Source organism: Psychrobacter sp. ASPA161_9, from assembly GCF_051970275.1.
GTDB lineage: Bacteria > Pseudomonadota > Gammaproteobacteria > Pseudomonadales > Moraxellaceae > Psychrobacter.
This window is the reverse complement of sequence record NZ_JBEFNI010000007.1, coordinates 1-57,671: the sequence shown is the minus strand read 5'-3', so window position 1 is coordinate 57,671 and position 57,671 is coordinate 1. Positions and strand designations below refer to the sequence as shown.

Here is a 57,671-nt window from a genome sequence, read left to right as displayed (position 1 = left end):
TCGCGATCGAGTTGTTTTTTGCCCCAGCTGGCGTGGCCTAGGCATAGCTGGTAATGACCGACGCCTTGACCTGCGGCGATACGTTGCAAAATATCTTGGCTAGTAGTGATGCAGACATTTTCTGAGATAGCAAAAGAGGATGCCCATTCTGGCTGACCGGTATGCAGCACAAAGCCTACTTCAGGATACATCGGACCGCCTTCTAACGCTAAATCCTCCATAACCTGAGGGTTAGTGACATCGATATCTAAATCTTCTAATAACTTACCCACATGCGCTTGCTCGAGTGGACGATTCACCATTAAACCTAACGCACCTTGTTTATCATGGCGACAGATATAGATTAACGCCTTCTCAAACCGTGGGTCTGATAGATCAGGCGCTGCAATTAAGAAGTGATGGGTCAAGTTAGCTTTGGACATAGAGGCAAACGCAACATAAAAAAGATTAGACACTACTATATGGCGATACTAAATAGAAAAGCAATATAGAAAATAAACAGAAGCAAAAATCAACAGACTTGAGATGAGGATTAATTTTCTATTACCAACGTATTTATCAACAACGTATTTATTAATAATGTTTTTTTATTTTACATCGGTTAATAAACTACGTGCGTGCTCACGAGTGACATCAGTGATGTTCACACCGCCTGACATACGCGCCAGCTCATTTACCTGTGCATCTTTGGTCAAAATAATCAGCTCGCTTTGTGTCTGCTCATGATGATGCTTCTGTACTAGAATATGCTGATGCGCTTGAGCGGCGACTTGTGCTTGATGCGTAATCGCTAACAGTTGCTGCGTCTGCCCAAGTGTACGTAATAATTCGCCAACTACTTGCGCAGTACCGCCACTAATACCGACATCAACCTCATCGAAGACCAGCATAGGCTTAGCAGCATTGTTATCAGCATTGGTTACTTGCAAGACTTGCATGACCAGCGCCATACGCGACAATTCACCACCCGAGGCAATTTTATGTAGCGGCTGCATCGGCATACCAACGTTGGCACTGAATAACAGGTCGATGTCATAACAGCCTTGCGCATTATAATGATTAGGATCTGCCTTTTTGGTAAAGAAAAATTCACAGCGCGCATTAGGCAGGGCAAGAGGCTGTAATTGCTTGATAAGTTGTTTACTTACAACTGGCGCCGCTTTCGAGCGTTCTTTATTTAATTGCGTAGCTAGCGCTAAATAGTCTTGCCACGCTTGCTCAATTTGCGCCGCCATTGCATCACTGCTTGGCTCATTTTCTAATTGCTCTAACTGCGCTTCCCACATTTTAGCTTCAGCGATTAAGTCGCTAGCTGGCAAGCTATGTTTGCGTGATAAGCGATGCCCTAGACTGATAAGGCTATCTAACGCTTGCAAGCGCTCAGGATCAGGTAATTGCTGTTCAGCATAATCTGAAAGCATAGCAGTCACCTCAGTGATCTGCTGTTGTGCTAGATGTAGCTGCTCAGAGGCTTGCTCAAAAGTTTGGCTGACGCTCATTTGGTTATCACACAGTTTAATCGCTTGACCTAGCAAGGTCATGACGTCTGGCTCATCAGTGTCATTATCAAGCAGGTGCAGACCATGACTGGCCTCCGTCATCAAAGCTTCTATATTAGAAAGCTCTTCGTGCTCGGCTTCGACATCCGCATAATCGACGGCTAACAATGGTGCAATATCTGCTAGTTGGCTTTGCAAGAGCTGGATACGGTCTTGGCGCTGAGCTTCACGACTAGCAATCTCGTCCGCTTGGCGTTTTAGTCGTTGATACTGTTGGTAGCTACTAGCGGTTTGTGTTGCAAGTGGTGTAATTTGCGCCATCTCATCAAGCCATTGCACCACAAACTGCGGCTTTAGCAGCGCTTGTTGGGCATGTTGGCTATGGATATTGACGAGTAGTGCACCTAAACTTTTCAATTCTGCTAAGCTCACGGGCGTACCATTCAGCCACGCTTTTGAACGCCCACTATTGCTAAGTTGGCGTCGAATCAAGATTTCCGGCTCATCCAACGAGCGCTCATTTTGAATAAACCAATCGGCTATAATAGTGTTACTTGTCACATCAAACTGAGCATATATATCGGCATGAGCAGCACCATGTCTAACCATTGCGCTATCTGCTCGCTCACCTATACAAAGTGATAATGCATCAAGGAGTAACGACTTGCCGGCCCCTGTCTCACCGGTAATGACATTAAAGCCTTCAGCAACGCTTAGCTCATGTTCAGCAATCAGCGCAAACTGATATAAGGTTAACGATAAAAGCATTAAAGTCTCTCATGGTGGACAACTAACATTGAATAAGATCTTATAGTTAGGATCTTAATTAGGGTCAAACAGTCAGATGATATATGGTGACAACATAATTTAAATACAAATTTTTGTAGCTATTATTCGTATAAAGTCACATAAATTTTTTGGAAATTATCATCAATAATCTCAGTTAGACTAACTATAAGGCTTATGAAAAGCAACTGTGTTTAGTGCGTTATTTTGAATTAATTACATGCTTGTTTTACAACACTAAAACTTATCAATTGATATCAATATCGGTATACATAGCAGTGGTTTAAGAGTAATGGTCTAAAGTTAGTTTAAATCATGAACGATATTTTCAGCAATGCTTTAACAAACTTTTTAGATATAATGTGGTAGCATAAACTCACTTAATCATAAACTTCTGCCACAGTATATACACATATTATCGTTAGGGATTTTGAGTGAATAGACACGGAAACGTTGAAGGATAAGGGTTTAGGTTATTAAACCAATAACATAATATGTTTATTTAAAAAATAACTATGTTAAAAGCAGCTGTTTTAAAATAAGCTGTGTTAGAGATGAAGGTTTAAACTGTAATGTCATAAGACACTTATTTTTTAGTTTAGCAATAATTATTTGATAAGGAAGCCACTATGTCAGCGGCACAATATACTAACGTAACGGTCAATGCTCAAGCTACAGTATCATATGATGGGCGTTGTTCAAGCCATACCATTATGTTTGAAGATGGTCGCCACAAAACATTGGGTGTCATTTTACCCTGTGATAATACTGTTGAGCGATACCATTTCAGCACCAATACTTCTGAGCGTATTGAGATTACCAGCGGTGAATGTGAAGTCAAAATTAATGGTGATGAAGAATTCAGCTATTATCGTGCTGGTCAATCATTTGTGGTTGAAGGCAATAGCAGTTTTAACCTGCGTACCGAAGAAATTGTACAATACGTCTGTCATCTAGAAGGTTAGTATTAAAGAGACAGTTAATCGTAAAGTGACACATACATAAGGTTATAACCAAGGTAGCACCATCACTTTGGTTATAATCTTTTTATTTTAACAGCGACAACAATCTATATTTACCCTTATACTCATGTTTGATAAGTTATCTATAGATATCGTAATATTCTAACTCGTATCGTACTAAGCGATATTCACTTTTTATCAGTAGGCCTATTATGGCAAAACCCAGCTATTTTTATGGTATTCATGCCATTGATGCTTTGCTTGAACATCGTTCGCTTGATGCGCTCAGTTTATTTGTGCAACAAGGTCGTGAGAGCGATAGTCATGTAAAAGCCATTATTGCGCAAGCCCAAGCAAATGGCGTCAGTATGCAACCGACGCAAAAAGACAAGCTTACTCAACTATGTGGTAGCCCGCAGCACCAAGGCGTTGTAATGCATGCTCGCCCATTGGGGTTTGCAGATGAAGGCTTGTTAGATACTATTATCGGACGTGATCAATGTTTATTGTTGGTACTCGATCAGATTACCGATGCGCATAACTTTGGCGCTTGCTTGCGTACAGCAGTAGCGATGGGTGTGGATGCGGTCATTTGTCCAAAGCATCATGCAGCAAGCCTAACACCGACGGTAGCTAAGGTCTCGGTAGGGGCAGCTGAGATGATGCCTATTATTAGTGTGACCAATCTAGCGCGTACACTTACACGCATTAAAAACGCAGGTGTTTTTGTGTTCGGTACGGCGCTCAATGAAGATGCTAAACCAATACACGCAGCAGATTTAACCGGAAAGACCGCTATAATTATGGGATCAGAAGGTGAAGGCATGCGCCGACTGACTACTGAAAGTTGCGACGAGCTGGTATATATTCCCATGTCGGGCAACGAGCATGGCAACCTACAGAGTCTTAATGTCAGTGTTGCTACAGGTATGGCTCTTTACGAGGTCAATCGGCAGCGTACTTTAGCTGCTGGGCAAGCTTAAGGTAGTTTTGGTGTAGTGGTTCTAGTTGTTGATGTAAACTTGCTAAATCTTCTTCATTAACGACTAGATCGTCAGCATGACGATTACGCTCAGTGCGGTCAAGTTGGTTAGCCATGATGGCTTTTATCTTAATCATACTTTGCTCATCACGCAAACTTGCGCGTGCAAGCTGGGTGTCTTCATCTGCATCAATAACTAAGATACGTTGGCATAAATTAGCAAGCCCTGCCTCAGCTGCCTCAATTAGTAGCGGTGCTGATAATATAATATACGGTGAGGTGCTTGCTGCCAGTTGTTTCTTCGCAGTCTCACGAATAGCGGGGTGAGTAATCTCTTCAAGTTTAATAAGGGAAGCAGGATTAGAAAATACATGTGTGCGTACAGCTGCCCGATCCATGTTACCCTCTGCGTCAACCACCCAATCACCAAGTTTTTTCTGAATTTTGTATAAAGTGGGACTGCCTTTCGCCACTACTTCATGAGCAATTACGTCAGCATCAATGATATCAATCCCTTGTGACGCGAACCAATCACTAGCCGCCGATTTACCACTGCCAATACCGCCTGTTAACCCAACTACCAAGGTTTTATTTTGCATTTTTGCTTGCTGTCGTTGAGGTATTGATTTTTTAGAGTGTATTGACATAACAGTGACTTATTTGGCTAGTAGATTAATAGGGAGGGTAATTGTCCACCTAAATATTAGATGACTCAGCTCATACGACTCAGTAAATATCGCTAACTTACTAGCTTAACGTTTATAGATAACAAGGATATGAGTGTTGGTTTACTATATTGTAATCCTATCATAAGCATGTTATCACTAAGTATTTTGCCAAAAAATTGAGATAAGCCTATTAAACGTACATATTCAAGTACCAATTAACGATGTCGGAGCCATAGAGTAATGCAACTATTCCAGCGACAGCGATATAAGGTCCAAAAGCGAAGGGTTGGCTCTCACCATGTCTTTTCATCAAGATAATACCGACGATTGAGCCAAGTAAAGACGACAGGAGGATGATTAACGGTAACATCATTGGTCCAAGCCAAGCACCTAGTACGGCTAATAGTTTGAAATCACCTTGCCCCATACCGTGTTTTTTGGTTATAAGATAGAACACCTTGACCACTATCCATAATGATAAGAACCCGAGCAATAATCCCCAAATCGATTGGGTAGGGGAGACAAACCAGCTTTGAGAATTAACCGCTAAACCAAGCCCTGCTAATGGGAAAGTCAGCCGATCAGGTAATAGCTGAGTATCAAAATCGATTCCTGTTAAGGCAATAAGCGTCCATACCAGTACAAGAGCAGACAACCCAGTAGCAGTAACACCGAATTGGTAGATAACCAATGCTGATAATAGTGCAGTGACAAGCTCCACAATAGGATAACGTGCACCGATTGCAGCGTCACAAGCAGAGCAGCGTCCACGTAGTACTAGCCAGCTTATTAACGGTATATTTTCATACCATTTAATTTTGTGCGCGCAGTGAGGGCAACGTGACGCTGGTTTACTCAAAGTGATAGGCGTATCCTTTGCAGTAACGTCCATCAGAGCTTTAGTATGCTTATGCGGCATATCTATTTGCTGAGACATAAACTGGCTACATTCTTGTCGCCAGCTGTAAACCATCATTAGCGGTATACGATGAATCACTACATTCAAAAAACTACCTACACAAAGGCCTAATATCGCAAATACTATTAGCGCCAAGGTCATATTACTTTGTAATAATTCTATCAATTGCATTACTTTGCTACCCTACTACTGAGCCCATTTGGAAGATTGGTAAGTACATGGCAATGACCAAGCCACCTACTAACACACCTAATACTGCCATGATTAATGGCTCCATTAAGCTGGTCAAGCCATCAACCGCATTATCAACTTCGTTTTCATAATATACGGCTACCTTATCGAGCATCTCTTCTAAGCTACCTGATTCCTCACCGATACCAACCATTTGAATCGCTAAGCTTGGGAACAGATTAGTCGTACGCATTGAAAACTGCAACTGTTGACCAGTTGATACATCATTCTTGATTTGTTGAATGGCATTGTAAAATACCACATTGTTAGCGGCACCAGCAGTAGAGTCTAAAGCATCAATTAGAGGTACACCAGCGGCGAAGGTCGTTGATAGTGTGCGAGCGAAGCGTGCGATAACGGCTTGATAAGCAATATTGCCAAATATTGGCGCTTTTAGAGCAGCACGGTCGAGAAAGTCACGAAATTTCTTAGATCGTTTCTTGGCTTCAGAAAAGCCAGCGATAGAACCACCAATTACGATAATAAGAATAAACCACCACGTTTGCATCCAGTCCGACATGGCGACAACCATCTGGGTAAAAGCAGGTAATTCTGCGCCAAAAGATTCGAATAAACCAGAGAATACAGGAACAACTTTAATAAGCAATATGATTGTGACGATCAAGGCAACGACGATTACCGCAATAGGATATTTCATAGCTTTTTTGATTTTGGCTTTGAGTAGCTCGCTTTTTTCTTTATAGGTAGCGACACGTTCAAGCATAGTTTCAAGCGCACCTGATTGCTCACCAGAATCGACAAGAGAACAGAACAGATCGTCAAAATAGCGCGGATGCCTACGTAGCGCAGAGGCAAAAGTACCACCAGCTTCAATATCAGCTTTGATTTGTAATACCAAGTCTTTCATACTTGGGTTGTCTAATGAATCAGCGACAATCTCAAATGATTGGGTCAAGGGTACCCCAGCTTTCATCATAGTGGCCAACTGACGGGCAAAAATAGCGATATCAATAGGCTTAATGGCTTTCTTCATTTTAAATAAAGGTTTGGGTTTTTTCTTAATAGTTTTAACCGTGATACCTTGTTTACGCAAAGTCGCTTTTGCAATCTCTAAACTGCGACCCGTGGTCTCACCTTTGATTTTTTGTCCACGCCGATTGACCCCGTCATAGACAAAGTCTAGTAGCATATCAGTCTTAGCCTGTGCCATATCTTTACCCTCAAGTTTTTCGTAATCTGTATGCTTTAATCAGCGTTATTTGGTAAGTGTTTTTTGAATGGTCATCGAGTAGCTTATTACAGCTACTAGTTTTCACTTGATATTATTCAGAAGTTACCCGCATCATTTCTTGAATACTAGTGACACCTTGCAATACTTTTAAAATGCCTGAGCGTCGCAAATCACGAAAGCCATTTTTGACAGCAGCATCTTTGATATCGATCGCATTACCGTCTTCCATAATAATGCGTGAAATATCTGGGCTGACTTTCATAACCTCATAAATACCCACACGACCTTTGTAGCCTTCACGGCACTCGCTACAACCGACTGGCTCATAGATGGTACTATTTGGATCGTCGAGATCATCATCGGTAAAGCCAACCTCAAGTAAGCTCTGCCTCGGTACATCAAGCACAGTTTTGCAATTTTTGCATAAACGTCGTGCTAGTCGCTGAGCAATAACTAAGTTGACTGAGGTAGCAATATTAAAAGATGCTACGCCCATATTCCGTAATCGAGTCAAAGTTTCCGGAGCAGAGTTAGTATGGAGAGTTGACAGTACCATATGGCCGGTTTGTGCTGCCTTAATGGCAATCTCAGCGGTCTCAAGATCACGAATCTCACCAACCATGACGATGTCTGGATCTTGACGCAAAAACGATTTTAAAGCATTGGAAAAGGTCAGACCTACTTTAGCGTTGACGTTGACCTGATTGATCCCCTCAAGGTTAATTTCAACAGGATCTTCTGCTGTAGATATATTGGTCGCTCCAGTGTTCAAAATGTTGATACCTGTATATAACGATACCGTTTTACCAGAGCCTGTAGGACCAGTAATTAATAACATGCCCTGCGGTTTGTGAAGCGCTTCCAAAAACATCTCTTTTTGATCAGGCTCATAACCCAAAGCGTCGATACCAAGCATCGCCGCAGAGGGATCTAAAATACGCAGCACGACCTTTTCACCGAATAGCGTTGGCAAAGAGTTCACTCGAAAGTCGATAGCCTTATTTTTAGATAACTTAAGCTTAATACGGCCATCTTGTGGTACGCGGCGCTCTGAGATATCCATTTGTGACATGACTTTAAGACGGGCTGCGATTTTTCCTGCTAATTGCACAGGCGGGTTTGCCATTTTTTCCATTACCCCGTCGACTCGAAAGCGCACGCGATAAGACTTCTCATATGGCTCAAAATGTAAGTCAGATGCGCCCATACGAATAGCGTCAACTAGCATCTTATTAACGAACTTTACAACGGGTGCCTCATCAATACTGTCGGTAAGAGTGGTCTCGCTGTCATCCTCTTCAGTGTCTTCAAAGCCAACATTTAAGTCGCCATCAGCGAAGTTACCAAAACTCTGCATGGTATCTGCATAGACACTATCAATACGTTTTTTGAGCTTGTCTTCTTCGACCACCACCGTTTCAACAGATAGACGCGAATTAAAAGCAATCGCATCAATCGCATCGATACGGGTAGGATCACTTAAAGCAACAAATACTCGCTGGCCGCGTTTAAAGATAGGCAGGGCATTAAATTTACGGACAATTTTTTCATCAACTAAATCTTTTGGGATGACATCGTTACTAAGCACGCTCAGATCGAAAAAGGGATCGCCAAATGATTGCGACATCAACAGGGCAAGTTGATAGGCATTGGCCATATTATGGTCTACTAAATAAGAAACGAGACTGATTTGCTGTTGTTGCGACTCAGTCTGTGCTGTTTTCATGTGCGCTTCGCTAACGATACCTGCATTAGTTAGCTGCTGTGCTAAACCACCGAATGTACTGGTTGTAGTAGACACTGACTTCTCTCCTTAGTACTGCATATATGACAAATCTGTATAATTTTATTTTTAGATTTAATTTGTTTTTCAATTGAGGAACAATAAATGAAAAAACTGCATAAAAGATAATGATTCATAATGCACGTTTTAATTTAATATACTGGTATTGAACACATGCAAGAAACATGACAATTTGTATACGTGTCTTTGAGGCCTAATAAGACTTTTGTGAAAAAGACATAAAGTAGAACGAATTGAAAAAATGTAAGGATTTCGCGATACCAAAAAGCAGATTTTTAATATTGAAGGCTTTTCTGTGATGATATAAATATATATAGAAGAATTCACATGACATAGCACGATGATGACACTTATAGCAGCAGTTGATAAATATTTGCTATACTTGGGCGCATGTATAGTAGCCGTACTGGCAATGATGAATGACAAAAGGTAGATGAGTGATGCAGGCTTGGGTAATTGGAAACTGGAAACAAAATCCGGCAACGATCAGTGACGTCAATACGTTGTTAGAAACTTTATTAGCGGTAACTAAAAATGAAGGTGCTAGTAACAAAGCCTATTGCCAGCTAATGGTAGCGCCCAGTTGTATTCATTTAGCCCATGTGAGCGCACGCTTGCAAGGTACTTCTATATTAACTGCCGCTCAAGACATTAGTGCCCATAGCGACAGTAGTGGTGCGTATACTGGTGATTGTTCAGCGCAGCAAGTCGCTGATGCAGGTGCGACATGGACGATACTAGGTCACTCTGAACGCCGTCAATACCATCAAGAGTCTCACGAAACGCTATTAAATAAGCTTGGTAATGCGCTTAAACAAGATTTGGGTGTGGTATTTTGTATTGGCGAAACTCAGTCTCAGTATGATGGCAAGCAGACTTTCAATGTACTTGATGATCAGCTAGCAGTGATAAAAGATCTGTTTATTCAGCGTGCAGAGCATGCATCAGAGCATCAGTCTGAGCTGACTAAAGTGTTAGCTGAGCGTTTGATTATTGCCTACGAACCTGTTTGGGCTATCGGCACGGGTAAAATACCGACTGTTACTGAAGTGGAAGCCACTCATCAACACATTAAAGAAACCGTGGCTAGCTTTGATAGAGCATTGCCTGCGATTACCGTTCTATATGGTGGTAGCGTCAATGCGGATAATGCCGATAGTTTTGCAGCCAGCCCTATGATAGATGGTGCATTGGTTGGCGGTGCCTCATTAAAGGCCGAAAGCTTTATAGCGATTGCTGATGCTTTTAGTCAGGCTAAAACTAATTAATCTCTGTGATATTTAAACGTCGCATCTCTTTATTACAGATAGGTGCTATATAACAAGCACTTGTTAGTTATAAAAAGTGGGTTTAACAGTGCCCTTGCAATCGTGTACAATGCGCCTTATTTATTCTTATTATAGTTTAATCTCATTGTAGTTCTATGGTTATAGGACTAAGTATAAAGATTCAACTTTCGTTATTAGTCGTTGTTACTCGGCAAAAGAGGCCACCATGTTTACGTTTATATTAGCCCTGCATATTATCGTGGCGATTGCTATGATTGGCTTGATCTTGATACAGCATGGCAAAGGGGCAGACGCAGGAGCATCTTTTGGTGCTGGTTCTTCTGGTACTGTTTTTGGTGCAGCAGGCACGGCAAACTTTTTGACCCGTGCTACTGCCGTATTGACTGTGATTTTTTTCATAACCAGTATGACCCTTGCTGTTAATGCCCGCGAGCAGGCTGAAGACCAGTTTCGTTTAGATGCGCCTGTTTCAGCACCCCAAACTCCGCGTCCTTTAACGCAGAATCCTCAGTAATGACTTTGGTTCCAATGGTTTAAGTTCTAGCTGTTTAGGTTTAGCTGTATTATCTAGCCTAATTGTTTGAAGCCTTTTTAAGATGTAGTCACGTTGTTTGACGCGTAATAGAGTACGGTAGATAAGCTTTTTATAGTAGTCCTTGCTATTTGGTTACGTTAGTTCTACAATGCTCGTCTGTTTTTATTAAGCTAGATTGACTTGTTACTGTCATCCTCATGGCATAGAGTTAATCATTAAAAATAAGCTGATTAGAAATAGAGCAGTAAAAGAAGTTATAGCTATAAGCGATTGTGGTGGAATTGGTAGACACGCCATCTTGAGGGGGTGGTGGCGCAAGCTGTGGGGGTTCAAGTCCCCCCAATCGCACCAACTTTTTTTACGTCGCACAGTGTAAAGTTGATTATTATAGAAATGAGATTTTTAGTTTAAAGTTTATTTTAAATAAAGATTGACAGACCTATGAAACTAACATACAATGTGCATTCTAAATTGATGCGGGGTGGAGCAGTCTGGTAGCTCGTCGGGCTCATAACCCGAAGGTCGTTGGTTCAAATCCAGCCCCCGCTACCACTTTCAATACTGATTTTTGTACACTAAATTGTCAGTTGCAATAAGCCCACCATTATGTTTGTGGGTTTTTTTGTATCTGAGAGTCAGTGTTATCGCGGTATTTATTCTACTTATGCTAAGCTCTATGTCTATAGAGTAAGGTAATATCAGTCAATTGCGCGGTGATTCGTAAGCGACAATGCCTTTTATTTCATACTCTCTCAGTGACGATTTTGCTTTATGAGTTCTATTAGAATTCATAGTCTTAATTTGATGTCCATTATTCATATCATTTCGTAAAAATAAAACGAATACGGTAGGATATTTGGATTTACTTATAATATAGCCATATTGTTTAGATAGTAAAATATACGACGGTTATAGTGCTATTTCTAAGTGTTCCTCATAATATATATAATAAGGTTCTCTAAGCACTGTGTACAAGCAAACAGGAAAATATAAATAAATTATGAAACTTTCTACCAAAGTTGAAGAACTGACCAATATTATCGCTCCTGCGGTAGCAGCATGTGATGTGGCTTTGTGGGGCGTAGAATTTGTCCCACAAGGGCGTCGCTCTTTACTGCGCATTTATATTGAGTCATTACCTGAAGAACAAGCGCAAGATAAGCAAGTGACTATCGAAAACTGTGCAGCAGTCAATCATCAAGTGAGTGGTATTCTTGAAGTACATGATCCTATTGCTGGTGAGTATATTTTAGAGGTGTCATCGCCTGGATTTGATCGTGCATTCTTCTCAGAAGAGCAAATGCGTGATTATATCGGTCAAACGGTTAGCCTGCGCTTGATACAAGCGATAGGACAAGGCGATAAAAAACGTCGAAAGGTAACAGGCGTACTAGATAGTATGGGTACTGATTCATTAAATCTTACGGCTACTGATAATGAGCAGTTTGAGATTGCTTTTAGCAATATTGATAAAGCTAACCTAATTTTTGAAGATGCTTAATGTTGCTGCAGGTTTCTAATACGGTTATTAATAAATAAGCGTGATAGTCATAAATCGTTTAAAGCATAAATAACGTATGGTTTACTTTAGCAACATAACGTCAATACACAAATTATAAAATTTAAGTAAGTATAGGACTGGTATAGCATGAGTCGAGAAATCTTAACGGTAGTTGAAACCGTCAGTAATGAGAAAGGCCTAAATCCTGAAGATATATTTGAAGCTATAGAAGACGCTTTAGTAGTATCGACTAAGAAAAAAGTATATACCGAACAGCCTGAAGTGGCAGTACGAGTAGCTATTGACCGTACGACTGGTGATTATGATACTTATCGTTACTGGACAGTAGTTGCAGACGAAGATCATGAGATGCCAGCTTGTCAGCTTGCTATTACTGACCTTGACCAAGAAGAGTGGTCAATTGGTGATGTGAAAGAAGAGCAGATTGAATCGATCGAATTTGGTCGTATCGCAGCTACTCAAGCCAAGCAAGTTATCATCCAAAAAATTCGTGAAGCTGAGCGCGCTTTAGTAGCAGACGCTTTTGAGCCGCGTATTGGTGAGATGATGTATGGCGAAGTCAAAAAGCAGACGCGTGATGGCTATATCATCGATTTAGGTGACAATGCAGAAGGTTACTTGTCACGTGATCATATGTTGCCGCGTGAGCAGCTACGTGTTAAGTCTCGTATTAATGCAATTTTATACCATGTGAACCGTGAAAATCGCGGTGCACAGTTATTATTGTCGCGTACGCATCCTGAAATGCTTTCAGCATTAATGCAAAAAGAAGTGCCTGAGATTGCTGAGCAAATCATCGAGATTCGTAATGTTGCTCGCTTGCCGGGTACTCGTGCTAAAATATCGGTTAAGACTAACGATCACCGTATTGATCCGGTCGGTGCTTGTATTGGTATGCGTGGTACACGTATCCAAGCAGTACAACAAGAGCTTGATGGTGAACGTATTGATGTCGTTGTGTGGTCCGATGATCCAGCACAATATATTATTAGTGCGCTTGAGCCTGCGGACGTTAGTAGCATCATCTTAGATGAAGATACTCAAACAGCAGATATTATATTTAGTACCAATGATCAGCTCGCACGGGCAATTGGCTCACAAGGTCAAAACGTACGTTTAGCCTCAGAGTTAACTGGCTATAAGCTGAATATGATGCTTGAAGAAGAGTATCAGAAGCGTCAAGAAAGTGAAAGCAAAGCGTTTATTGAATTATTCTATGAGCGTTTAGAAGTAGATCAAGACTTAGCACATGCTTTAGTTGATATCGGTTTTACCAGTATCGAAGAAGTGGCTTATGTGCCGGTTGAAACTTTCTATGATATCGAAGGTCTAGACGACGAAGCGATTGATATGATTCAAGAGCGTGCTAAAGAAGTAGTCATCGCAGACGAATTAGTTAAACAACAAAACATGAAAGAGCCAAGTCAAGAATTGCAAGATCTTGAGGGTATGACAGTCAGTTGGGCCTATAAAATGGCACAAAAAGATATCATTACCGTTGATGATTTAGCTGAACAAGCAATCTTTGATTTAGAAGATATTGAAGGCTTAGATGCTGAAACAGCAGGAAAGCTCATCATGAAGGCTCGGGAATCTTGGTTCAATGAATAGGCGTTAACTGCATATCGCTGTCTTTTGGTGGTATGCTATTAATAATAAAGGGCTGATAAAAGATCATTATTTAGTGTGCTTATATAATAATTAGTTATGATAAATAACACTAGCATCAGCCTAAACGCAATCATTTGTAGCCAACAACTGAATTGAACATATAGCAAATAATAGACAGTAGGTGATAATAAATGGCAGATAAGACCGTCAAAGAACTGGCAGAAATGGTAGGCAAAACCGCTAGTGCTGTACAACAGCAACTACAGGATGCTGGGCTACCTGCTCGCGGGGAGGATGACTCAGTCACCGAACTTGAGCAAGAGAAGTTGGTGACGTATTTAAAACAAAGTCATGGTCAGCAAGAGAAGCGCCGTATTAGCCTCAAATCTAAGACGACCAGTACCGCGCGTGTGACTGGCTCTTCAGGTAAATCCAAGAGCGTCAATGTTGAAGTACGTAAAAAGAAAGTATTTGATAAGCCGGATCCAGAAAAGATAGCGGAAGAATTAGCTGCGCGTGAACAAGCGATGATTGAATCGCAAGCGCGTGCTGCTAAAGAAGCTGAAGAGCGTTCTGCAACTAAGAAAAAGTCAGAAGAGCGTCAAGCAGCAACTCTAGCTGCTATGCGTGCAAGTCTTGGTTCAAGCAAAAGCTCAAGTGGTAAAAACGAAGAGATTTCTACCTCTTCAGTCGTAGTTAAGAAAGGCGGCAAAACTACCGTTGAAGTTAAGCCTAAAGAAAAAGAGAAAGAAAAGAAAAAAGTTGCTGCTACTAAGCCAAAAGTTGAAACCGCAGCTGAGCGCAAGGTTCGTGAAGTACGTGAGAAAGAAGAAGAACGTCTACGTCAAATTGAGACTGAAACTCGTCGCGTACAAGCTGAAGAGGCTCAAAAACGTACACTTGAGCAAATGCGGAAAATGGCTGGTAAATATACGGATCAGCCTGCTGCCGAAGTTCGTAAGGACGAGCCATTGGCTGAAGGTTTGGTAGGCGATGCATTAGAAGAGTCGTTTGAAAAAGAGCGTCGTGAAATCAAGCGTGGTGCAAGCAGCACTGGTGCTCGTGGTCGTCGTCGCAAAAACCAAGATGAACGTGAGTTTAAGAACCGTAAGAACGGTTTGCGATCAACGCAAGCTGCACAACATAAGTTCGAGAAACCTCTCGACAAAATTATTTACGATGTTGAGATTAGTGAGCAGATTTCTGTAGCAGATCTTGCCCAGCGTATGGCTGTTAAAGCTCGTGAAGTTACTAAATTGCTGATGAAAATGGGCGAAATGGCTCGTGAAACAGATACTATTGATCAAGCGACCGCTAGTTTAATTGTTGAGGAAATGGGTCACAACCCAGTACCAGTCAGTGATACCAAAGTTGAAGACGATCTTCATCATGCGGTTGATGAGCGCAGCAGTAACGTACAAACGCGTCCACCAGTCGTTACTATTATGGGTCACGTTGATCATGGTAAAACTTCATTACTTGATAAGATTCGTGAAACGAAAGTTGCAACGGGCGAGGCAGGTGGTATCACCCAGCATATCGGTGCTTATCATGTAAAAACTGAGCGCGGTGTTATTACTTTCCTTGATACTCCAGGTCACGCAGCCTTTAGTGCGATGCGTTCACGTGGTGCTCAAGCGACTGATATCGTAGTATTGGTTGTCGCAGCCGATGATGGCATGATGCCACAAACTGAAGAGGCGATTGATCATGCTCGTGCAGCGGGTACTCCTCTAATCGTTGCTATTAATAAAATGGATAAGCCAGGCGCTGATCCTGATCGTGTATTAAACGAATTAACTGCAAAAGAAGTAGTCTCAGAAGAGTGGGGCGGCGATACGCCAATGGCGCGTATCTCAGCTAAAACTGGTGAAGGCATTGACGAGCTTTTAGAATATATCAGTTTACAAGCTGAATTAATGGAGTTAGAAGCCCCATTAGACGGTGCTGCACAAGGTGTGGTAATTGAGTCAAGACTTGATAAAGGTCGTGGCCCTGTTGTAAGTGTCCTAGTTAAGAAAGGTATGCTTAAACAAGGTGACTTAGTTCTAGCTGGTGAGTACTATGGTAAAGTTCGTGCAATGACTGATGAGCATGGTCAACGCGTTCAGTCAGCTGGTCCTTCTATTCCTGTTGAAATCCTGGGATTACCTGAGACACCAGCAGCTGGTAGCGAATTCCTAGTCGTGACAGATGAGAAAAAAGCACGTGAAGTTGCTGATTTTAGAACCAATCGTGAGCGTGAGCGTCAACTGGAACGTCAGAATGCCATGCGCTTAGAAAGCATGTTCGATCAGATGGAACAAGGCGATGTGTCATTCTTGAATATCGTATTAAAAACAGATGTTCGTGGTTCGCTTGAAGCGCTACTTTCTGCACTGAATGAATTATCAACTGACGAAGTTAAAGTCAGAGTGATTAGTTCAGGTGTTGGTCCAATTTCTGAATCTGATGTTACTCTTGCAGAGTCTAGTGAAGCCGTACTACTAGGTTTCAACGTCCGTGCTGATGCAACCGCACGCCGTAAAGCAGACGCTGCCAACATGGATATTCGCTATTACAGTGTCATCTATGGTTTGATTGATGATGTAAAAGCGGCGATGAGTGGTCTACTTGCTCCTGAACATCGTGAGAAAATCCTTGGTATCGCTGACGTTCGTGAAGTGTTCCGCTCTAGTAAGTTTGGTGCAGCTGCCGGTTGTATGGTCGTTGAAGGGACTATCTATCGTAATAAGCCTATCCGCGTATTACGTGATGATAAGGTTATCTTTACTGGACAATTGCAATCATTACGTCGTTATAAAGAAGACGTTAATGAAGTGCGTACCGGAATGGAATGTGGTCTAGCGGTTCGCGGCTATGATGTTGAAGCTGGCGATAAGATCGAAGTTTTCGAAATCCAACAGTTTGAACGTACGATTTAAGCATATTGTGCTTTTATCTAGCAAAGCTTAGATTATCGAGATAATGATGTACTTAGGCCTAACAGGTCCAACCTGGTAGGCCTTTTTTATCGTATATTTCTGCTATTGAACACTATTACTAAATTATTATTAAAAAACAGGGTAATAATATGAACCAACGTTTACAACGCTTAGCAGACCAAATTCAACGCGAGATTGCAGTACTTATTCGTGATGAGGTCAATGATCCGCGTCTTACTGGTTTTGTGACTATCTCTAGCGTCAAGGTAAGTCCAGATCTAGGTTATGCCGATGTCTATGTTACCATCATGGAGCCTGAGCTAAATGATGCTATGAACAAGACTAACCACGAGCAAAGCATACAAGTTTTGAATAAAGCAGCTGGCTTTTTGCGTACTGAGCTTAGTCATAGTTTAAAAACGCGCACTACACCGCGCTTACGCTTTCACTATGATGAAGTGACTGCTCGTGGTAATTATATGATGGATCTAATCAATCAGGCCGTCACCAAAACAGAGCAAAATGAAGCAGACGAGTAATTTTCTATTATGTCCAAACGAGCTGATAAGCAACTTAATAAGATAAGAATATCAGGAGTTATCTTAATTGATAAGCCCACTGGTATGACCTCACAGCAAGTAGTGTCAAAGGTGAAATATCTATTTAAGTCACCTGTGTATGACAGCAAAAAAGCAGGTCATACAGGCACACTTGATCCGATGGCGACTGGTTTATTACCTATTTGTTTAGGCGAAGCAACTAAATTTAGCCATTATCAATTGGATGCTGATAAGTCTTATCAAGCGACTATTTTTCTTGGTAGCCAGACAGATACTGGTGATGCAGATGGACAAATAATTGCCCAAGCTGCTATACCAAAATTTAGTGAGAGTTTATTAAAAGAGCTTGGACAGCAATTTTTGGGTGCACAGCAACAAATTCCACCAATGTATTCCGCTCTGAAAAAAGATGGTAAGAAGCTTTATGAGTATGCGCGTGCTGGTATAGAAATCGAGCGTGCGCCTAGAGATATAGTCATTAAGGCTATTGATTTATTAAGATTAGATGAACAGCAGGTTCAACTAACGGTTACATGTTCTAAAGGCACTTATGTACGTGTTCTAGGCGAAGATATCGCTAAAGCATTAGGTACGTTAGGTCATTTAACCGCATTACGTCGCTTACAAGTAGGCGATTTTTTGATCGATAATGCAATGACCTTGTCACAGTTAGAAGAGCTCGAATTACCTCAAAGATTGTCACAACTGTTATCTGTAGATGTCTGTGTAAATATTGAGCCTGAATTAATACTAACAACTGAACAGTGCGAACGTGTGAGGTTAGGTCAGCGACTCAACGTATTTGACCAACTGGTAGGTACATTGAATGATTATATTACTGAGGCCGTCGAACAAAACTTAGCTAGTAGCAAGCTAGCTAATGATAAAGATGATAATGTCCTAAAAGATAATCATACTGACAATACCGTGAATCAAAGTGCTGAAGAATCAGTACTGATGCACGAAATACCTGTAGATGTACGTCTTGTTGACGAACAAGGACAGTTTATTGGGTTAGGTGCCGTAAGTCTGAACGGTCGTCTACAACCTAAAAAGATTGTTCATTTATAAGATATTTTTATTATAAGTAACCTATTATACTGTTGTTCACCAATCCCTCTTACTAATTACTAGCGCATTACATTAATCACATATCGTCACATTTTATTGCAGGCTTCACCTATGGTGAAGCCTGTTTTTTTTATACACTGTTTAAGTCAGCTAGGAAAAGCAGAATAAACAGATCTAATTAGAATAATTAATAATAAAAAGATTAATAACAAAAACACCGAATTATAAATACTAATACTTAATAGTGAATCATACGAATAATAAGTTAATAAAAACTAATAATAAATAAAAACTTTAGAAAATTACATTTCGAACATATGAGGTAGATTATGAAAACGATTGCTTTCTTACTACATAATAATTTTGAACAAGCAGAGTACGAAGACGTAAATAACCAATTAAAAGACAAAGGTTATAAGACAGTCCTTATTACTACTAACAAAGAGAAAGAAGTTCAAGGGATGAATCAGGACGTAAATAAAGGCGATACTTTTACCGCTGACATTTTCGCAAAAGATGCCAAAGTTGCTGGTTATCATGCTTTAGTCTTACCAGGTGGTACTGTGAATGCAGATACCATACGTGGCAACAAAGAAGCACACGATATAATCAATGCGGTTAATGATGCAGGCAAACCATTAGCAGTTATTTGTCATGCTCCTTGGGTTCTTATTAATACCGGTATTGCTAAAGGTAAAACTCTTACCGCTTATCATTCGCTACAAACCGATTTAGAAAACGCTGGGGCGACCTTTGTAGACAAAACAGTCCAAGTAGATGGTAATTTGATTACTTCACGTAATCCAGATGATATCAACAATTTCGTTGAAGCTATCGACAAAGCATTATCTTAATAAATTTCATCATTCTATGAATAATGAGATAGCAACTTTTATTTAACTTACTTATAACCACAACAACACTAACCGAGGAAAATATTATGGCAAACCCTAATCCAAACGACACCAAACTTGAGCAAGAACGTTCTGAGTCAGCAACTGCAGCACTTAAGAGTCAAACTGAAAATAATCATACAGAAGATTCTGAAGCCGCAGCAGATCGTATTGCTGACAACTTAGAAAATGCTAAAAAAGATAAGTAAAGTTTATTGAGCAGCATTCAGTAGATTATTTACATAGAATATCTCTAAGACGGATATTAGCTAGATACTAGCTAATATTTGCTGTTACCGATAGAATAAAAGGAGATTTTATGGATAAGTCAAAAAAAGATATGGATAAGCAAGAACTAGAAATAGAAAAACTAGTAGAAAATATCAATCCTAATCAAGATGTAACTCCAGACAGCTTAGCTGAAGCAACAACGGTACCACTTGATGACGATGCCCTTGGTGGCAATGCTACTGAAGACGATATCAAGAAAAATACAAATAAGTAAGTACCTTATCTATTATATGAATTTTATTATATGAATCGTTTATCTATGCAGTATTAATCTAATATTGTTTACCTAAAACTGTTGAAACTAACACGGAAAGTTGCTGTTAGTTCAGCAGTTTTTTGTTATAATTGCTGTCACATTTAAATTAGGCCTTAAATAAGGCAATATGCTTAATTTACTGCTGTATGCAGGTGATTGAATTAAGTATTATTTTGCATTAATTTGACCTAGTTTTTAAGTAATCGTTACAACAGACTGAGCTTATCGTACACTAGGTCAACTCTAGTAATGCAGGGTTGTCCTGAATGACGTATAAGCTACCTTATTTACTATTCTATTGTTCTTAAGAATACTTAAACCTGAGTATATCTTGGAACTTTTAGCATTGCCGGAGATATTTATGCTAACTAATACCGATCGTGAACAAATCATTGCTCAATACCAACGTGGCGAAAACGACACTGGCTCACCAGAAGTTCAAGTAGCTTTGTTAAGTGCTCGTATCAATGATTTACAGAACCATTTTAAAGAGCACAAAGGTGATCATCATAGCCGTCGCGGTCTTATCCGTATGGTTAATACGCGTCGTAAATTGCTTGATTACTTAAAAGGCAAAGATCTTGGTCGCTATACCACAGTTATCAAACAGTTAGGTTTACGTCGTTAATTCAACGATTATTGTATAGATAGTAGCCAAGTGAGAAGATATTGCCAATTTGCAATATACCTTTGAGAACTACTTTAGAAGTCTTGAGAAAAATGACTTGCTGTTATCAATATAATATATAGGTAAAACAAAAACGGTGTGGAATAGCTTCACGCCGTTTTTTTATGGGTATTGAATAAAGGCTGGACGGTATAAATGCTAGTTAGCTTAACTTTTAACCAGAAAAACACTCAGTTTTGTATTTAATTGGTCAATGCCTATAAATCACTGTAAAATAGTGCACTGTGCATTTCCATAGCTATATCAAAACTTATAGCATTTATTCTGTAGCTGCCCTATGACTAGAGTTAGGTTATATCAGGTACCTTGTATAAATTGACGAGCACAAAATTGGTGCAAGACTTTATTACAACTCGTAAAGATAAGCGGCTATAGAAACCAAATTTGAATAATTAAAAAGATGCAGCAGTACTCTTGATAAATGTATGACCAATAGCAAGGTTTGCAAATAATATTTATCAGTATCTGTAATTACACAATAGAACTCTTAACGACCGATGTTAGATTGCTCAAGCAATTGATATCGTTTTCGTCATTCAACATTAGGAAAAATATATGACAAATCCGACAATGTTTAATACTATTAAACGTGAATTCCAATATGGCGACCAAAAAGTCGTCCTTGAAACTGGCCGTGTTGCTCGCCAAGCTAATTCTATTATGGTCCATATGGGCGGCGTTTCAGTGTTGGTGGCAGCAGTAGTAAAATCTGATGCCAAAGAAGGCCAAAACTTCTTTCCATTGACTGTAAACTATCAAGAAAAAATGTATGCTGCGGGTAAAATCCCAGGTGCATATGGCAAACGTGAAGGCCGCGCCAGTGAGTTTGAAACATTAACGTCGCGTCTAATTGACCGTCCGATTCGTCCGCTATTCCCTGAAGGCTACGTTAACGAAATTCAAATCACTGCTACTGTTGTTTCATCAGATAAGACTCAGTCTGCAGATATCGCAGCACTAATCGGTGCCTCAGCAGCACTGGCTATCTCTGACGCGCCATTCAATGGCCCTGTTGCTGCCGCACGTGTTGGCTTTATCAATGGTGAATACGTACTAAACCCAACGCTTGAACAACTTAAAGAAAGTGACCTTGATTTAGTTGTAGCTGGTACAAAGTCTGCCGTATTGATGGTTGAATCTGAAGCGGCAGAGCTTTCAGAAGATCAGATGCTAGGCGCGGTACTATACGGTCATCAGCAACAGCAAATTGTTATTGATAACATTGCTTCAATGGCAGAAGAAGTTGGTACTGCTAAACAGCAATATGCTGCCCCTAAACGTGATCAAGCGCTTGAAAGCAGCATGAAAGAGCAGTTCGGCGAGCAAGTTGCTGATGCTTATACCATTACTGATAAGCAAGAGCGTTACACTAAGCTTGATGAGATTAAGCAATCAATTATCGATGCGCTTGCTGGTGATGCTGAGTCAGAAAATTATGCTGATACGGTATCTGAGCTAAAGGAAATCTATAACGACCTTAAATATCGTACTGTTCGTGACAATATATTGTCAGGCAAGCCGCGTATTGATGGTCGTGATCTTGAGACCGTTCGTGCTCTTGACGTACAAGTAGGCGTGTTACCATTTACTCATGGTTCAGCACTATTTACTCGCGGTGAAACTCAAGCATTAGTAACGACGACGCTTGGTAACAGCCGTGACGTCAATATGATTGACTCATTAGCGGGTACTATCCGTGATCATTTCATGCTGCATTACAACTTTCCGCATTTCTCAGTAGGTGAGACTGGTCGTGAAGGGATTCCTAAACGTCGTGAAATTGGTCATGGTCGTCTAGCACGTCGCGGTGTACAAGCGATGCTACCAGACAGCGAACGCTTCCCGTATGTTATCCGCGTAGTATCGGAAATCACTGAGTCAAATGGTTCATCTTCTATGGCCTCTGTTTGCGGTGCAAGCTTGGCATTGATGGATGCAGGCGTACCAATCAAAGCACCAGTTGCTGGTATTGCGATGGGTCTGGTTAAAGAAGGCGAGCGCTTTGCTGTACTCTCGGATATCCTAGGTGATGAAGATCATCTTGGCGATATGGACTTTAAAGTCGCTGGTTCTAAAGACGGTATCACAGCCTTACAGATGGATATCAAAATCGAAGGTATTACTCCAGATATCATGGAGCAGGCGTTAAAACAAGCTCATGCAGGTCGTATTCATATCCTAGACGCGATGAATAAAGTATTGCCAGAGAGCCGTACTGAGATCAACGCTCACGCACCTAACTATGCGGTTATCGAAATCAATCCTGATAAGATTCGTGACGTAATCGGTAAAGGCGGCGCGATGATTCGTCAGCTAACCGAAGAGACTGGCGCGGTTATCGATATTGATGATGGTGGCACGATTCGTATCTTTGGTGAGAACAAAGCCGCAACTAAAGCTGCTATCGGTAAAATCGAAGCATTAACGGCAGAAGTTGAAGTAGGTAAAACTTATGAAGGTACAGTCGCTCGTATCGTAGATTTTGGCGCGTTCGTTAACGTCTTACCAAACACTGATGGCCTAGTTCATATCTCACAAATCGCAGAAGAGCGCGTAGAGAATGTATCAGACTATCTAAAAGAAGGTCAGATTGTTAAAGTATTCGTTCAAGACGTCGATAACCGTGGTCGCATTAAGTTGACTATGAAAGGTATCGAACAGAACTAAGCTACCGTCTATTTAATGTAATATTAAATTTTTGCTTTAAAAAACCGCTTCGATTTTTGTCGAGGCGGTTTTTTTGTACTTATTTTTGGATAATGAATGAAAAATCATTTGGATTTATAGTGTTGGGTGTCGCAAGCTTCGCCTAACACAAATGTTGATATTTGAAATCCAAAAAACACTCACAGTACCTACTAAAGGTATTTATCACTTAATGAAATTTGTGTCTATTTTAGAGTACCTATGTCAGCAGGTTTTTCCAGTTATCAAAACTCATTTACCATCACGTCTGTGATAGAAAAAACCACTCTTTTTTCTAATTTTTTTATATTCATGTAAGTGTAATAGACCCTAGATATACTGTCATAAAATATCCGTAAGATCTGGCAAATTACTGGAGATAAAATACACATGAAACAGCTTATAGGCGTATATGGAGCAAGTGGATTTGGTAGACAAGTCATGCCATTAATCAAATCTCAATATCCTTACTTAGATAAGTCTTCCTTCGTTTTTATTGATGATTCCAAAGTAACAGATAACCTTAACGGCCATGAAGTACTAAATTTTAGTGAATTTTTAAATTATCTATCGGCTGAAAAATCCGTGACTATCGCTATTGCCGACAGTAAGGTTCGAGAGATATTAGCAGATAAACTTAGGAGAAATAATATCCCTTTAATAGCAGTTGAAGCATCCACAGTCATTAAATTAGACGAGGAGACAATAGAGCTAGGTGAAGGCAGTATTCTGTGTAACAACGTCTGCTTAAAAGTTGATATTAAGATCGGTAAGTTTTTCCACGCTAATACGTATAGCTACATCTCACATGACTGTGTAATTGGAGACTACGTTACATTTGCTCCTAGGGTTAGCTGCAACGGCAACATACATATCCATGATCACGTATACATTGGAACAGGCGCTATAATAAAACAGGGTATACCTGGCAAACCTCTAATTATTGGCAGAGGTGCAATTATAGGTATGGGAGCAGTGGTAACGAAAGATGTGCCTGCAGGAGCAGTAGTAGTGAAAAACCCTGCCCAACCGTTAGTAAAGAGTTTTAAAAGAGAAGAAAACAGCGTGAAAATCGCCTGAAAATAAAATAACGTTATTATCGGATTCGAGCCTTTCCTATTTTTTCTCAAGGCTTTTACATCTAAATTGAAGTCGCTACAGGCTCACACTTGAATGCATTACGACACGTATATTTCTACAGTATTGACGGCCTCTATTGGAGTAAACGATTAAATCTCTGCTAGATCTCTTGTTCTTAATCGCTATATTCAATGCTTGGTAAACTAAATCTACTGCCATGTGCTCATGAATAACACAGCCAACTAGCTCCTGCCGCTTCACAGTCTGCTATTTTCAACAGTTTTGCATACGTTGTGCTTAACCTCGTTCTCAGCTTGCGAATAACCTGCATTCACAAACAATGCTTGAGCGCAAATTTGCACCCTATCTCCTTAATATTTGGCTTTTCAAAATACGATTTTGCTGTAATAAAAAACTGAAGAAATCCCTGCACCAAATCCATTATGCGTGCGTCCACGGTACGCTGGCGTTTTTTCCAAGAGCTACACTATGGTAGGGAGAAATTCAAAGTTAAAGTACTGCTACGTATAGTATACTCATCTGTAAAGATAGAATTAAATTATAGCTAACAAAAAATCCAATGCCAAACGCTTACTTTAAACGTTTAACATTGGATTGATGACACTATAAACTAACGAGATAAAGTGCTTACTCTTGATCTAACTTATCAATCATACCTTGGTACTTGTCTTTTCTACTCACAATCTTAGCACGTTCTTCTTCTACATTTGCTATGAGCTTTTTAGCGACTTCTACGCTTTTATCAAAGGCTGCCAGTTCCATATCTACCACAGCTATTAATCTTTGAAGAGTCATGGCAGCCGCTTTTTCGGTGACGCCATTAGTAATGCCCGTAGCTTCGGACATAAAGTCTTCTCTAAGCTTAGATGCCCACTGAAATATACCAGCCATCGTCATATTAGATGTGTCGTCTTGCTCAGACTCATCCTTCTTATCGGCTTCATCTTTTTGATCAGATTTACTATCTTCAGTATCAGTGTCATCTTTACTAGATTTATCGTCTTTTTTGGATTTACTATCCTTTTCAGACGAATCTTCTTTACTAGATTTCTGGTCTTTATCAGTGTCTTTACTTTTGCTAGACTTATCCGACTTATCTTGTTTATCTGACTTATCATCGTCTGATTTATCATTTTTAGTAGAGCTATCGGCTTTCTTTTCTTGAGCTTTGTCTTCTTGATAGTCATGCTCAGCGTTATAGTCTTCAAAGTCACCGTTTTCAAATACTACGGTATCGTCTTTGACCACTTCTACGCCAGTGACCGCTTTATTGTCAGTAGATTTCTTTTCGTTTCCAGTCTTGCTGTTTTTTGAGTTGTTGTTTGACATAACTGATTGTCCTGTTTGGAGTTATAGGTAAAAGATATCTACGCTCGATAATTCTTATAACTTGATATTAGGCTGGAGTAATTTTTTAGTCAATATCTCGACATAAATATACCTATTAAGGCCTACAGGAAAAAACATTTTGATAGAAAGTTTGGCAGATCTAAATGACGATACTTTTGGGCAGATGAATATCAACTCGAACTTTTGGTAGATCTTGTAAATATTGGTTGAGAGGAGGTAGGGTATCAGTATGCCAATCTAAGGGAATCAAACTTGAGGTATTAGCTATATTGCTTTTAGGATTGTCAAAGACAAGCGGGCGTGTGAGTAGAGCAGCCCTACGGACACCTTGATAGCGTATCAACGGAATAAGCTGCTCGCATAAATCAGTCAATGCAGCCGTTAACCAACGCGACCGTGCTGGATGATAAGGGTGGTCGGATATGACAAGGTTAGCAACATAACTTGGCTGATTGCCATTACTACTGATCCCAAGACCAGCATGTTCACGCAACCGTTTATGAAGTAAGCAGCTACCAGCTTCCAAGCTACCATCACGGCAAGTGCGATAATAGCGTTGATAATTGTCAGGATACAAAGTTTTAGTTCGCATCAGCACAGGATCTAGAAATATCCCAGCATTATTAACTGGTAAGATAAGTATCTGCGCGCTACTATTGAGAATAGGGGCATGGGTTAGTTGCAGAGTAGTCATAACAGATGCCCCATGAGTAGATGCTTTTATAAGTTATATAGACTCAGTTTACAGCTGAATAAAGGCTGCTGCCTACTGACATACTGTTATCCAATTCAATGTTTTTAAGATGATAGCTTATTGAGGAGTTTGTGCGGCTTCTAACTGTGCGATTTGCTGCTCAAGCAATTTGATTTGTTCAGCTTTCATATCTGTCAGTTTTTTATTCATTTGCACTTGCTCAATTGCTAGTTTCTCTTGTTCTACAAGTCGTTGACGCTCGTCTTCTAAGCGATCGACTTCTTCCTTGGCTAAACTGTCGGTTTCCGGTAATGAGGCATTTAAAATTGCCTCAGAATCAGGTGTTTGTATCCCAGTTGTCTCAGTACCTTCATTAATCGAAAGGTCGCTATCAGTATCATCAATACTCGTTGAATCCATAGTCGTTGGTATCGTATCAACCTGAGATTGCTCAGGTTCTGTCGGTGTCTCTTTTACAAGCGTTGAGGTGCTCGGAAGCGGGCGTGGCCAAACGAAATAAGCGATAACGATAAGTAGCAGCAACAAGGCTATGGTTATGAGTCTTTTTAGACGGATACCCGTTGGCTTAGTTGTTACTGTTTTGGTCAGAAGAGACGAAGGTTTCTTAGAAGTCATACTGTAGCCAGTTTATATCGAAAACAAAGTTTCCATACTATAGCAAACTAAAAAACAAAAGCCTATCAATTGATAGGCTAGTAGTGAGTGCATTATTGACGACTTAGTTCAAAGCTTTTATCATTTTATAAGTATATTTACTATAAAAATTTGAAGTTAAGGTTTGAATTTTACTGTGCCACTAGTGCCGGTTGCCATTGCATCGCGATTAATCTGATCCTCAAGATGATTCTTGGCGCTAATCTCATCAGGGTCGGGACGGTGTTCACTATGGCCACACAGGGTACATTCAATATATTCATCAGGTGCTGGCGTCACGACATTTATTTGCACTACTGCATCTAACACCTGACACTTAGGGCAGCGTACTCCCGCTAAGAATTGCCTTTTTGGACGACTAGATTGATAACGCATTAGCTGACCTCACGCTTAGTTTGAGCATTTGCCGCAGTATTGATATCCGTATTATTAAAGCCACTATGACGTAACAACGCGTCAATACTGGCACTACGCCCACGGAAATTCTCGAAGTTGGTTTTTGCCGGCAAGCTACCGCCCACAGATAAGATAGTCTCGCGGAAGGCTTTACCAGTGACTGGGTTAAAGATACCGTCTTCTTCAAACTTACTAAATGCATCCGCAGATAACAATTCAGCCCATTTATAAGAGTAATAACCTGCTGCATAGCCACCCGCAAAGATATGACTAAAACCATTAGCAAAGCGGTTGTAATCGGGCGTTTCCATAATGGCAATATCACTGCGAACGTCATTAAGTGTTGCAAGGATACCGGCATAATCAAGCGCTGGCGTATGCGAGTGAATAAGTAAATCGAACAGTGCAAACTCAATTTGACGCAATGTTTGCATGCCACTTTGGAAGTTCTTGGCAGCTAATAAGGCATCAAGCTTATCTTTTGGTAATGGCTCACCCGTCTCGACATGACTGCTAATAAGCGCAATGCCTTCAGCATCCCACGCCCAGTTTTCCATAAACTGACTGGGTAGCTCGACCGCATCCCACTCAACCCCGTTTACGCCCGCGACATCACCGACCGTTACTTGGGTCAATAGGTGATGTAAACCATGACCAAACTCATGAAATAAAGTTAATACTTCATCATGGGTGAGCAAACTTGGCTTACCGTCTAGCGCTGGGGTAAAGTTGCCGACCATAAAGCAAACTGGTAGCTGCTGATATGCTTGCTCGTCATTGCTGTATCGCGATTGAAAGCCACTCATCCACGCACCGCCACGCTTGCCACTACGCGCAAATAAATCAAAGTAAAAACCACCGAGCAAGGTATCGTTTGCATCAAATAGTTGATAAAAACGCACGTCATCATGCCAGCGCGAAACTGTATGAGTTTCCTCTTTAATTGCTTTATTAGGACTGGTTTGTTCTTGTACTTTAATACCGTATAGACGCTCAACGATAGCAAAGAGACCGTCAATAACTTTCGGTAAGGGGAAGTACGGACGAATCTCCTCTTGCGATAAACTAAATTTATTTTGTTTTACCTTTTCAGCAATATAAGCACTGTCCCATGGTTGTAAGTCAGTGATGTCATAATCACGCGCACATGCTTGCAACTGGGCTAAATCTTGCTCAGCGGTAGGCGTAGCTTTGGTAGCCAAATTGCGTAAAAAGGTTTCAACCTCTGCTACGTTGTCTGCCATTTTGGTCGAGAGGGACACTTCAGCATAATTAGCAAAGCCTAATAGCTGGGCTTTTTGTTCACGTAGTTGTAGGATTTGGCCCATGATATCAGCGTTATTTAGCGACTCGCCTTTAGCATTGGTGTGAGTATCAAATTCAGAAGCACGAGTGACATAGGCGCGGTATAAGATCTCACGCAATTCACGATTGTCCGCATGGGTCATGACCGCAAGATATACGGGAATATTCAAGGTCGCGACATAATAAGGCGTTGGCAGCGTATCAGTCTCAGCTTGTGTCAGCGTACCGCTGGCAAGTTCACGGGCTTTATATTGCTCACCAGCATCGGCCAGTAGCGCTAGGCCACTTTCCGTTAAACCTGCTAATTGCTCTTCTTTTAGTGGCAAGGCAAAGGCTTGGGTGGCATCCAAAATATGATCAGAAAAAGTTGCAGATAAGATAGATAATTTACTCTGAATCTCAGCAAATTCATCTTGCTTATCTTTAGGTAGTGCCACACCTGATAGCTCAAAACTTTGCAATGCAAGCTCAATGGCACGCGCACGGGCAGGCTCAAGCTTAGCAAAGAATTCTTCATCATTAACGATAATTTGATAACGGCTAAATAACGGCTGGTGCTGGCCAACACGAGTACCATACGCGGATAGTTTGGGTAGCAACTCGTGATGTACATGACGAATCTCATCATTACTCATCACACTATTAAGATGCGATAAGACTCCCCAACTCCGATCCAATGCCAAATTAATATGATCAAAAGCAATCACATCAGTCAATGCCTGCTTAGCACTTATATTACTAGTGTTGTCTGTAGATGTTGTTAGCTCGTCTAGAAAGTTATTACCTTGCTCAATCGCATCATTTACCTTTACCTGTAAGTCAGTAGGATTCGTTGCATCAAAGTCAACAAGGTGTAGATTTGGGTCAATTGTAGTCATAGAGGTATCCGATGGTAATAAATGGCTAATTATTATTTAATAGTTTAATTGCTTTTTAGGATATACAAGTTAGCAAATTCAAAGAAAGCTATCTAAATGATGGGTATGCTTTGGTAAGAATGCAAGCCAGCAGCCGTAGACTAAAAGTAAATCGTTTATATTGTTTATAAGATATATTGTTTGTCAGATAAGTATTATGATTATTAGATGTCTCAAAATATGGTTTTCATTAGTGATGCTTACAAAGCGTCATCATTTGCTTGCAAACTAACCCTATAGCTAGCAACATTAACTTGATAGCATCATAGTTGTTCTACATAAAGTTGTCCTACATAACAATCAGAATATACTTGTATATAAGTATAAAAAATAACGGACGTATAGTGTGCATAACAATACATTAAACAAAGCAGTTGAATAGATAAAAGCTGTCCGATGATTAACTATGTCATAGCATTGACATAACTTGGTTAGGATAGTCCTATAGATAAAGCCTGTCTTTATCATTTAGCTACTCAAAACCGACAACAATAACATAAGGAAAAATGTTTATGAAAGCGACCCTCAAGAGTTTACGTGAAACCAAAGCCAATCCAGCAGTGAGTATATTTGTTAAGACCCATCGCGCGCATCCAGCGAATGAACAAGATCCTATCGCTCTAAAAAACCAGTTGAAAGTGATGGAAGATCGTTTAACCAGCGAGTATGATAAGCGTACCGCAATGACTATTCTAGAAAATATTCATGCCAAAACTAATGATTTAAATCATAACTATAATCTTGATACATTAGCGATATTTGCTAGCACTGATGATGTGCAAGTCATCCGTATGCCAATCGATACTACAGAACGGGTCATTATTTCAGATCGATTTGCAACCCGTGACTTAGTTCGCGATATGGCGAGTGCGGTACATTATTATACGGTAGTTCTGACCCGTGATAAGGCGCGACTCATCGAAGCTTCTAACGATCGTGTAGTCATGGAGTTCGACAAGGATGATGATAGTCAAAATCATATGGAAAGCATCCCATTCCCTATTGATAATAATGGACTATATACTACAGGCGATGGTGGCTCTGATCGTTCATCTAACAATGAAAGCAGTTATCTAAAAGAGTTCTTTAACCAAGTTGACAAAAGCGTGCAAGAACTATGGGGTGAGCACAAAATGCCACTCGTCATTGTTGGTGATGCAAAAAATATTGGCTACTACAAAGAAGTTTGTGATCGTCCAGACAATATTATTGCAATGGTCTCAAACGCTACCAATCTAGATGATGGTAGTGCACAGCATATCGTTAACTCAGTACAAGAGGCGGTAGAAGAATATCGTACGTCATTACATACAGCAGCACTGGGTGAGATTGACAAAGCACGCGGGGCTGATATGCTTCGGACTGATTTGCAGGATGTATATCGTGCTGCTTATCAAGGCGCTGGTGAAACCTTATATGTACGTCGCGGTTATATGCAGGCTGCGATGATTGACGAAAAAGCGCAGACATTAACTGCTGCTAATGATGCATCTGAAAAAGGTGTGACTGATGACGCTGTTGGCGAAATCATTGAGCATGTCATTCATAATGGTGGTGAGGCTGTGTTTATGCCACAAGATATTATGAGTGATGATCAGCCAATTGCTTTGGTTACGCGCTACTAATCGTTATCTAGCTAGCCAGTTAGCTTAGCAATAATGATTTAGCATCAATAAAAAAAGCATTGGTTCAATATGAGCCAATGCTTTTTTGCATTTCATATAATTAATATAGTTGCGATAAAGCTAAGACAAAATTATCATTCCTGTTGTTATAGCGCGAATAACGCCTATAATCGCTTATAACACTTATTTTATGAATACTGAATTTATGATTAATAAAAACTCTTTTGTTGTGACCAGCTATAACATCCATAAAGGCATGTCGCCACTTAATCGCCGAGTAAAAATGCAAGGAATTGCTCAAGCCCTTGAAGAAGTAGGCTCTGATGTCTTATGTTTACAAGAGGTGCAAGGTCAGCATTTGAGGCGCAATATGCACTATAACGAATATCCTGATCAATCTCAGCACGAGTGGTTTGGTGAATATCTGCAGCTAGAAAATAGCTATGGTAAAAATTCAGAATATGAAAATGGTCATCATGGTAATGCGGTACTGAGCCGATTTCCACTAGATCCAAAGCATAACGTTAACATTACTGTGAATAAACTTGAGCAACGCGGTGTCTTGCATTGTGAAGTGCAGCCAGCTGGTTGGGATGTGCCAGTGGTGGTGTTGTGCGCTCACTTGAACCTATTTGAGCGTGATCGTATTAAGCAATATCAAGCCATTAGTGATTACATGCGCAACGAGATAGCTCCGAATCAACCTCTGATTTTAGCGGGTGATTTTAACGACTGGAAAAAGCTATCTTGTGACACTTTAGCAAGTGATCTTGGGATGACTGAGGCTTTTAAACAATGTCATGGTAAATTGTTACCGACCTTTCCTGCAAAGCTGCCTGTGCTAAGTTTAGATCGTATCTATGTACGTAATCTTACTGTGAAAAATGCTTGGGTACATACTGGTAAACCTTGGTCAAAATTGTCCGATCACTTGCCTATTAGTGCTGAGTTGGCTTTGTTATAGTATAGGTTCGCTACCTATAAATTGAATAATACCTGTTTCTTTTTTAATAAAATTAAAGCTCAAAAAATTCCAAATTAATAAGATAATTAACTATTAGCACATAAAATATAAGGATATATACCTATGTCTAACCTTTCTAATAAACCATTGCCAACGACTCAATACGCTGTACTTATTCGTAAGTTTGGTGAACCCGAGGTCATGAACTATCAAGACGGTGTCGCTATCCCTGAGTTAAGTGATGACCAAGTGTTAGTGAAAGTCGCGTATGCAGGCATTAATCCCGTTGATTATAAGACTCGCCAAGGTAAGGGCTGGGGTGCCGATAATATCCGTAAAAATAAATTTGACCATGACAAACCTGCTATTTTAGGTTTTGATATGGCTGGTGTTGTGGTCAAAAGTAATAACGATCAGTTTACTGTTGATGAGAAAGTCGCAGCGCTTACTTTTGATGGTGGCTGTTATGCTGAGTATGTGGCAGTCGATGCTACATTGCTGGCTAAAGTACCAGAATCGGTAACGCTAGAGCAGGCAGGTGCACTGCCTTGTATAGGACAAACGGCACTACAATTTGTAGAATTTGCTGATATCAAAACAGGCGAGCATGTCGTAATGAATGCCCCGGCAGGTGGTGTTGGTCATCTACTCATTCAGTTATTAATGGACAAGGTGAATCAGAACGATATCAAAGTCACTGTTATTTGCTCACCAGAAAAGTATGCCAAGCTTGATGACCTTATAGATAAGAGCAAGCTAGCAGGCTGGATTGATTATACTAAAGAGGATGCATTCCCTGATTTGCAAGCGGATGTGCTACTGGACTTGGTCGGTGGTGATGCAGGTGTACGCGCGCTTGATGTGCTCAAGTCTGGTGGACGCGTCAATGTGCTACCAACGATTTGGGTCGATAAGCTCAAAGAGGCTGGCAGCCAAAAAGACCTAAATGTCGCTGGTTATAAAGCTCAACGTAGTGGGCAAGATATGGCAAAAGTATTAGAAAAAGTGGCAACTGGTAAGCTCAAATTACATATTCAGCAGACCTATCCGCTATCTGAGATCGTTGCCGCTCACACTGAGCTACAAAAAGGCGATACCTTTGGAAAAATTGTCTTAAAAGCCAGCTAATCTGAAAGCATGTGCCGAAACGTTAGACTAATTCGTCCATCGGCTACTGTTTTAGTCTTAGTGACGGTGTGCTTCCAGCATGTTTGGGTATCACCATGCATTACGATAAGCTGACCAGACTCAAGATGACGTTCGACTTTATCTTGGGTTTTTTTATGCTTCAAGACAAATTTTCGAGTAGCACCAACGGACAAGGAAGCGATAATTGGCTGATAGCCCAGCTCCTTTTCATCATCCGCATGGTAGCCCATACCGTCAGCTCCTGAAGGGTAATAATTTAGCAAACAAGTATTAAAGTCAGCGGCAATTCCAATATCTGCCAGCAGTCGCTCAACATAATGTTTCACATGAAACACTACATCTGACCATGGAATACTTCTTCGTGCATGACCGGAGTATTGATAACTAGTATCTTCTTCACCCATCCAAACAATCTGACGAGTGGTGACATGAGTTTTACCAAATAAAGTTACAATATCAGAGCACCAAGGAAGCTCAGTTAAAAGTGTATCGTAGAGGTCATTAGGATTATCAATAATAATTCCTAAATCATTGACCTTACCATCGTAGGGTAACAAGTTATCAGTGGGTGCTGGAGCAAAAAGATCAGTCATGGTTTGGTCTATTTACGGCTTTGATAGTGCTCACTTATAATCTGTGCACATAGTTCAGGCGCTTCCATTGGTAACAAGTGACCGTAATCTGTTAATGATATGATGCTTTTGTCAGGTACAAACTTCTGCCATTGCTTGCGAACTTTATGGTTAATAAACAAAGTTGGTTTACCAGTAATAAGCGTATAGGGGCAGCGCAATTTTTTAAGAGATTTATCAATATGTGGCGTGCCAAAGTAATTGGCGAGCTCTTGCTCTGGATCAAATATTAGAGAGTAGCTGCCATCAGTATTTGCAGCAAGGCTTTGTTCAGCGAACACCAACAAGTGCTCATCACTGATACGTCTGTAGGCACGTTGTTCGCGCAGGTGCTCATAGTAATCATTGACACTTGACCATCTGGTTTTTTTGGTCAACGTACTTTTGAAAGGCTCGCGACTGAGCATAAAAGCCCGTGGGAGTAAATTATACAGTGCTGTTTGTTTCTTGGTAAAAGTGACTGGCTCGATAAGGTATAGTTGTGAGAATAGATCGGGACGCTTGGCCGCCGCCATTGCGGTAGCGGTTGCCCCTTGTGAATGTCCAATACCGATAATAGGTGCATCTTGAGTTTTGTCCAAAAACTTAATGAGCATATCGGCATCTTGTTCACGAGTCAGGCGACGAGCTTTGGGCTTGTCGTACCAATAGCCACGCATTGCTAGCGAGGTTATATCAAAATTATCCGCAAGATTATGCATTAGAGGCTGATAGGTACCGACAGTGAAGCTATTACCACCATAAAAATGCGCAGCTGGACGTTTGTGGGTATTTTCTCCTACCGCCGCATTAAGCTGGCTTAGGTCGTAATAGCGGGCTTGTTGTCCACTGATATCAATACTGTTTGTAAATGCTTCCATGAGAATACCACTTCCTTGTGACTCATTATGTTTAACGATAATTAATTGTTTTCACCTAAGAAACCACCACTTTGACGCTGCCATAATCCAGCATAGACACCATTTAATGCTAATAATTCATCATGGCTGCCTTGTTCGATGATCTGACCTTTATCCATGACCACCAGTCTATCAAGCGCTGCAATCGTTGACAGTCGATGGGCAATAGCAATGACGGTCTTGCCAGTCATGATATCATTGAGGCTTTCAGTGATGGCGTATTCAATCTCAGAGTCGAGCGCACTTGTCGCTTCGTCCAATAATAAAATTGGCGCATTTTTTAGCATAACGCGTGAGATGGCAATACGTTGACGCTGACCGCCAGAGAGTTTGACCCCACGTTCTCCAACCTGCGTATCAAGACCAGTATTGCCTTTATCATCATATAAGTCTTTGATAAACTCCCAAGCTTGTGCTTGCTTAGTGGCAAGAATGATTTCTTCATCGCTGGCATCAGGACGTCCATAGGCGATGTTTTCACGTACGGTACGGTGGAGCAGTGAGGTATCCTGCGTTACCATACCGATTTGCTGGCGTAAAGACTCTTGAGTGACTTCATCAATCGCTTGTCCATCGATATAAATTTTACCTTTATCAACATCAAAGAAGCGCAGTAATAAATTCACTAGGGTCGATTTACCAGCACCTGAACGTCCAACCAAACCGATTTTTTCACCGGGTTTGATATCTAAATAAAAGTTATCCAGTAGTTTTACTTGTGAGGGGATAAGCGCTGTTCCAGCAGTATCAACCTCATCAATGCGCTCGCCTTCGATATCATCTTCACCCTCATAACTAAAATCAACACGGTCAAAGACGATATGACCATCGGTAACTTTTAGATTAGAAGCGTTAGGCGCATCAACGATAGTCTGCGGTGCAGATAAGGTACGCATACCGTCTTGGGCGGTACCAATGCTCTCAAACAAGCTTGCTGTTTGCCACATAATCCACTGCGTTAAACCGTTTAATCGTAATGCCATTGCGGTTGCTGCGGCAATAGCCCCAACGCCAATATCGCCTTGTTGCCATAAATAGATACCAATCCCAGCCGTACTACTCACTAAAATAACGCTGATCAGATGGGTTGAGATCTCTAAATAGCTGACCCAGCGCATTTGCGCATGAACCGTTCCTAAAAACTGACCCATAGCGTTCTTAGCATAACCCAGCTCACGACGCGAATGACTGAACAATTTAACGGTCATAATATTGGCGTAAGCGTCAGTGATACGGCCAACCATCAACGCGCGGGCATCAGCCTGTACGATAGCAGTCCGTTTAAGCTTGGGAATAAAGAAACGTAAAGTAAAGCCAACGAGTACAAACCAGATGATAAATGGGATTAATAATAAGCTGTCTAAGTTAAATAAGATGACACCGGTGGTAATAAAATAAACGATCACATACATAAACATATCAGTGACCGTCATCACCGTATCGCGTACGGCCAGTGCGGTTTGCATTACCTTGGCAGAAACTCGACCAGAAAACTCATCTTGATAAAACTGCATCGACTGCCCGAGCATATGCTGATGAAAACGCCAGCGCATTTGCATCGGGAACACGCCCTGAATCGACTGAAAATGAATAAACGATGATAAGGCAATCCAAAACGGACTCAGTAGCATTACCGCTAGCATCAAAAGGAGCATGTCGCCTTTTTCAGTCCATAGCGTTTGCGGCGTATAGATACCTAGCCAGTCAACTATATTACCAATCCATGCAAACAGCATCGCTTCATAAATGCCAATACCCGCGGACAAAATCATAAAAAACAGTAGCCAGCCACGTAAACCTTTGGTACATGCCCACAAAAATTTCAACAGCCCTTGACGAGGTGAGGGCAATGGCATAGGAGTATCAGGAAAGGCGGGTAGACGATTTTCAAAAAAACGAAATAGAGCATTCATAGGCAAAAATGATACGCCAAGATAAACGATATTAAACGTCATCTTGGGCACTTACTTGTGTTATTGGGATTGCGCACTATTTTAGCAAAACTTCAGAGTTACACCTGCATGCTAATTGTAATTTGAACGCTACAGGTCGTATTTGGTATTAACTATTAAAAACCACTATAAATAGATTGCTGTACAAAAAATATTTTGTTACCTTCCCCTATTTCGTTTTATTCAATGGGGTATATTCTCTATTAATAATCATTGGCTTATCTAAAAATCAAACGCTTAAAAATGACTATATCAAGATTCTCAGCACTGGCATACAAACAATAAACCCGCAAAATTTCGATTTAAAAAGGTAGAAGCTAATGATTTATTTAACGATTGCAGTGCTATGTAGTGTCGCTGTTTCCGTTCTGCTCAAAGTATTGCGACAAAAGAACATAGATATTCGCCAGACGATCGTTGCTGGTTATCCAGTCGCCTTTTTACTGACTTTTATCTTATTAAAACCAGATGTGAGTAGTGTTAATACACTTGGCGCTGCATGGGGCATTATTATCGCTCTTGGTGTGCTGTTGCCCGCCGTATTTGTAATGCTTGGACGTGCCATTGAAGCCGTTGGAATGGTGGCAACCGATGCAGCTCAGCGTTTATCATTGATTATTCCTATTGTCGCAGCCTTTTTATTATTTGGTGAAATTCTGACTGGCACGCGCATATTTGGGCTAGCTTTAGGGTTTTTGGCACTAGGAGCCTTGGTTTATCGTCCGCAGCAAGCTGTCATTGCTAATACCAGTGGCAATACTACTACTAGTGGCAATAACACCAATAGTATAAGTATGGCAGCTACTGAGACTGCTAATAAAAATCCTGTACTCAAAACACCCCTATGGTTGTTTGGGGTGTGGGCAGGTTACGGCATCATCGATATTTTGTTCAAACAAGTTGCCAAGCAAGGCACAGCATTTCCCTTAACCTTATTTGTCAGCTTTGGACTGGCAGGGTTGTTGTTGTTTATTTATTTGCTCATCACCCATGTACGCTGGCAAGGCCAAGCTCTGATGGCTGGTTTACTGCTTGGTGCGCTTAATATGGGTAATATTTATGCATATGTGCGTGCACATCAAGTATTGTCTGACTCACCAAGTATCGTATTTACAGGTATGAACGTTGGAGTCATCGCAGTGGCGACTATCATTGGAGTAGGTATCTTTAAAGAATCTCTTAATCGTATCAATATGCTGGGATTGTTGTTAGCAGTAAGCGCTGTAGCAGTACTGTTCTTAGCTTAGACAACGAGACAATGTAAATTTGATGAGAAATTTAACATTTATAATAGGAATAGAAGGTTAAGTTTGTATATGCTGATATCAGTATATATAATAAAGCATAGTGATATCAGATATAAATCCAACAACTGTTCTTAAAAATCACTAATTCTTAACTTATTCAATGTAGGCACATAGTATGTCCTATGGTAAAGTTACTTATAGTTAGATCGTATGCAAGTTGTCATATAGCGCATAAGGTGTCACAGTAAAATTGATACTTATTAATAATTAGAGGATGCACACTTAATGGAATATCAAAAGCAATTACAACGGATAAAAGACGGCTCAGGATTTATCGCGGCACTCGACCAAAGTGGTGGCAGCACGCCTAAGGCACTTGAAAATTATGGCGTGAGTGGAGATGAGTACGATAATGACGAGGCCATGTTTGATCTTGTGCATGAGATGCGTGTACGGATTATGACTTGCGACTGCTTTGACAACGAGCGTGTCCTTGGGGCGATTTTGTTCGAAGATACGATGGATCGTGAGGTCAATGGTAAGCCTACGGCTAACTATCTATGGGAAGATAAAAATATCGTGCCTTTTTTAAAGGTGGATAAAGGCTTAGCAGAACAAATGAGTGGCGTACAAGTGATGCGTCCAATACCTAATTTAGATGCATTATTAGATAAAGCCCAAAATTACCCAGTGTTTGGCACTAAAATGCGTTCAGTGATTTATGAGCCAAGTGTCGATGGTATTGAGCTTGTCGTCCAGCAGCAGTTTGATGTGGCTAAGCAAATTATCTCTAAAGGTTTTATGCCTATCGTTGAGCCAGAAGTAGATATCAATAGTGATAAGAAGCACGAATGCGAGCTACTGCTTAAAACCAATCTATTACATAACCTTGAGCGCTTGGCTGATGATAAGCAAGTGATGCTTAAGCTGACTTTACCTGAAGAATCTGGTTTCTACCAAGAATTGATTGATCATCCAAAAGTATTAAAAGTCGTTGCCTTGTCTGGCGGTTATAGCCGTAGCGATGCTTGCGAAAAGCTTAAGCAAAACCCAGGTATGATTGCCAGTTTCTCACGCGCGTTTACCGAAGGTTTAAGTAAACAGCAAAGCGATAAAGAATTTTCTGATACGATTAACACCTCAATCGATGAGATTTACAAAGCGTCGAAGGTTTAAATTTTCCAGAAGACTGGAACGTACATTAAAAATCCCAATAAGTGTTCTGCTTACTGGGATTTTTTACTTTATATTGCAAAATAATTTCATATTTAAAGTTACATCCGTGACTACAAATCATGTTCTCGTAGCCAGTCATCAATCATGACATTAAGACGTTCACCTGAGAAGCTTGGAAAATGACCACCATGAACGACACGGACGGGCAAAGCATTTAAGCGCCGCATGCTTTTAGCGTAGTCAAAAATATCACTGTGCCAAGTATCTTCAATCAGTGGGCCGTCATAAATGAGATCGCCAGATATTAGAGTTTTAGTAGCGGTCTCCCAAAGGGCAATGCCACCAGGTGAGTGACCTGGAGTGTGAATTACTTCAAACTGCCGGTTGCCTAGATCAATTATGTCACCATCTTCTAGCTGTACAATTTTCGCTGGGACAGGAATTTTATAGCCGCAGTGCGCATAGGGCGCTGGCGGTAAGGCGTCAAACATCTCATCATTGATAAACATATCAGCTAAGGTGCGTGCATTGTCTGGTGCTGCAAGAATATCAGCCTCAGCCGAGTGCACATGACAGCAGCCAAATTCACTTGCTGCGCCAATATGATCGAAATGAGTGTGACTAGCAACGCCGACTACTTCGCGTTCAGTAAGTAAAGCAACATGACGACGTAAGGGCACAGCACCTAAGCCAAAATCTACCAATAAGTCGCGCTCGCTCCCTCTTACATGCCAAAGATTACAGCGAAAAAAAGGCTTAATCCAAGGCTCGTCGATGAGCGTAATGTCATCGCTCATACTTTGAGTTCGATACCATTTCTCCGGTGCAATACGCGGTAGCGTGCTTTCATTCATAAGCCAGCTCCATTTAACTTATCTAAATCTTTTAGATAGTCATGATTAGTACGGCTTTCATTAATTCGGTTCAAATCGATATCTACTATTAATATACCAGAATCATTGCCAAGATTACCCAATACCTCACCATCAGGACCAGCTACGAGACTGTGACCGCAATAATGCAGCTCTCCTTCTATGCCAGAGCGGTTAACACAAGCGACGAAGCATTGATTGTCCATCGCGCGGACACGAATTTGAAGTATCTGGCGTTCCGCATTCGGCATCATATTAGCGGTAGGCGATAGTATAATCTGTGCACCTGCTTGAGCGAGTTTTCTGGCTATTTCTGGAAATTCATTATCATAACAAATCATTAGTCCCAACTTTCCAAACTGAGTATCGACGACGCAATATTTTTCACCAGCAGTGAAATATTCATGTTCACGGTCCCATAGCTGGCGTTTATGATAAGTGGCGAGACGCTTGCCACTGTCGTCGAATAAGACAGCAGAGTTGGTCAACTGACCATTGGACTGATGCTCGGCAAGTCCAAATAATATATGCAAATTATATTTAATCGCGAGCTTGGCGACTTGAGTAGCGATGGGTCCATCTACTGATTCAGCCAAATGATCGAGACGCTCGAAAATATTATAACCAGTCAATGCCAGCTCTGGCATGACGAGCATGTCTACTTTCGCATTTTCTGCTAATTGGCAGAGGCTTTCTAAGGCCTCTAAGTTGGCAGAAGGATCAGCCCATACGGGGTTGGTTTGAGCAAGCATTAGTCTCATGATACGGTTACTCGCTGGTTGAGTTGATAGCAGTGCTAGAGCGAGTAAATAAAGTAGCTCCTAGCCAGTAAAGGGCACCAGTGATTATAAATACTGGTAATGAAGCGCCGAAAGCGGGTGGAGAAATTATTGCCCAATAAGCAGCGAGAGTAGCACCAATCAAGTAAGCACCGATAGCAATCTTTGCAGTAGGACGCCCTAATTGACGCTTAGAATCAAGAAGCTTAGCTGTATAACCCTCTTGACCAACCAAGTAATAATCAACAATCATCACTGAAAATGCTGGAATGAAGAGCGCGCCTACTAATAATAAGAAGTTTTGAAACTGATCTAAAATACCCGGAATTAGTGCGCCCAAAATAGTGACAACACCAATGATTAATGCAGGTTTCCAAAAGCTCATATTAGGCGCTATATTCATACATGACAATGTAGCACTGTAAACCGCCATAACGTTAGTTGTCATGACTGAGAAGAAAATGACTAATGCAGCTGGTAAACCAAAGCCAAACTCTGCAAGCAAGCGCGTAGGATCGTAAGTCTGTTCCATACCATTTAGTATTGAAAGACCTGAAATCATAGCACCTAACCCCATAGCTACAATAGCTGCTAAGATGTAACCGAAATAGGTGGCCCAGATGGCAACTCGTGAGGTCTTACAGTTACGGTTATAATCCGCTGCTGAAGACATCCAAGAAAATGCAGTGGCAATGACAATATCAAAGGCAATACCTAAAGTAATGCCATTGCGAGATTCAACTGGCATCTCAAAGAGTGCTGAGACATCGTAATGCTGGTAAAGCTGATAGAGTACTATAACCGTGAGTCCGGCCATTGCTAGTGCTGCCCAGCGTTCGACAAGTTCAATTCCGAGATGACCACGTAGCACAATCAGTACCACGACGGTCTCACACAGAATAACAAACAGTGGTAAGTTGCTATATCCTGTAGTCACTTCAATAGCATAGTTGAGACTCATGCCTGCGAGCAGAGCTTGAATACAGCTCCAAGCAATCAGTACACACATATTTACTAGTGAGATCAGTTGACTACCAAGGGGGCCATAAGCTCTTCGAGTCAATGCCATTGATGGTAGACCAGTGCGTTGGCCCATAAGCCCAACTAAGAGCAGTGGAATTGCACCAATCAACGAGCCAATCAGTACCGTTGTTATAGCGGTGCTAAATCGTAAATCAGGTACCAATAACATACCAGTTAGAATAGTAGTGACGACTATGTTGGCACCGAACCATAGAGCGAACGTACCAAGCGAACCTAAACTGTGTCCCGCGTTATTTGGCGATAGTGTGTCTTGTCCAAAAAATGAAAATGGTTTGCTCATTACGGTCTTCCTTAACCGAATTATATTAATACCAGCGAATCAAATGCACTGGTAACGATAAAACTATCCATGTATATACCGTGTTGGGAAAATAGCATTTCTAATCGTATTTGTAGTAAATGTAATCAAATAAAAGTTTACTTATTTTCACGATACATAATTAAGAGTAATCAGACCATGCTAAATTTTAGAAGTAAACTTCTGTTATTTCGTAGTGAGTCCATCTAGTTACTTATAATTAGAAGTTATATTTTAAAAATACAATATTAAAATATAAGAAGAACTTAAGAGTAGTGAATGTCTTACATAATTTTATGAATGATCTAGATATACAGTAAGAATAATAAGGCATGACTATGACTGTAGCTTGATTCAGACGTAAAAAAAGCTTGAACCTAACAATTAGGTTCAAGCTTTTTATTTTAACTAGATTTTAGTAAATGAAGAGCTACACGTCTTTATACAACTGACGGCCTTCACTATGATGTTTTTCGATCATCTCTGCCATACCTTTACGTACTTCCTCGGCCTTGCCCAACAAGCTCAGTTTCTACTTCTTCAATCAGATGACCAGCATTGGTTAAGTCGCCCGTTTAAGGCGTTACCTTCGTATTAGCAGCATCTTTATTCAGACCAGCCGCATACTCACGTACATTCTGAGTGATTTTCATTGAGCAAAACTTAGGACCACACATTGAGCAAAAGTGAGCAGTCTTATGCGCATCTTTTGGTAACGTTTCATCATGAAATTCACGCGCCGTATCCGGATCAAGTGCTAGATTAAACTGATCATCCCAGCGGAACTCAAAGCGTGCTTTTGATAAGGCATTATCACGTGCCTGTGCACCTGGATGACCTTTGGCAAGATCGGCAGCGTGAGCGGCAATCTTATAAGTGATGATGCCGTCTTTGACATCCTTTTTATTGGGCAGACCCAAATGCTCTTTTGGCGTGACATAACAAAGCATGGCGGTGCCGAACCAGCCAATCATCGCTGCTCCGATGGCACTGGTGATATGGTCATAACCCGGTGCAATATCTGTCGTTAAAGGCCCTAACGTATAAAATGGCGCGTCCGCACACAGCTCAAGCTGCAAATCCATATTTTCTTTAATACGGTTCATCGCGACGTGACCCGGTCCTTCAACCATGACCTGCACATCATGCTCCCATGCCACTTTGGTCAGCTCACCTAACGTTTTAAGTTCACTGAATTGCGCTTCATCATTGGCATCTTGTAAGCAACCAGGACGCAGACCATCACCCAAACTAAAGGCGACATCATAGGCTTTCATAATCTCACAAATATCTTCAAAGTGAGTGTACAAAAAGCTTTCTTGTTGGTGCGCCATGCACCACTGCGCCATGATTGAGCCACCACGTGACACAATGCCTGTAAGGCGTCCGGCAGTCATCGGTACATAATCGAGCAGTACACCTGCATGAATAGTGAAATAATCCACGCCTTGCTCTGCTTGTTCAATCAAGGTGTCGCGGAATATCTCCCATGTTAAATCTTCAGCGACGCCATCGACTTTTTCTAGCGCTTGATAAATAGGGACCGTACCAATCGGCACTGGTGAGTTACGAATTAGCCATTCGCGGGTTTCATGAATATGATTGCCGGTCGATAAATCCATAATGTTGTCTGCGCCCCAACGTGTTGCCCACGTCATTTTTGACACTTCTTCGTCAATAGAGGAGCCGAGTGCTGAGTTACCGATATTGGCGTTAATTTTTACTAGGAAATTACGTCCGATAATCATCGGCTCAGACTCAGGATGATTGATGTTATTAGGGATAATTGCGCGTCCAGCGGCCACTTCACTACGCACGAACTCAGGCGTGATAACCGTCGGCGTATTAGCACCGAAGCTCTCACCATCATGTTGACGCATATCGGTCAACTCGTGCTGCTTTTGCGTCTCACGAATGGCGATATATTCCATTTCAGGGGTGATAATGCCGCGACGAGCATAGTACATTTGAGTGACATTTTTGCCTAGTTTTGCACGGCGAGGTTTATCAATGTGGGCAAATCGTAAGTTGGCAGTGCTGATATCACGGGCGCGCGTTTGTCCATACTGACTTGATAGACCTTTTAACTGCTCGGTATCTCCGCGCTCGTTTATCCAGCCTTCACGTAATTTTGGCAATCCTTTGGTGAGGTCAATCTCAACATTGGGATCAGTATAAACACCTGATGTGTCATAGACATAAAACGGTGGGTTTTGCTCCCATTCGTTCTCAGAAATGCCTTGCACAGGGGTTGGATCAAGCGTTATTTCGCGCATCGGTACTTGAATATCGGGTCTTGAGCCTTCGATATAAATTTTACGGGAGGCGGGCAAGATACGGTGTAAGTCGCGGGCATCTTCTTCAAAGCGCGCGTCTGTTTGATGGCGATGGGCAGGTGTTTTTAGGGCATCTGCTTTTTTATCCGCTTTGCTGTCAGTCGCGTTGAGCGAAGCATTAGCTGGGATATGGGTTTGAGCAGCTTTTGTGTTCGAGGTAATGTCTGAGATAGTCATATGCTGTCCTAGCGTGTTGGTTTTTGAATAAAATCAACACCGCCAGTAGCTGCGGGGTAAGCATTAGTTATCCATGCGATATCAATTTAAATAAAATGATTACTCTACTAAACTTAAAGCTAGTAAATTATTTTAGAAATTGGTAGACGCAGCTTCGTATCATTCGTCATTATATAGCGCTTGGCAAGCGACAAAAAATAGTGACGATAATAAAAAGGCATTTCTGCACGCCCTTTGCACATATATAACCATTGCTTAAGACTTCCCTGCGTCGGTACTAACCGCATCAGGTTCGGCGGGTGATCTCTCAGCGAATGTATAAAGGCGATTACTTTAATAAAGTAAGTTTAGTAAAGCGAGCCTTTAATACACCGCACCCCGAGTCTGTCAGTGTTGTGAATCAACTTTATACTAGCAAACTTCTATGGCGAATTATAGTCATTTACCAAGTTTAATAGTATCAGGTTCAAAAGTGTAAATCTTAAGCCTCTGGTGTCCAACCTTGCGCACGCTCATAGTCTTCATTATCCAAAAACTTATCACGCTGTTCGGTTAAGAATTTTTTGGCTGCAGGATCCATCATGCTTAAATGGTTCTCATTAATAAGCATCGTCTGATGTTCAAGCCATTCTTTCCACGCTTTGTCAGATACCGTTTCTTGTAGCTCTTGACCTTTTTTATTAGGAAAAGGCGGATGCGGCATTTTTGGCAATTCTTGCTGATATTTACGGCAAAAAACTGTATTGGCTTGTGGGTTAAAACTCTCAGTCATGAGGCGCTCCTTATTAAGTAAGCTATTAATTTATTAAGTCAAATATCGATATCAACCTATGATAACGGTCTTGGTCGATTTAGCAAAGGCTATCAAGTATATAGAAGGTAACCGTAAATCTGCTTAATAGCAATTTTGCCAACAATATGACAAATAAAAAACACCCGCCCTAAGTAGTGAATGTTAGGAGCGAGTGTTAAATATACAATATTAAGGCGGTTTTTTTAAACCAGGCGTTTAAGCAAACACTTTTAAGCGTGCACGACCATTAACGACAGCTTGCTTAACTTGATTGGGTGCAGTGCCACCTAAATGATCACGAGCTGCTAATGAACCTTCTAATGTTAAAAAGTCAAACACATCATCACCAATAGCCTCACTAAACTGCTGTAGTTGGGCAAGTGACAAATCACTCAAATCAACACCCTCTTTAATACCTAGAGCAACGGCATTACCGACCACTTCATGCGCATCACGGAATGCCACACCTTGGCGTACGAGATAATCTGCTAAATCGGTCGCAGTCGCATAACCTTTCATGGTGGCAGCACGCATGTTTTCTTTGTTTGGCGTAATATTTGGCAACATATCAGCGAACGCCAAAAGCGAACCAGTTAAGGTATCAACACAATCGAATAGAGGCTCTTTGTCTTCTTGGTTGTCTTTATTATAGGCAAGCGGCTGACTTTTCATAAGGCTCAATAAGGTCATCAACTGACCAAATACGCGTGCTGCCTTACCGCGTACCAGCTCTGGCACATCAGGGTTTTTCTTTTGCGGCATAATAGATGAACCGGTACAAAAACGATCTGGTATCTGTACGAAGTTAAACTGCGCTGACATCCACAGAATAATCTCTTCGCTCATGCGTGACATATGCATCATTAAAATAGAAGCAGCTGAAGTAAACTCGATAGCAAAATCACGGTCAGAAACTGCATCTAGCGAATTCTGGCAAATACCTTCGAAACCTAGAAATTCAGCCGTAATCGTACGATCGATTGGGAAGGTCGTACCAGCAAGGGCGGCGCTACCAAGTGGCATCTGATTGATACGGCGGCGTGCATCAACTAGACGTTCAGTATCACGATATAACATCTCAAACCATGCCATTACATGATGACCAAAGCTGACAGGCTGTGCGGTTTGCAAATGGGTAAAGCCTGGCATAATGGTATCGGTATGTTGTTCAGCCAAGTCAAGTAGGCCGCTTTGCAGGCGTACCAATAAGGCAATGATATTGTCAGTTTCTTCACGCAACCATAAACGAATATCAGTTGCGACCTGATCATTACGGCTACGTCCAGTATGCAGCTTTTTACCCACTGCACCGACGATATCGGTTAAGCGCGACTCAACGTTCATGTGCACGTCTTCAAGCGCAATCGACCATTTAAACTCGCCTGCTTCAATCTCGACAAGCACCTGCTTTAGACCGTCGATAATTGTTGCAACCTCGTCAGCCGTCAGAATGTCACATTCTTTGAGCATAGTAGCGTGAGCGATTGAGCCTTCGATATCATGTCGCGCAAAGCGTTGGTCAAAGCCAACCGAAGCGGTAAAGGCTGCAACGAAGCTATCGGTCGCCTCACTAAAGCGTCCACCCCACATTTGTTGCCCCTGTGCATTGTGGGCGGGGCTGTCAGCTTGATTAGGGGTAGCGGCATTTGTCTGTGTGGCCGCTGCATTTGTGCTAAAATCAAGTGAATTTGAATTTTTATCTTGCTTGGGATTACTAGGATTTGAAGAGTTGGCGTTCATATTGGTCTAAGACAAGTCAGGAAAATAAGAGCTCAAGTATAGCAAAGGATGAGGTTGCCTTGCTAGCTGAGCGCTTAGAGTTTTTTATGCCTAGGCTTACAGAAATGATGAAACCATGGCAATGGATGCTCTATATCTTCTTTTGGGCGCTGTTTGTTACGTCGATTGATCGTCATGATCTGGCTACTTGGCCTCAATTTTTTGTTAAATTTTTAAGCCGAATTGTTCAGTATACTTTGAGCATTATTCCCTCTCTATATTTGATAGATTATCTGCGACCTATTTTTAAACGTGCCAATCCTATCAACGTTAGCATGAAGGTTTTGCTCCTATTTACCATTACCTCTGCTGTGTCTGCAATGCTAGTCATGCTGGTAAAGATCAATACTGGCTGGCTGGTTTATGAGCGTAAAGCCTTTGTATTAAACGTACTATTCAATATTGTGATTACGGTCGGTTTTACTTTAGTATTTATGTTGTACTTTATTAGACGTTACCGTGAGTTGATCGCACTCAAGCAGTCATTTGAGCACAAACTTACTGCCCAAAATGACTTAATGAAGGCACGTATTGCCCCACATTTTTTCTTTAATACCGTCAATATTTTAGTATCACTTATCGAATCTAACCCTCCACAGGCTGCTGAACTTTTACAACATGTATCGGCACTCTTTCGAGCCACTTTTAATGGCGCGCGCGAAATTAGCTTTGAAGAAGAAGTTGCCCTTTGTGAGCATTACTTAGCGATTGAATCGAGTCGTTTGAGCGATAAGCTGGTTGTAAATTGGAATCTTCCTGACGATGACGTCATGTATGATATGGTAATTACTGCGTTAACTTTACAAAGCGTTCTTGAAAAAATGCTGCTTAATGTCGTTGAGATGACAACTGAAACTATTTTTATCGATATTACTGTAACATGGCAACAGCATCGCGTTACTATCACTGTGACTGTCCAACTGCCCAGTAAAACCTTAATGGTTGTTCATGACTTACGTCGCCATGTGAACTTTTATATCCAAGCTGAACGTCTCAGAGCCTATTTTGATCAAAGTGCTAACATACAAAGTGATGTCACCAACGAGCGCATTGTGACCGTGATTAATTACCCTCTACATGATGTAGGATTATAGTTTTTCTCAACACAAAACTTAAATCGACCATTTATTCTACCTTTCATTCAAATATCGCTACCGTTAATTCAAACATGGCATATTTATTGCTGCATATCTTGTATAACGCTATTTTAGAGACTTAGTCACTCGTATGCACTTAGGTTGATTGATTGGTAGCTACAGGGTTTGAATCAAAAACCATATGAATATCATCATCAAGCTGTCTGTTTTAATAACATATAGATGACAAACGCTCTCCAAAACTCATGCAGGTTTTATAGCTTGTTTGAAGTAAGATAATTACGAATTATCGGTGTCTAACTAATTAATCATAGAGTTATGAAATAATTATTTTTATGTATGCTGGGCTACTGCGAATTTATACAAATATAATATCAAGAGTAGTTAAAAATATATTTATTATGCTGTAAAAGAGGAATCTATATGCGAATCGTAGTTTGTGATGATGAACCACTTGCTCGTGAGCGTTTGGTTAGAATCGTGCAAGAATCAGGGTACGAGGTGGTCGCCCAAGCAACGACTGGTGCTGAGGCCATCACTGCAGTAAAAATACAGCAGCCTGATATAATATTGCTCGATATACGAATGCCAGAAATGGATGGGGTACGCTGTGCACAAGCACTTAATGAGCTTGAGCATCCGCCAGCTATCATTTTTGTTACAGCCTACGACCATTATGCCATTGCAGCGTTTAAAGCCAATGCGATAGGCTATTTACTCAAGCCTGCAAATAAAGATGAATTGTTAGAGGCGTTGAGTCAAGCAAAGAACCTGAATGCCGCACAATTGAATGAGATTCGTAAACTTGAAGACCCGACTGCTCGTCCTGTGCGTGAACATATTGCAGCGCGTACACATCGTGGCGTCGAGCTGATTAAACTCAAAGATATCTACTACTTTACTGCTGACCAAAAGTACGTCAAAGTCCGTCATAAAGAAGGCACAGTACTCATAGATGAGACTTTAAAAGAGCTTGAGCAAGAATTTGAGAGCCGACTGTTTCGGGTCCATCGTAATGCCATCATTAATCTAAGCTTTTTGGATTACTTAGAAACCATAGATTCTGGGCAATATCAAGTACGCTTTAAAGGTCTTGATGAGACTTTAGCGGTTAGTCGTCGACATCTACCAGCGCTACGAGAAAAGATTCAAAGTATGTAACCATGGTTCCTTATTGCCATTGGTTCTTATTATAGAAATGACTCAGAGATAGGTGTCTTCAACGACATATTCTAGAAGCTAACGCCTTTATAAATAGCTAGTAACAACCAAAATATCTCGACCATATCTTCGTACCCTTATTTATGCTTAAATAGGGGTATTTTTTTGCGTCAGATAAAAGTTTTTGCACCTATTAAAAGCTTGTAAATAATAAATTTTCTGACGCATCAAACATAGTATTAACAATATAGCACTTAATAATCTTGAGGCCTATCATGAGTACCACGCAGCCATCTGCTTTACATACCTTAAATATCGCCACACGTCAAAGCCCGCTTGCCTTATGGCAAGCAGAGCATATCCGTGATCGATTGCTGGAATTGTATCCAGAGATGACTATCAATTTACTAAAAATCATCACTAAAGGTGACAAGATTTTAGACACCCCACTAGCAAAAATAGGCGGTAAAGGCTTATTTGTTAAAGAGCTTGAGCAAGCATTATATGATGGGCAGGCAGATATTGCTGTGCATTCACTAAAAGATGTCCCTATGCAGTTGCCTGAAGGTTTAACACTTGGCGTTTATTGCAAACGTGCAGCGCCAACGGATGCATTTGTTTCTAATACTTATAATAGTATTGATGAATTACCACAAGGCGCGGTCGTTGGTACCGCAAGTTTACGCCGTCAATGTCAAATCAAAGCCTATCGTCCAGATCTACAAATCAAGACCTTGCGCGGTAACGTGGGTACACGTTTAGGCAAACTTGATGCAGGCGACTACGATGCCATTATTTTGGCAACCAGTGGCCTACAGCGCATCGAGCTTGATGAGCGTATTCGTGGTGAGTTAGCGATCGATACCTGCCTACCAGCTGTTGGTCAAGGGGCATTAGCAATTGAATGCCGTGAAGATGATGCAAATGTATTGGCACTGCTTGCCCCGCTTAACGATGATAAGGCGCGCATTCGCTTAATCGCTGAGCGTGCTTTAAATCGTCATTTAGAAGGTGGTTGCCAAGTTCCGATTGCTGCTTATGCGGTATTGCATGCTGATAACGTTAAAGAAATCACTACCGATTATGATAACGATGATAGCGGTCATAACTTATGGCTACGTGGCCGAGTCGGACAAGCAGATGGTAGTGAATTGCTAAAGGCTGAAAAGCGTATTGCATTGACTGGAACGCAAGCAGAGAAAGAAGCACAGGCCAATCAATTAGGTATCGATGTCGCCAAGATGCTACTGGCTGACGGTGCTGGTGCTATCTTGGCAGCAATTTACCATTCTTAATCATACTTAACCATAAATATCGACATAAACAATGAGTAGTATTTTACGCCGCTAATACAGATAACACTAAGTCGAATAGGTGTGCACTCGTAGTAGCGGTATCTCATTACACAACCTTTTGAGCAGTGGTAGGTCTATGTCTCGTGCATTGTTGTCTCAGTCAATTGGTGATTTATCATTACCGCCAGCAGTCGTCATCAATACTCGTCCGCTAGAGCGTGCAGCACCCTTAACAGAGCATTTGCAAGCTGCAGGTTTGACTGTGGTTGATATGCCGATGTTGACGCTACAGCCGCGCGCGGTAAATGATACAGATATCGAGTTGATGCGTGATTGGTTAGCAGGCAATTATGAAGCACTTGTTATCGTCAGTCCTACTGCGGCAGCGTCAGGATTGGCAGTATGGCAAGCTCTTGAAGAAGCAAACAAACCATATGATAATGGCGCATTGTCAGAGTCAAACATGCTTAGGACTAATAAAGCACCAAGTCATTTGATTGCAGTAGGTGAAGCGACAGCTTCTGTCTTACAAGACCCCCAATTGCCATTTAACTATCCAGTATTACAACCGACTATTGCCAATAACGAAGGTATGCTAGCCATGCCGGAGATTGAGCATCTACAAGCGGGCGATAAACTCCTGATTTGGCGTGGACTGGGTGGTCGACGATTATTGGTCGATACGCTAAAGGCGCGCGGGGTGCATATTGATAGTATTGCTTGGTATGAGCGTATTTTACCTACCGATGCAAGTACAAATTATAAGCAATGGCTTGAGCAGTTTATTAAGCAAAATACAGTACAATCGCAGCAGTCTAATCAGTCACAAGCATCTAAGCCTATCGTTGTCATCAGTAGTGGCACTGCATTTGAACACTGGTCAAGCGTAGTCCAGCAAACGCAGTCAGATTCAAATTTTGCTCTAGAACATACAGTGTTACCAGTATTATCAGATTTTAATTATGTCGTATTGGGTGAGCGCTTAGCTGATATGGTAGCAGCTGAGCAACTAAGCTATTGGCGAGTAGAAGACTTATCTCCTGCGACTATTTTGGCAGCGATTGTGCAGAATGTTCTTTAAGCAGAATTGTCTGTAAATAGAGAGTAAAACGACAAACCTACCTTATTTGCTCATTTTTAAGTGTCATTAAAACTACCAATAACGGTGCTGTCTTATGTCAACCGAATTTAAAACTTCTACAGCTGATACATTATCTGTAAATCAGCAGCGTCGGCAGGCGAATATCTTGTTATTACGTTTGCAATGGTTGTTTATCTTATTATTAGTCATTGCCTTAGTTTGGCTATATGTTGCTCAGCAACGTTTTCAAAACCAAATCAATGAACGTCTGCAAAGTAATGAGCATGTAGTCAGCCGTCTAAATGAGATGGACGACCGTTTATTTTCAATCAGTCAACAGAGCCTACCAGAGCCAAATACAGCCGTCAGTAATCAAGCTCAAAATCAGCTCAATTTATTGCGTATTCAAATGCAGGTAGCAGACAGACTACTCGCTGATAATAATTATAAGGCATCAATTGAATTGCTACGTGGTTTACTATGGCAACTGTCACAAGATAATAATGAGATATCGCCAGCGTTGACGATTGTCATTAAAGAAAGCTTGACCAAAGATATTGAGCGTTTACAAGCGCAAAGCTCACAGCCTAGTCCATGGCAATTACAAAACTTGGCCATTCAAAACATTCAAGATTTTTTGCACAGTTACGATCGCAAAATTAGTCGTAATGATATTAGTTATCCTGATAGTAACCGCAATGATAATACAAAGACATCTTCTGATACTACTACTGGTTCAGCGCGTACGGCTACTAACAAAGTACATAATAATAGTGCTCCATTAAACCGTCAGCAGTTAACTATTCATGAAGTCATCATGACTCTGAATCTAGCTATTCAAGCCAGCAATATGCGTGAGCAAGATCAGCTGATTGTATGTTTAAGCCAAGCGCGTGAGCAGTTACAGACGTTGGTTAAAAACACTTCCAGTACTCAGAAAAATAATGCTAGTAAAACAGCACAGTCCTCTGCTACAGACACCGACCAAATTAATAAAGGTCAACAAAGTCCAACGGCTACGGAAGCGCCAGAGAACATCACAGAGGTAATTGTTTGGCTTGATAAACTGATTGTTGATGCGCCCAAGCCTAAGCCTTTATTGACTACTCAGATTTTGGATAAGCCTAAGCGTTAAGTTGTATTAGATTGATAGATGCTGGGGTGTTTTAGATACTGATATATTAAAAATACAGATTAAGGTGGTTTATGAACAACGCTAGTCATGAAATAAGATTAACAGCTGACATACCAGACGATAGCTATCCTGCTGAATTGGCAAATTATCCAGTAATACATACTCAGCCCATACATTGGGGTGAGATGGATGCCTTTAATCATTTAAATAATGTGGTGTTTTATCGTTATGCTGAGTCAGCGCGCATCGCTTATTTGCAGACCCTAGGTATGTTTGATGGCAGTATGGTCACTGTGCTGGCCCAGTCTAGCTGTCAATATTTACGTCCAGTCGTATACCCTGATACTCTATTACTGGGCGTGCGCTGTCAACGCTTGGGCACGACTAGTATCGTCATAGAATATAGTTATTATAGCTGTGCGCAGCAAGCCGTAGTCGCTACTGCTGAGGCAGTGATAGTACGACTAGAGAGTGATGGCAAAACTAAGTTGCCATGGACAATCGAGGAGCGTGCACGTTTGTTAGTGCTTGAACAAAAAGTAGCTCACACCCCTAAGTTATAATATGCGTCATTGAGCTGAAGCTAAACGATAAAAGAGTTAAATAATAAAAAGGCACGCTAATCTGATTAGCGTGCCTTTTTTGAATAATCTTTTTGAGCGATTTTTTAATTGTTTATCACAATGGTTTTAGCAAATTAACTTAAGCTAGTTAGTCGTTTAATCTTGCTTTGGTGCATGAATAAAATCGATGACATTTAGCTCAAAGCCTGATAGCGCATAGAACTTCATTGGCGATGATAAAAGGCGCATATCGCGTACACCGAGGTGGCGTAAAATCTGCGCGCCAACGCCAATACTGCGATAAGGCTGCTGGGCGATAGTTGAGAGCGACTGGTTTTCAGAGGCTTTATCTAACGCATCTCCCAAGTCGATTGGTTGATGGCTACCAATCCAAACCAAGACACCACGTTCTGAAGCACTGATTTCTTCTAGAGCTGATTGTACGCTCCAACCACTGCGCCCTGTGGTATCGTTTTTAGCCGCAAATAAATCACGTAATGGATGGAAGCCATGAACACGTACAGTACTAACGCCTTCGCTAACATCGCCTTTTACCAAGGCTATATGAGTCTCATCAGCACCAAACTCACGGAAACGATGCAGAGTGAAAGTACCATATTCAGTCTCAAACGGATGCGATTCAATCTCTTCTACCGTTTGCTCATTAGCGATGCGATAGTTGATAAGGTCAGCAATGGTGCCGATTTTGATATCGTGTTCTTTGGCGAATATCTCAAGGTCATCACGGCGCGCCATCGTACCATCAGCATTGATAATCTCTACAATAACGGCTGCAGGCTCAAGTCCTGCTAGGCGTGCCAAATCACAGCCAGCTTCGGTATGTCCAGCACGGTGTAATACGCCACCATTTTGTGCCATGATTGGGAAGATATGGCCAGGTTGGACGATGTCTTCAGGCTTTGCTGCTGATGAGACTGCTGCTTGGATAGTACGTGCACGATCTGCCGCAGAAATACCAGTAGTAACGCCTTCAGCAGCTTCGATAGAAACGGTAAAGTTGGTGCTGAATTTTGCTTCGTTACGATCTGACATCAGTGGCAATGCAAGCTGTTGGCAACGCGCTTGTGACAAGGTTAAGCATACCAAACCGCGGGCATGGGTAATCATAAAGTTAATGTCTTCAGGACGGACATGCGTGGCCGCCATGATGATATCACCTTCGTTTTCGCGATCTTCATCATCCATCAAAATGACCATTTTACCGGCGCGAATGTCTTCAATAATTTCAGGAATCGTATTTAAACTCATAAGAAGTCTCAATGATTTATTATTTATAGAAATGTAGGGGTATAAAATTTTATCAGCCTATTGTAGCAGATAGGCTAAAGGGCTGTAATTGTCGTTAGTTGTTGACAGTCATTGGTTAAGATTTAATGACCATCTAAACGGCATATTTTAAAGGTTTTTTTGCCATGGCGTACGGTTTCATCGTTAGACCAGAGTGTTTAATTAGTTAATTATTGCTATTTAGCGCTAGCCATTTAAATAAAATAATCTGAAGCATAACAAGGGATGTAACGAAAGCTTTCTTTAGTCATTACTTGCCGCTTGGCTTTTAAGCCAGTCCATAAACTGTTTACTATGTTGTTCGCGTTGGTTATCTGCAAACTCATAAAAACGTGTACCCACCAGATTATCAGGCAAATAAGTCTGCGGATAATAATGATTAGGGTAGTTGTGCGGATAAGCATAGCCTTTGCCATAACCTTGTTCACGCATAAGTTTAGTCACCCCATTACGGAGATGGAGCGGTACAGGTGAGGCGTCTTTTTCTGCCAGCGCCATCGCAGCATTGATAGCATTGTAGGTGCTATTGCTCTTAGCACTAGTCGCCAGATAAACCACGACTTGCCCTAGGATGATTCGCGCTTCCGGCATACCGATTGATTGCACACTGCGTAAGGCAGCATCGGCAAGTAATAAGGCATTAGGATTGGCATTACCAATATCTTCACTGGCCAAAATGACTAAGCGCCGAGCAATAAAGTCAGCAGGCTCACCGCCAACTAGCATCCGCGCCATCCAGTACAAAGCGGCATCAGGATCGGAGCCGCGTACGGACTTTATCAGCGCTGAGACAATATCATAATGCTGCTCGCCATCTTTATCGTAGCGCACTAATGCTGTTTGAGCGACTCGGCCAACCAGCTCATCATTAATAATAATCGGCGACTGCTTTGAATCAGCGGTTTGTACTGCAAGCTCTAACAGGTTTAATGCTTTACGTGCATCGCCATGCGCTAACTGGCTAATAAAATCCTGTGCTTGCAAGTCAATAGATAGCGATTTTAATACCGTGTCTGCCGTAATAGCACGCGTTAGTACGGTCGCGATTTGCTCTGCGATGAGTGGTTCTAAGCGATATACTTGGCAGCGTGAGAGTAGGGCATTATTAACACTAAATGAAGGGTTTTCTGTAGTGGCCCCAATCAAGGTAATATCACCGGATTCGACAGCGCCCAATAATGCATCTTGTTGTGCTTTATTAAAGCGATGAATCTCATCGATAAAAACCACTGGTGACTCAAAGCTTAATGAGTCCTTGCTATCTAACACCTCACGTAACTGCTTTACGCCAGTATTAAGTGCTGAGAGTGCATGAAAAGGTCGCCCAACTGCATCAGCTAATAGCATGGCAATAGTAGTTTTACCAATACCTGCCTCCCCATGCAAGATAATCGAAGGCAGATGATTCTGTTCGACCAAGCGCCGTAGAGGTGCACCTTCCGCTAATAAGTGCGCTTGACCGATGATATCGTCAAGGGAGTCGGGGCGCATGCGCTGGGCAAGTGGCGTATCAGCATGAAAGTTAGGGGCCATAAGACTCTCTATGTTTTTGTATTGAACCTCATATAAATCGGCTACGGTAGCAACTGTGCTTACTGTACGATATGAGTTATCTATGCACAGCTCTTCTTTACATCACAAAATAGTAACCATGATAGTAATATCGAAATTATATGAAATCAGACAAATAATAATCTAAGTTAATTTTTTAGTAGTAATTATCATTAATTTTTTAATAAATACTATTAAAAAGTCACTGATAATTAAAGCAAAGGTTAGGGCACTTTTGGCTCAAAAAAGCCATACAAGTGTACAACTTCTGTCCTTTGCACTTTTATTTCATGGTCATAAGCTTTATTTATAGCCTATTAATCCATCTATTAGCTGACAGTGCTAAACATTAACCATGGAGATATTCATCGCCTATGACACATTCCGTAAAGCAGTTATTGAGTCAAAGCCTGCGTTTATCAAGTCGTTTTGCCAAGCAATCACGTAAGCTTAGTGCGGGCGAGATCATGTTAGCGCGTTCAGTCTTTGGTGATGGTATCGAGCTTGAGGCAGTGCGGTTAAAAACGGCCTGGTGGGTACTCAAAAATTACGCAGTCAGCCCTAATGGAAATATATATTTTCATCCGGAGGACTGGATAGCAGACTTTAGCAACGCCACTCTTAGTAAGCAAAGCTGGCTAATTCATGAGCTTACTCACGTTTGGCAATTGCAGCAAGGTTTAAAAGTTATTCGCGGCGCCCTTGTTGATCGTCGCTATGATTATGACTTAGAGCTGGGTAAGTCATTCTTTAAATACGGTATTGAGCAGCAAGCACGCATAGTGCAGGATTATTTCATCCGCCATCAGCTTGGTCAAGATTGTCAAGATCTAGAAGCCTGTATTCCTTTTTTGACGGTAGGCTCTAACGCGGAGACTAAGCGTACTAATAAACCATTCACAGTTTAACCTTCAACTAAGGTCTCATAACCGCTATTATAAAATATAAGTAA

Annotated in this window: 49 protein-coding genes, 2 tRNA genes and 1 riboswitch (1 of these 52 running past the window's edge); of the genes, 29 read left to right on the top strand and 22 right to left on the bottom strand. The window is 41.2% G+C overall.

The features are described from left to right. Together ACTQ9S_RS09260 and recN are read right to left on the bottom strand one after the other, a co-directional pair. Nucleotides 1–422: the 5' portion of a YqgE/AlgH family protein gene (locus ACTQ9S_RS09260; RefSeq protein ID WP_068033662.1), read on the bottom strand. The gene continues 142 nt to the left of window position 1, outside the view; only the first 422 of its 564 coding nucleotides appear in the window; it begins with the start codon at nt 420–422; its stop codon lies off the left edge, out of view. 165 nt (nt 423–587) lie between these two features. After that, a complete protein-coding gene (recN, locus tag ACTQ9S_RS09255) occupies nt 588–2,267 on the bottom strand; it encodes a DNA repair protein RecN (RefSeq protein WP_440454768.1) in 1,680 nt (559 codons plus the stop codon). Nucleotides 2,268–2,914: 647 nt separating this feature from the next. Here recN and ACTQ9S_RS09250 point away from each other — a divergent pair. After that, entirely contained in the window at nt 2,915–3,250 is a 336-nt protein-coding gene (locus ACTQ9S_RS09250; RefSeq protein ID WP_068033666.1) for a pyrimidine/purine nucleoside phosphorylase, read from the top strand. Nucleotides 3,251–3,459: 209 nt separating this feature from the next. Next, entirely contained in the window at nt 3,460–4,230 is a 771-nt protein-coding gene (rlmB, locus tag ACTQ9S_RS09245; protein ID WP_440454767.1) for a 23S rRNA (guanosine(2251)-2'-O)-methyltransferase RlmB, read from the top strand. Here the strand turns inward: rlmB and coaE are convergent. The 4 genes from coaE to pilB form a co-directional block, all read right to left on the bottom strand. After that, nucleotides 4,193–4,876 carry a dephospho-CoA kinase gene (gene coaE / locus ACTQ9S_RS09240; RefSeq protein WP_440454766.1) on the bottom strand — a complete coding sequence of 228 codons (684 nt, stop codon included), beginning with the start codon at nt 4,874–4,876 and terminating at the stop codon, nt 4,193–4,195. The genes rlmB and coaE overlap by 38 nt on opposite strands. Before the next feature lie 211 nt (nt 4,877–5,087). Beyond that, nucleotides 5,088–5,987, bottom strand: coding sequence for a prepilin peptidase (locus tag ACTQ9S_RS09235; protein WP_440454765.1), 900 nt, complete (start codon nt 5,985–5,987; stop codon nt 5,088–5,090). Nucleotides 5,988–5,994: 7 nt separating this feature from the next. Next, on the bottom strand, nt 5,995–7,218 hold the full coding sequence (locus ACTQ9S_RS09230) for a type II secretion system F family protein (RefSeq protein ID WP_068033674.1): 1,224 nt from the start codon (nt 7,216–7,218) through the stop codon (nt 5,995–5,997). Between the two features lie 112 nt (nt 7,219–7,330). Next, on the bottom strand, nt 7,331–9,040 hold the full coding sequence (gene pilB, locus ACTQ9S_RS09225; RefSeq protein ID WP_068325362.1) for a type IV-A pilus assembly ATPase PilB: 1,710 nt from the start codon (nt 9,038–9,040) through the stop codon (nt 7,331–7,333). 443 nt (nt 9,041–9,483) lie between these two features. Between pilB and tpiA the strand changes: the two genes are divergently transcribed. From tpiA to ACTQ9S_RS09150, 15 genes are all read left to right on the top strand, one after another. After that, complete coding sequence (gene tpiA / locus ACTQ9S_RS09220) at nt 9,484–10,311, top strand: triose-phosphate isomerase (protein ID WP_440454764.1); 828 nt, start codon at nt 9,484–9,486, stop codon at nt 10,309–10,311. A gap of 226 nt (nt 10,312–10,537) precedes the next feature. Next, entirely contained in the window at nt 10,538–10,846 is a 309-nt protein-coding gene (gene secG / locus ACTQ9S_RS09215) for a preprotein translocase subunit SecG (protein WP_068033680.1), read from the top strand. Between the two features lie 287 nt (nt 10,847–11,133). Further along, nucleotides 11,134–11,218: transfer RNA gene (locus tag ACTQ9S_RS09210), tRNA-Leu, on the top strand. A gap of 124 nt (nt 11,219–11,342) precedes the next feature. Continuing rightward, a tRNA-Met gene (locus ACTQ9S_RS09205) sits at nt 11,343–11,419 on the top strand. A 448-nt stretch (nt 11,420–11,867) separates the two neighbouring features. Beyond that, nucleotides 11,868–12,368, top strand: coding sequence for a ribosome maturation factor RimP (gene rimP / locus ACTQ9S_RS09200; RefSeq protein ID WP_068033682.1), 501 nt, complete (start codon nt 11,868–11,870; stop codon nt 12,366–12,368). 147 nt (nt 12,369–12,515) lie between these two features. Then, the gene (gene nusA, locus ACTQ9S_RS09195) at nt 12,516–14,000 is read left to right on the top strand and encodes a transcription termination factor NusA (protein ID WP_068033684.1); all 1,485 of its coding nucleotides are present in this window, start codon (nt 12,516–12,518) and stop codon (nt 13,998–14,000) included. A gap of 191 nt (nt 14,001–14,191) precedes the next feature. Then, a complete protein-coding gene (infB, locus tag ACTQ9S_RS09190; RefSeq protein ID WP_068033686.1) occupies nt 14,192–16,924 on the top strand; it encodes a translation initiation factor IF-2 in 2,733 nt (910 codons plus the stop codon). Nucleotides 16,925–17,073: 149 nt separating this feature from the next. Next, nucleotides 17,074–17,463 (top strand): ribosome-binding factor A, encoded by a 390-nt coding sequence (locus ACTQ9S_RS09185; protein WP_068033687.1) that lies wholly within the window; start codon nt 17,074–17,076, stop codon nt 17,461–17,463. Between the two features lie 9 nt (nt 17,464–17,472). Continuing rightward, complete coding sequence (gene truB, locus ACTQ9S_RS09180; protein WP_440454763.1) at nt 17,473–18,555, top strand: tRNA pseudouridine(55) synthase TruB; 1,083 nt, start codon at nt 17,473–17,475, stop codon at nt 18,553–18,555. 329 nt (nt 18,556–18,884) lie between these two features. Further along, nucleotides 18,885–19,409 carry a type 1 glutamine amidotransferase domain-containing protein gene (locus ACTQ9S_RS09175; RefSeq protein WP_440454762.1) on the top strand — a complete coding sequence of 175 codons (525 nt, stop codon included), beginning with the start codon at nt 18,885–18,887 and terminating at the stop codon, nt 19,407–19,409. Nucleotides 19,410–19,495: 86 nt separating this feature from the next. After that, complete coding sequence (locus ACTQ9S_RS09170) at nt 19,496–19,657, top strand: hypothetical protein (protein ID WP_158510464.1); 162 nt, start codon at nt 19,496–19,498, stop codon at nt 19,655–19,657. A gap of 110 nt (nt 19,658–19,767) precedes the next feature. Then, a complete protein-coding gene (locus ACTQ9S_RS09165; protein WP_440454761.1) occupies nt 19,768–19,953 on the top strand; it encodes a hypothetical protein in 186 nt (61 codons plus the stop codon). 403 nt (nt 19,954–20,356) lie between these two features. After that, a complete protein-coding gene (rpsO, locus tag ACTQ9S_RS09160; protein ID WP_068033696.1) occupies nt 20,357–20,623 on the top strand; it encodes a 30S ribosomal protein S15 in 267 nt (88 codons plus the stop codon). A 630-nt stretch (nt 20,624–21,253) separates the two neighbouring features. Beyond that, a complete protein-coding gene (pnp, locus tag ACTQ9S_RS09155) occupies nt 21,254–23,350 on the top strand; it encodes a polyribonucleotide nucleotidyltransferase (RefSeq protein WP_350657195.1) in 2,097 nt (698 codons plus the stop codon). Between the two features lie 408 nt (nt 23,351–23,758). Then, a complete protein-coding gene (locus tag ACTQ9S_RS09150; protein ID WP_440454760.1) occupies nt 23,759–24,448 on the top strand; it encodes a NeuD/PglB/VioB family sugar acetyltransferase in 690 nt (229 codons plus the stop codon). A gap of 648 nt (nt 24,449–25,096) precedes the next feature. Here the strand turns inward: ACTQ9S_RS09150 and ACTQ9S_RS09145 are convergent. The 5 genes from ACTQ9S_RS09145 to ACTQ9S_RS09125 form a co-directional block, all read right to left on the bottom strand. Further along, the gene (locus tag ACTQ9S_RS09145) at nt 25,097–25,798 is read right to left on the bottom strand and encodes a hypothetical protein (protein WP_440454759.1); all 702 of its coding nucleotides are present in this window, start codon (nt 25,796–25,798) and stop codon (nt 25,097–25,099) included. Between the two features lie 160 nt (nt 25,799–25,958). Beyond that, nucleotides 25,959–26,513, bottom strand: coding sequence for a hypothetical protein (locus ACTQ9S_RS09140; protein ID WP_440454758.1), 555 nt, complete (start codon nt 26,511–26,513; stop codon nt 25,959–25,961). 117 nt (nt 26,514–26,630) lie between these two features. After that, nucleotides 26,631–27,149, bottom strand: a complete 519-nt coding sequence (locus ACTQ9S_RS09135; RefSeq protein WP_440454757.1) for a hypothetical protein — start codon at nt 27,147–27,149, stop codon at nt 26,631–26,633. Between the two features lie 156 nt (nt 27,150–27,305). Further along, a complete protein-coding gene (locus ACTQ9S_RS09130) occupies nt 27,306–27,563 on the bottom strand; it encodes a YheV family putative metal-binding protein (protein WP_440454756.1) in 258 nt (85 codons plus the stop codon). Beyond that, nucleotides 27,563–29,767, bottom strand: a complete 2,205-nt coding sequence (locus tag ACTQ9S_RS09125; RefSeq protein ID WP_440454755.1) for a M3 family metallopeptidase — start codon at nt 29,765–29,767, stop codon at nt 27,563–27,565. The genes ACTQ9S_RS09130 and ACTQ9S_RS09125 overlap by 1 nt, the downstream gene beginning before the upstream one ends. A 551-nt stretch (nt 29,768–30,318) precedes the next feature. Here ACTQ9S_RS09125 and ACTQ9S_RS09120 point away from each other — a divergent pair. The 3 genes from ACTQ9S_RS09120 to ACTQ9S_RS09110 all read left to right on the top strand — a co-directional run bounded on the left by ACTQ9S_RS09120 (nt 30,319) and on the right by ACTQ9S_RS09110 (nt 33,523). Next, nucleotides 30,319–31,431: an AOC03_06830 family ribosome hibernation factor gene (locus ACTQ9S_RS09120; protein ID WP_440454754.1), complete on the top strand. Its 1,113-nt coding sequence runs from the start codon at nt 30,319–30,321 to the stop codon at nt 31,429–31,431. A gap of 205 nt (nt 31,432–31,636) precedes the next feature. Next, nucleotides 31,637–32,395: an endonuclease/exonuclease/phosphatase family protein gene (locus ACTQ9S_RS09115; protein WP_068038832.1), complete on the top strand. Its 759-nt coding sequence runs from the start codon at nt 31,637–31,639 to the stop codon at nt 32,393–32,395. A gap of 123 nt (nt 32,396–32,518) precedes the next feature. Further along, the gene (locus ACTQ9S_RS09110) at nt 32,519–33,523 is read left to right on the top strand and encodes an NADP-dependent oxidoreductase (protein ID WP_440454753.1); all 1,005 of its coding nucleotides are present in this window, start codon (nt 32,519–32,521) and stop codon (nt 33,521–33,523) included. Here the strand turns inward: ACTQ9S_RS09110 and ACTQ9S_RS09105 are convergent. Genes ACTQ9S_RS09105 through ACTQ9S_RS09095 form a run of 3 tightly spaced genes read right to left on the bottom strand, consistent with a single transcriptional unit; the run spans nt 33,520 to nt 36,988 of the window. Continuing rightward, nucleotides 33,520–34,137, bottom strand: a complete 618-nt coding sequence (locus tag ACTQ9S_RS09105) for an alpha-ketoglutarate-dependent dioxygenase AlkB family protein (RefSeq protein ID WP_440454752.1) — start codon at nt 34,135–34,137, stop codon at nt 33,520–33,522. The two genes, ACTQ9S_RS09110 and ACTQ9S_RS09105, sit on opposite strands and share 4 nt — an antisense overlap. An 8-nt stretch (nt 34,138–34,145) precedes the next feature. Next, nucleotides 34,146–35,036: an alpha/beta fold hydrolase gene (locus ACTQ9S_RS09100; RefSeq protein ID WP_440454751.1), complete on the bottom strand. Its 891-nt coding sequence runs from the start codon at nt 35,034–35,036 to the stop codon at nt 34,146–34,148. Nucleotides 35,037–35,077: 41 nt separating this feature from the next. Beyond that, on the bottom strand, nt 35,078–36,988 hold the full coding sequence (locus ACTQ9S_RS09095; protein WP_440454857.1) for an ABC transporter ATP-binding protein: 1,911 nt from the start codon (nt 36,986–36,988) through the stop codon (nt 35,078–35,080). A 359-nt stretch (nt 36,989–37,347) separates the two neighbouring features. Between ACTQ9S_RS09095 and ACTQ9S_RS09090 the strand changes: the two genes are divergently transcribed. Next, nucleotides 37,348–38,274, top strand: a complete 927-nt coding sequence (locus ACTQ9S_RS09090; protein ID WP_440454750.1) for an EamA/RhaT family transporter — start codon at nt 37,348–37,350, stop codon at nt 38,272–38,274. A 285-nt stretch (nt 38,275–38,559) separates the two neighbouring features. Then, on the top strand, nt 38,560–39,450 hold the full coding sequence (locus ACTQ9S_RS09085; RefSeq protein WP_440454749.1) for a fructose bisphosphate aldolase: 891 nt from the start codon (nt 38,560–38,562) through the stop codon (nt 39,448–39,450). Nucleotides 39,451–39,560: 110 nt separating this feature from the next. Here the strand turns inward: ACTQ9S_RS09085 and ACTQ9S_RS09080 are convergent, their stop codons facing one another. From ACTQ9S_RS09080 to argH, 6 genes are all read right to left on the bottom strand, one after another. Continuing rightward, nucleotides 39,561–40,304: an MBL fold metallo-hydrolase gene (locus ACTQ9S_RS09080; protein WP_440454748.1), complete on the bottom strand. Its 744-nt coding sequence runs from the start codon at nt 40,302–40,304 to the stop codon at nt 39,561–39,563. Further along, nucleotides 40,301–41,083 (bottom strand): carbon-nitrogen hydrolase family protein, encoded by a 783-nt coding sequence (locus ACTQ9S_RS09075; RefSeq protein WP_350657188.1) that lies wholly within the window; start codon nt 41,081–41,083, stop codon nt 40,301–40,303. Before ACTQ9S_RS09075 ends, ACTQ9S_RS09080 begins: the two co-directional genes overlap by 4 nt. A gap of 7 nt (nt 41,084–41,090) precedes the next feature. Then, nucleotides 41,091–42,425, bottom strand: a complete 1,335-nt coding sequence (locus ACTQ9S_RS09070) for a purine-cytosine permease family protein (RefSeq protein ID WP_440454747.1) — start codon at nt 42,423–42,425, stop codon at nt 41,091–41,093. A gap of 593 nt (nt 42,426–43,018) precedes the next feature. Next, nucleotides 43,019–44,956 (bottom strand): phosphomethylpyrimidine synthase ThiC, encoded by a 1,938-nt coding sequence (gene thiC / locus ACTQ9S_RS09065; protein ID WP_440454746.1) that lies wholly within the window; start codon nt 44,954–44,956, stop codon nt 43,019–43,021. 246 nt (nt 44,957–45,202) lie between these two features. After that, nucleotides 45,203–45,347: riboswitch (TPP riboswitch) on the bottom strand. Nucleotides 45,348–45,437: 90 nt separating this feature from the next. After that, the gene (locus tag ACTQ9S_RS09060) at nt 45,438–45,728 is read right to left on the bottom strand and encodes an oxidative damage protection protein (RefSeq protein ID WP_068033730.1); all 291 of its coding nucleotides are present in this window, start codon (nt 45,726–45,728) and stop codon (nt 45,438–45,440) included. 237 nt (nt 45,729–45,965) lie between these two features. Then, on the bottom strand, nt 45,966–47,339 hold the full coding sequence (gene argH / locus ACTQ9S_RS09055) for an argininosuccinate lyase (RefSeq protein ID WP_350657198.1): 1,374 nt from the start codon (nt 47,337–47,339) through the stop codon (nt 45,966–45,968). Nucleotides 47,340–47,575: 236 nt separating this feature from the next. On the opposite strand from argH, the gene ACTQ9S_RS09050 reads away from it, so the two are divergent. The 6 genes from ACTQ9S_RS09050 to ACTQ9S_RS09025 all read left to right on the top strand — a co-directional run bounded on the left by ACTQ9S_RS09050 (nt 47,576) and on the right by ACTQ9S_RS09025 (nt 53,860). Beyond that, the gene (locus ACTQ9S_RS09050) at nt 47,576–48,622 is read left to right on the top strand and encodes a histidine kinase (protein ID WP_350657192.1); all 1,047 of its coding nucleotides are present in this window, start codon (nt 47,576–47,578) and stop codon (nt 48,620–48,622) included. A 426-nt stretch (nt 48,623–49,048) separates the two neighbouring features. Then, nucleotides 49,049–49,786 (top strand): LytR/AlgR family response regulator transcription factor, encoded by a 738-nt coding sequence (locus ACTQ9S_RS09045; protein ID WP_068033736.1) that lies wholly within the window; start codon nt 49,049–49,051, stop codon nt 49,784–49,786. A 275-nt stretch (nt 49,787–50,061) separates the two neighbouring features. Further along, nucleotides 50,062–51,081 carry a hydroxymethylbilane synthase gene (gene hemC, locus ACTQ9S_RS09040; RefSeq protein WP_350657546.1) on the top strand — a complete coding sequence of 340 codons (1,020 nt, stop codon included), beginning with the start codon at nt 50,062–50,064 and terminating at the stop codon, nt 51,079–51,081. A gap of 136 nt (nt 51,082–51,217) precedes the next feature. Continuing rightward, nucleotides 51,218–52,162, top strand: coding sequence for a uroporphyrinogen-III synthase (locus ACTQ9S_RS09035; protein ID WP_350657547.1), 945 nt, complete (start codon nt 51,218–51,220; stop codon nt 52,160–52,162). A 94-nt stretch (nt 52,163–52,256) separates the two neighbouring features. Further along, nucleotides 52,257–53,297: a hypothetical protein gene (locus ACTQ9S_RS09030; RefSeq protein ID WP_440454745.1), complete on the top strand. Its 1,041-nt coding sequence runs from the start codon at nt 52,257–52,259 to the stop codon at nt 53,295–53,297. A gap of 71 nt (nt 53,298–53,368) precedes the next feature. Next, nucleotides 53,369–53,860, top strand: a complete 492-nt coding sequence (locus ACTQ9S_RS09025) for an acyl-CoA thioesterase (protein ID WP_350657549.1) — start codon at nt 53,369–53,371, stop codon at nt 53,858–53,860. Nucleotides 53,861–54,016: 156 nt separating this feature from the next. Here the strand turns inward: ACTQ9S_RS09025 and ribBA are convergent, their stop codons facing one another. After that, nucleotides 54,017–55,129 carry a bifunctional 3,4-dihydroxy-2-butanone-4-phosphate synthase/GTP cyclohydrolase II gene (gene ribBA, locus ACTQ9S_RS09020; protein ID WP_068033744.1) on the bottom strand — a complete coding sequence of 371 codons (1,113 nt, stop codon included), beginning with the start codon at nt 55,127–55,129 and terminating at the stop codon, nt 54,017–54,019. 282 nt (nt 55,130–55,411) lie between these two features. Beyond that, nucleotides 55,412–56,701 carry a replication-associated recombination protein A gene (locus ACTQ9S_RS09015; RefSeq protein ID WP_440454744.1) on the bottom strand — a complete coding sequence of 430 codons (1,290 nt, stop codon included), beginning with the start codon at nt 56,699–56,701 and terminating at the stop codon, nt 55,412–55,414. A gap of 392 nt (nt 56,702–57,093) precedes the next feature. Here ACTQ9S_RS09015 and ACTQ9S_RS09010 point away from each other — a divergent pair, with 392 nt between their 5' ends. Continuing rightward, the gene (locus ACTQ9S_RS09010) at nt 57,094–57,627 is read left to right on the top strand and encodes a type IV secretion protein Rhs (protein WP_440454743.1); all 534 of its coding nucleotides are present in this window, start codon (nt 57,094–57,096) and stop codon (nt 57,625–57,627) included. Nucleotides 57,628–57,671: the final 44 nt, after the last annotated feature.

What these genes read in the sequence shown, in the direction of transcription:
- ACTQ9S_RS09030 (WP_440454745.1), top strand. Translation starts at nt 52,257, where the DNA reads ATGTCAACCGAATTTAAAACTTCTACAGCTGATACATTATCTGTAAAT.
- rlmB (WP_440454767.1), top strand. Translation starts at nt 3,460, where the DNA reads ATGGCAAAACCCAGCTATTTTTATGGTATTCATGCCATTGATGCTTTG.
- ACTQ9S_RS09170 (WP_158510464.1), top strand. Translation starts at nt 19,496, where the DNA reads ATGGCAAACCCTAATCCAAACGACACCAAACTTGAGCAAGAACGTTCT.
- ACTQ9S_RS09010 (WP_440454743.1), top strand. Translation starts at nt 57,094, where the DNA reads ATGACACATTCCGTAAAGCAGTTATTGAGTCAAAGCCTGCGTTTATCA.
- ACTQ9S_RS09135 (WP_440454757.1), bottom strand. Translation starts at nt 27,149, where the DNA reads ATGACTTCTAAGAAACCTTCGTCTCTTCTGACCAAAACAGTAACAACT.
- ACTQ9S_RS09165 (WP_440454761.1), top strand. Translation starts at nt 19,768, where the DNA reads ATGGATAAGTCAAAAAAAGATATGGATAAGCAAGAACTAGAAATAGAA.
- rimP (WP_068033682.1), top strand. Translation starts at nt 11,868, where the DNA reads ATGAAACTTTCTACCAAAGTTGAAGAACTGACCAATATTATCGCTCCT.
- hemC (WP_350657546.1), top strand. Translation starts at nt 50,062, where the DNA reads ATGAGTACCACGCAGCCATCTGCTTTACATACCTTAAATATCGCCACA.
- ACTQ9S_RS09085 (WP_440454749.1), top strand. Translation starts at nt 38,560, where the DNA reads ATGGAATATCAAAAGCAATTACAACGGATAAAAGACGGCTCAGGATTT.
- ACTQ9S_RS09095 (WP_440454857.1), bottom strand. Translation starts at nt 36,988, where the DNA reads ATGAATGCTCTATTTCGTTTTTTTGAAAATCGTCTACCCGCCTTTCCT.
- ACTQ9S_RS09230 (WP_068033674.1), bottom strand. Translation starts at nt 7,218, where the DNA reads ATGGCACAGGCTAAGACTGATATGCTACTAGACTTTGTCTATGACGGG.
- ACTQ9S_RS09025 (WP_350657549.1), top strand. Translation starts at nt 53,369, where the DNA reads ATGAACAACGCTAGTCATGAAATAAGATTAACAGCTGACATACCAGAC.
- ACTQ9S_RS09075 (WP_350657188.1), bottom strand. Translation starts at nt 41,083, where the DNA reads ATGAGACTAATGCTTGCTCAAACCAACCCCGTATGGGCTGATCCTTCT.
- ACTQ9S_RS09120 (WP_440454754.1), top strand. Translation starts at nt 30,319, where the DNA reads ATGAAAGCGACCCTCAAGAGTTTACGTGAAACCAAAGCCAATCCAGCA.
- ACTQ9S_RS09110 (WP_440454753.1), top strand. Translation starts at nt 32,519, where the DNA reads ATGTCTAACCTTTCTAATAAACCATTGCCAACGACTCAATACGCTGTA.
- ACTQ9S_RS09080 (WP_440454748.1), bottom strand. Translation starts at nt 40,304, where the DNA reads ATGAATGAAAGCACGCTACCGCGTATTGCACCGGAGAAATGGTATCGA.
- pnp (WP_350657195.1), top strand. Translation starts at nt 21,254, where the DNA reads ATGTTTAATACTATTAAACGTGAATTCCAATATGGCGACCAAAAAGTC.
- ACTQ9S_RS09045 (WP_068033736.1), top strand. Translation starts at nt 49,049, where the DNA reads ATGCGAATCGTAGTTTGTGATGATGAACCACTTGCTCGTGAGCGTTTG.
- ACTQ9S_RS09070 (WP_440454747.1), bottom strand. Translation starts at nt 42,425, where the DNA reads ATGAGCAAACCATTTTCATTTTTTGGACAAGACACACTATCGCCAAAT.
- ACTQ9S_RS09060 (WP_068033730.1), bottom strand. Translation starts at nt 45,728, where the DNA reads ATGACTGAGAGTTTTAACCCACAAGCCAATACAGTTTTTTGCCGTAAA.
- ACTQ9S_RS09175 (WP_440454762.1), top strand. Translation starts at nt 18,885, where the DNA reads ATGAAAACGATTGCTTTCTTACTACATAATAATTTTGAACAAGCAGAG.
- ACTQ9S_RS09090 (WP_440454750.1), top strand. Translation starts at nt 37,348, where the DNA reads ATGATTTATTTAACGATTGCAGTGCTATGTAGTGTCGCTGTTTCCGTT.
- infB (WP_068033686.1), top strand. Translation starts at nt 14,192, where the DNA reads ATGGCAGATAAGACCGTCAAAGAACTGGCAGAAATGGTAGGCAAAACC.
- ribBA (WP_068033744.1), bottom strand. Translation starts at nt 55,129, where the DNA reads ATGAGTTTAAATACGATTCCTGAAATTATTGAAGACATTCGCGCCGGT.
- ACTQ9S_RS09050 (WP_350657192.1), top strand. Translation starts at nt 47,576, where the DNA reads ATGCCTAGGCTTACAGAAATGATGAAACCATGGCAATGGATGCTCTAT.
- ACTQ9S_RS09125 (WP_440454755.1), bottom strand. Translation starts at nt 29,767, where the DNA reads ATGACTACAATTGACCCAAATCTACACCTTGTTGACTTTGATGCAACG.
- rpsO (WP_068033696.1), top strand. Translation starts at nt 20,357, where the DNA reads ATGCTAACTAATACCGATCGTGAACAAATCATTGCTCAATACCAACGT.
- ACTQ9S_RS09100 (WP_440454751.1), bottom strand. Translation starts at nt 35,036, where the DNA reads ATGGAAGCATTTACAAACAGTATTGATATCAGTGGACAACAAGCCCGC.
- ACTQ9S_RS09115 (WP_068038832.1), top strand. Translation starts at nt 31,637, where the DNA reads ATGATTAATAAAAACTCTTTTGTTGTGACCAGCTATAACATCCATAAA.
- thiC (WP_440454746.1), bottom strand. Translation starts at nt 44,956, where the DNA reads ATGACTATCTCAGACATTACCTCGAACACAAAAGCTGCTCAAACCCAT.
- ACTQ9S_RS09130 (WP_440454756.1), bottom strand. Translation starts at nt 27,563, where the DNA reads ATGCGTTATCAATCTAGTCGTCCAAAAAGGCAATTCTTAGCGGGAGTA.
- coaE (WP_440454766.1), bottom strand. Translation starts at nt 4,876, where the DNA reads ATGTCAATACACTCTAAAAAATCAATACCTCAACGACAGCAAGCAAAA.
- recN (WP_440454768.1), bottom strand. Translation starts at nt 2,267, where the DNA reads ATGCTTTTATCGTTAACCTTATATCAGTTTGCGCTGATTGCTGAACAT.
- argH (WP_350657198.1), bottom strand. Translation starts at nt 47,339, where the DNA reads ATGTGGGGTGGACGCTTTAGTGAGGCGACCGATAGCTTCGTTGCAGCC.
- ACTQ9S_RS09150 (WP_440454760.1), top strand. Translation starts at nt 23,759, where the DNA reads ATGAAACAGCTTATAGGCGTATATGGAGCAAGTGGATTTGGTAGACAA.
- ACTQ9S_RS09145 (WP_440454759.1), bottom strand. Translation starts at nt 25,798, where the DNA reads ATGTCAAACAACAACTCAAAAAACAGCAAGACTGGAAACGAAAAGAAA.
- ACTQ9S_RS09105 (WP_440454752.1), bottom strand. Translation starts at nt 34,137, where the DNA reads ATGACTGATCTTTTTGCTCCAGCACCCACTGATAACTTGTTACCCTAC.
- nusA (WP_068033684.1), top strand. Translation starts at nt 12,516, where the DNA reads ATGAGTCGAGAAATCTTAACGGTAGTTGAAACCGTCAGTAATGAGAAA.
- ACTQ9S_RS09235 (WP_440454765.1), bottom strand. Translation starts at nt 5,987, where the DNA reads ATGCAATTGATAGAATTATTACAAAGTAATATGACCTTGGCGCTAATA.
- ACTQ9S_RS09035 (WP_350657547.1), top strand. Translation starts at nt 51,218, where the DNA reads ATGTCTCGTGCATTGTTGTCTCAGTCAATTGGTGATTTATCATTACCG.
- ACTQ9S_RS09015 (WP_440454744.1), bottom strand. Translation starts at nt 56,701, where the DNA reads ATGGCCCCTAACTTTCATGCTGATACGCCACTTGCCCAGCGCATGCGC.
- tpiA (WP_440454764.1), top strand. Translation starts at nt 9,484, where the DNA reads ATGCAGGCTTGGGTAATTGGAAACTGGAAACAAAATCCGGCAACGATC.
- secG (WP_068033680.1), top strand. Translation starts at nt 10,538, where the DNA reads ATGTTTACGTTTATATTAGCCCTGCATATTATCGTGGCGATTGCTATG.
- ACTQ9S_RS09140 (WP_440454758.1), bottom strand. Translation starts at nt 26,513, where the DNA reads ATGACTACTCTGCAACTAACCCATGCCCCTATTCTCAATAGTAGCGCG.
- ACTQ9S_RS09250 (WP_068033666.1), top strand. Translation starts at nt 2,915, where the DNA reads ATGTCAGCGGCACAATATACTAACGTAACGGTCAATGCTCAAGCTACA.
- truB (WP_440454763.1), top strand. Translation starts at nt 17,473, where the DNA reads ATGTCCAAACGAGCTGATAAGCAACTTAATAAGATAAGAATATCAGGA.
- ACTQ9S_RS09185 (WP_068033687.1), top strand. Translation starts at nt 17,074, where the DNA reads ATGAACCAACGTTTACAACGCTTAGCAGACCAAATTCAACGCGAGATT.